This is a genomic window from Desulfogranum aggregans (assembly GCF_055398265.1).
The window spans coordinates 4,395,596-4,451,521 of sequence record NZ_AP042447.1; the positions used below are offsets into that span (position 1 = coordinate 4,395,596).

Below are 55,926 nucleotides of genomic sequence, written 5' to 3' on the forward strand. Positions count from 1 at the left end.
GTCAGACCTGCGCAAGGGATTGAAGATTCAGATTGATGGAGAACCATATATTGTCACTGATTTCGAGTTCTCTAAACCTGGTAAAGGCCAGGCCCTCTATCGTACCAAGATGCGCAACATGATTACTGGCAATCAATTTTCGCAGACCTATAGGTCTAATGATAAATTTGAAAAGCCGAATCTCGAGGAACGGACCATGCAGTTCCTGTATGCTCAGGATGAGGAGTATCATTTTATGGATACGACCACCTATGACCAGATATTTCTTACTCAGGAGCAGCTCGGTGACAACCTCAACTATCTTGTCGACAACATGGAGGTACAGGTCCTCTTTTTTGCTGAGCGGCCGATTGATATTAGCCTGCCCACCTTTGTCAACCTGGAAGTTACGGTTGCCGATCCCTGGGTCAAGGGAGACACCTCGGGCACGGATACCAAACCAGTAACCGTTGAAACCGGATACCAGTTACAGGTTCCTCCCTTCGTTGAACAAGGGGATAAGATTCAGATCGATACCCGTACCGGGACCTATATTACCAGGGTAAAAGAGTAAAGCATGCTGGGGCCTGAGGGGCTGCGACTGCGCTCAACGCTGCTGCAAACCATCCGTTCGTTTTTTTTGGGTCGGGGGTATATCGAAGTTGACACGCCTATCAGGCTGCCGCATCTTCTGCCTGAAGCGCATATCCAGCCATTTTCCAGCGACGGTTGGTTTCTGCAGACCTCACCAGAGCTGTGTATGAAGATTCTCCTTTCTGGAGGGGTTGAAAAGATATTTCAGCTCTGTCACTGTTTTCGTAGAGAAGAAATCGGACGACTGCATCACCCTGAGTTTACGATGCTTGAATGGTATCACAGCGGGAGGGAGTATCAATCGCTGATGGATGAGTGCGAGGATCTTGTGGCGGAGTTGGCTGGTTGGATCAATGTGGGCCAGGGAGAAAAAAAATCCGCACTCCGCTGCAAGGGGCGCGTGATATCTCTGGAAAAACCATGGGTGCGGCTTTCTCTGGCAGAAGCTTTTCAACGCTATGCCGAAGTGTCAGTAGAGAAAGCGCTTGGACAAGATCGGTTTGAAGAGGTGCTGGTTGAGGCTGTGGAGCCGAAACTCGGATGGGAGCGACCGGTATTTCTCTATGATTATCCGGTGCAGCACGCATCACTGGCAAGGCCAAAAAAAGAAAACCCGCTGCTTGCAGAGCGCTTTGAGCTCTATATCGGGGGGGTGGAACTGGCCAACGGTTTTTCTGAGTTGGTAGACCCTGGGCTGCAGCGAGAGCGCTTTGCAGAGGAGATACGCGGGGTGACAAGCCGGGGAGGAGGGGCTCCAGCGATGCCAGAGCGCTTTCTTGATGCCCTGGAGCGGCTTGGTGACTGTGCGGGAATCGCTTTTGGGGTCGACCGCCTCTTTATGTTGCTTTTGGAAAAGGAAAAACTGACTGATATTTTACCGTTGGATGCAAGGCAGGTGTAATCGACCCGTTGTCTTTTGCACAGCAATCCTCTATTATGAAGAGTGATGGTTCGTGTAAGGAGCTTTTTGTTCTCCGGGTACACTGATGAATTCCAATTCAGGAAGCACCAAAGCTGTGAGCTGACCGCCATAAACCGCCCCTGTATCGATCCCGATTTTATCGCTGCTGACGTATGGTCGGGGAAAAACAGTATGGCCGAAGACAATGGGTTTGCCATAGTGAAAAGTGCTGTGCAGAAACTGCTCTCTGGCCCAGAGACACCATTCTGCGCGCTGCATGGAGAGGTGGCGTCCCGGTTCAAGGCCTGCGTGCACATAAATGGCATGCTGATCTTCGAAGTAGAGCGGTAAATTGTCAAAGAAGGTTCTGTGGCTTGTAGGAATGCAATCTGCGGGGAAAGAGGTGTTTTCCGAAATGCCATAGCTCATCAGGGTTTCCTTCCCGCCGACCTGAAAAAAAATCCCTTGGTCGTGCCCTTCAACCACACGTCGGAACATGTCGTCATGGTTGCCCCTGAGTGCAATCATGCGCGGCAGGGTGGATTGCAGGGAGATGAGTCGATTTACCACCTCCATGGAGTGCGGGCCGCGATCTACGTAGTCGCCTAAAAATACTAATGTATCTGCCCACGGCAGGATCTTGTCAAGAAGGGTGTTTAAGGAGTGCAGGCAACCATGGATGTCGCCAATTGCGATTGTTCGCTGCATGTCTCGATATTATTCCTTTGTGTGGTAGCTGTGTATGCATAAATAGTATGTATACATTTTTACTTTTAAATCAATTTTACTCATCAGCTCATTGTTATGAATGAAAAAACGCAACAATTGATTAAAAAATACATAGATATCGTTCTTGCTAGAAAAACCCTGATCGCGACTTTGGTATTTATCGCCCTTGTTGGCGGAACAGCTATTTACTACAAGACACCAAAGGTTTACCAAGCAACATCTCTACTGATTTACGAAAAACAGAAGATCAATTCTTCCAAGATGTCACCAGAATTGCACGAAAAAGTGCGAGAGATAGTAAACACCCTGATGCAGGAGGTTACCAGTAGAACCAGCCTAGAGAAAGTTATATTAGAGTTTGACCTATATTCAGGCATGCGGGAAGAGCTTCCTATCGAAGATGTGATCGAGTTCATGCGTAGGCAAATTCAAATTTCTCCTACAAAGGGCGACGTGTTTCAGGTGAGCTATTATGGATCTGATCCCAGAAAAGTACTTCGAGTTACCAATTCATTGGCATCAAAATTTATTGAGGAAAATCTGAAGTATAGGGAAGAAAGTGCATCCAAAACTTCAGAATATATAGCCAATGAACTGCAGCTTGCAAAAACAAGCCTCGATCAGCAAGAATTGGCGATGCGGGACTATAAGTTAAAATTTTACAATGAATTGCCTGAGCAGCGGAAAATAAACGTGGATCGTGCCAACACTCTTCAAGTGAAGCTGCAAGGTGTGCAAAATAATATTCAGGAGCTTGAAAGGACGAAAATTGTCCTTCAGGAGCAGATCGGCCAGCGGCGACAACTACTGAAGACTACGGTTGCCAACCAAATGTTGCAGGAAGGCAACAATAGCGATGTCGCACACGAAGGCGATCCTTATCAGCAATTGGCTAGAATGCAGTCCTATCTGGCAACTTTACAAGTGAAATACAAGGAAACTCATCCCGAGGTAAAGCATGTTAAGGCGGCAATTTCCGCTCTGGAAGAGCGACTCGCTGACGAAGGCATGCATCAAAAGACCGCTGGAATGGACCAGGGGGGCTCTCTGTTAAGTCGTGATCCTGTGCTCCAGGCAGCAAGTATTCAGCGAGGTGATATTGAAAGGAACCTCAGAGCTTTGCGTGAAGATGAGAAGGAGTTGCGAGCACAGATAAAGCGGCTGGAAGCATGGATTGCCGCTGCACCGGTCAGGGAGGCAGAGTGGTCAGCCCTTACACGTGATTACAATCAGTTGAAAGGACACTATGATTTTTTAGTGGCTCAGAACCTCCAGGCTTCTTCAGTAGAAAATCTTGAGAAAAGACAGCAAGGAAGTCAGTTCAGGATCATGGATCCCGCTCGACTGCCACAAAAACCAGTCAAACCAGATTTCGTAAAAATAATGGTGCTTGCCGTTGGCTTGGGGCTAGCATTAGGTGGAGGATTGGCCCTAGCTTTTGACATGGTCGATACATCATTTAAAGATCCTTTGGAGGTAGAGGAATATTTGGGGCTTTCCGTGATCTGTTCTATTCCCTATCTCCCCCTTGCCAGGGAAAAAAAAGTAGCACGATGGAAAAACATTGGATTCGTCATCTATCTTCTCTCTGGCATTATTTTGTTGGGCGGAGGATTGTTTTTTCTCTGGAGTCGAGGCACTGTGATTTTGTAAGCGAGAAGCGTTTACATGAATTCATGCAGTAGCCCCCCACAAAACCTATATGAGATAAACGATGTATACGGCATATTACGGTCTAAAAAAGAAACCGTTTAAACTCACTCCCGACGCCAAGGTTGTCTTCAGGAGTGAGGCTCATCAGGAGGCGCTCGCAATCCTCAAGTATGGGGTCTTGAGTAAAAAGGGTTTCCTTGTCCTCACCGCCAATGTAGGGCTTGGGAAAACCACGCTGCTTGAGGCCTTGATTGATTCCTTAGGAGTCGACATTAGGCTATGCCTACTCAATAATCCATTATTGTACAGGGATGAATTCTTTTCTTACCTGGCTGAAAGACTAGATTTGCCTTGGGATGGCAACAAGGCAATGTTCCTCATCGCTTTTGATGAACTGCTCAAAAAGGCCTATAATGCTGGTGAACGGATTTTACTGATTGTCGATGAGGCACATGTGCTCCCAGTGGATCTGCTGGAGGAAATCCGTTTGCTTTCTAATCTTGATGTCAAAGGACAGGATGTACTCTCTATCTTCCTGGTCGGACAACCTGAACTCAATGACTTGATGCGTGATGACCGGCTGTTGCCGCTCAGGCAGCGTATAGGGATTCGTTTTGACCTCAAACCATTTGGCGTAAACGAGACCAAACAATATATCCTTTTTCGACTGCGTCACGCTGGAGCGAGAAACCTTAATATTTTTACTGATGAGGCTATCGAACAAATTCATAGAGTGAGCAAAGGGACTCCGAGACTGATCAATATTGTTTGTGATCATGCCTTGCTGACGGGATTTGCGGAAAATCAGCCGGTAATCAATGCTGGCCTTATCCAGGAAAGCGTGCATGACCTACATTTTCCCGGCGAAGATAATCCGCTACCAGTTGGTCCACAACGCAACAATAAAGTGAATGCAAGAAAGGTTATTTTTTCAGTGCTTGGCCTTTTATTCATTACCTGTTGTACCTTGTTGGTGCTGGAATTTATACCGTATTCTGATGGGCAAACCATGCTGGAAAGAATTGTGCCCGACAGGGTGCATTATACGGTGCAATCAATTATTGAGTTTTTTAGAGGGAGTGAGCGTGGGTAAAATTGCAAAGGCATTGGGGAAAGCGGCTGCAGCAGAAAGCAAGACGTCCGTTAGTCAAGTGCAGGGGGACAATGCAGATGCTACGGTTGCAAATGAGAACAAGTATTTTCAAGGAAAGAGTATTGAGTGTTCTGAGATGGGTAAACCGTGGGATGCCAGGCTTGTCATGGCTTCAGCAGCTACAGGGGCGGTGGCTGAGAGTATTCGTAATTTAAGAACACGAATTCTTTACCCTGTCATTGGCGAAACGCCGCGAACCTTGCTCGTGACCAGTGCCGCGCCCGGGGAGGGAAAGAGTTTTATTTGTGCAAATCTTGCCCTCTCGCTAGCCCAGGGCGTGGATGATTATTGTCTTTTAGCTGATTGCGATTTTCGTCGTCCATCTCAGCATAAACTTTTTGGTCTTTCCAACGAGCGGGGGATCGTTAATCACCTGCAAAATGGAGTCGCTGTTGAAGAGTTGATCACCCCATCTGGGGTGGAAAAACTTTCAATCTTCCCCGCTGGGCCACCACCGGTCAATCCCGCGGAACTTTCAGGGTCTGAGTCGATGGTACGACTGGTGAGGGAATTAAAGTCTCGCTATGATGATCGGTTCGTGGTCATCGACAGTCCACCTCATGAAGCCGCCGCTGAAACGGCAGTACTGGCAAAGCATGTGGATGGGGTTGTTCTTGTTGTGCGATACGGTACTTCTCGCCGTGAAAGGGTAAAAGCTCTTGCTGATATGATCGGCAGAGATAAAATCATAGGTGTAGTCTTCAATGCTCTAGAGACTTCATTCCTGGACACCAAAGTTTTCGGATACCAAGATTATAAAGCGAACTATTATTCACAGCAATAGAAGGGCAGTCTTGCTTCGTTTTAAGGAGATTTTTTCTGTTAATTTCATCAAATAATAGGAAAGGTGTTTTTACAAATCAATCTTTTGTTTTTTCTGTAAGGACTTGGCGTGAGATTTAATATTAAAGCAGTCCTTGAAATCCTCAGAAAGGAGGTTGTCAAGTATCAGGTTCCGGTCGTTGACCTCATTGCTGTACAGACCCGTGATCCTTTTAAGGTCCTGGTTGCCACAATTCTTTCTGCGCGTACCAAAGATGAGGTAACCGCTGCTGCAGCGAAGCGGCTTTTTCGCCGGGCACAAACCCCTGCAGAATTGGCTGAATTATCGGTTGTCGACCTGGAAAAAATTATCTATCCGGTCGGGTTTTATAGAAATAAAGCAAAATATCTGCACGCGCTCCCCGGTGTTCTCGCTCAGCAATTTGACGGTGTGGTGCCCCAGACCATTGAGCAACTGCTCCAGCTGCCCGGAGTAGGGCGCAAAACCGCCAACCTGGTGCTCGCTGTAGCTTTTGAGCAGCCTGCAATCTGCGTTGATACCCATGTACACCGTATAATGAATATATGGGGCTATGTGGAAACAGCTACTCCTTTGCAGACCGAAATGGCGTTACGAAAGAAATTGCCTGCAGAGTACTGGTTGACCATCAATTCAACCCTGGTTGCCTTTGGGCAGGAGGTATGCAGACCGCTAAGGCCCCATTGCGACCGATGCGCCATCGGTCATCTCTGTCCCAGGATTGGAGTAACCCCGAGGGTGGTGAAAGCGACCAGTGCAACAGCAGCTGCCGATGGAATGCGTTTTGTTTCCTGGAATGTCAACGGATTACGTGCTGCGTTGAAAAAAGACTTCATGGATGTCTTCCATCAATTCGCTGCCGATGTCTTTGCTGTCCAGGAAATTAAAGCGTTACCGGATCAACTACCAGAGCAGGTCCTCTCCATCCCTGACTATCATGTATTTTGGAACCCAGCTCAACGCAAGGGATATTCAGGTACTGCCTGTTTTTCCAGAAGGATGCCAGTCAACGTTTTATATGGGATGGGGGAGGAAAAAATTGATGCCGAAGGCAGGGTGCTTACCCTGGAATTTGAGGACTATTTTTTTGTTAATGCATACTTTCCCAACGCCCAGCCCGGACTCAAGCGATTGCCATTTAAAGTGGAGTTTAATCGTGCTTTTCTCGATTTTATTTGCGGCCTGAAGCAGCAGAAATCGGTTGTTGTCTGCGGAGACCTGAATGTTGCCCACAAGGCGATTGACCTGGCAAACCCGAAGGCGAACGAACAGAATCCCGGCTATTCAATAGAGGAGCGATCCTGGATGGATGCGTTTATTCGGGCTGGGTATATCGATAGCTTTCGTGAATTTAATAAAGAGCCCGATCAGTATACATGGTGGAGCTATCGTTTCCAGGCACGAGCAAAGAACATCGGGTGGAGGATCGATTATTTTCTCCTTGATAGCGGGAGTCGAAACCGGCTGGTTGATGCCTCCATCCATAGTACTATAATGGGATCAGATCATTGCCCTGTCAGCATTCAATATCGATAAATGAACCGTAGACCCAAGACCTATCGGATAATTATTGCAGATGACCATAGCCTTATTCGGCAGGGGATAAAGAGTATCATTGCCGATAATGACGAAATGGAGGTTGTTGCAGAGGCTGCAACCGGTATGCAATTACTGGAAGCACTTGATGATCGACGTCCGGATATGGTTATTTTAGACATTTCCATGCCGGATATGAATGGTATTGAGGCGGTTGGGAAAATAAAACAGCGGTATCCCGAAGTGAAAATATTGATTGTAACCATGCATAGCGATAATCAGTATTTTTATCATGCCATAGCTGCCGGGGTGCAGGGATACTTGATCAAGGAAGAATCGGATGCGGAACTGCTTAAGGCCATCGAGCAAATTCGTACCGGAAAAACTTACGTCTCGCCTCAGCTGAAGAAAGAAATTTCAGGAGATATGATCGGGGCTTTCCGTGAACAGGCAAGCGTACCTGTGGTTACTCTTTCAGCACGGGAAAAAGAGGTGCTGCAACTGGTGGTCAAAGGACACACCAGCAGAAAAATAGCCGAAATATTATCCTTGAGTCCCCGCACCGTTGATCATCATCGCGCCAGCCTCATCAAAAAATTTAACATGAAGAACACTATTGACCTGGTCAATTATGTTGTTCGCAACAAAATGTTCTTGGATGAGGTATAAAAAAGATCTCGCAGTGACATTTTTTCACCCCTGAACAGTATGGGGTAACTAGCTTTCTTCTTTTGTCTTTTTTCTTCGGTTACGTAAATTTACCTAAGGATTGCCTGGTATTTCCCCCAATTGTTTTTTTTCCCCCGCTACGATTAACTGTTTTTAACCAGAAAGTCGGTAGGGCGTACACGCACTCTGCCTGTTTAAGCTTCTTACAGAAGGGGGGAACATGAATAAGAACGATCTCATCGAAACCATCGCCACTTCAGCCAGTATAAGTAAAGCGGCTGCTGAGAGGGGCCTGAATGGCATGTTAACCATGATGTCTTCAGCAATGGAAGGTGGAGAGCGAGTTACACTGGCGGGTTTTGGCAGCTTTACAGTAGTTGATCGCGCTCCTCGTACAGGGAGGAATCCAAAGACCGGTGAAGTTGTCCCTATTCCACCTCGTAAAGCGGTGAGGTTCCGACCAGGGAAACATTTATCAAAAAAACTGCATCGGTAGTAACACCCAAATGATTATAAGGGACGGTCGGATGCGGCCGTCCTTTTTATTCTCCAGCCCCACAGAGTCAGGCCAAAGAGGCACATCAAACAGCTCAGAAGCTGTCCCATGGAAAAACCGACGGCCAGCAGTCCAAGTTGCGGATCGGGCTCCCTGAAGTACTCTACGATGAATCGAAACAGGCTGTAGAGTATGAGAAATAGAGCCAGAAGAGATCCATGAGGCCAGAGACGGTCAGATGGTGCTCTCCATGGTCTGTCCTTCATACCCCACAGGATAATAAAAAGTACGATTCCTTCGAGCATAGCCTCGTACAGCTGCGAAGGGTGACGAGGCAAAGGCCCGCCATCTGGAAAAACCATTCCTGCCCAGGCCTGTGTTGTTCGACCGTAGAGTTCCCCGTTGATGAAATTGCCGATTCGACCAAAAAATAAGCCTATCGGTACAGTTGCCACATAGAGGTCTGCTGCTTTCCAGAAGTGGAGACGGGTTCGGGCGCAGTAGAGGGCGCCTGCAGACAACGCCCCAATACATCCGCCATGAAAGGACATGCCACCCTGCCAGATGGCAAAGATGTCCATGGGGTTGTGCAGGTAATAGGTGAAATTGTAAAAGCAGACGTAGCCCAATCTGCCTCCAAGTATGACGCCAAGTATGAGGAAGAGATTCAGGTTGTCCAGATGGGATGTCATTTCCTGCCAGCGAAACCTTTTTGCCTGCTTTGCAACCAACAGGTATGCAGCCGAAAATCCAAGTACATACATTAGCCCATACCAGCGTACAGCTAAGGGGCCGATGGTGAAAATAACCGGATCAATGTGTGGAAAAGTGAGCATAACTAGACAGCTGTGCTCGTTGTCAAAGCAGTCCGCGCTGCTTCAAGGAGACTTGCAGCACCGAAATGGCAGCTGGGGTTACTCCGGATATACGCGAAGCCTGCCCCAATGAACGAGGCTGCACCTTGGTCAGCTTTTCGACAACCTCATTGGAAAGTCCTGGCAACCCTTTGTAGATAATGTCCTCGGGCAGGGCTATGCGTTCGAGTTTTTTGAAACGCTCTACCTGCTCTTCCTGTCGTTTAATATATCCGGCATATTTCACCTGCAACTCCACTTCCTCGGCAAAGGGGAGTTCTGTTAAAATATTTGGTACGCCGGTATCGTTGTGTTCAGTCAGGCGGATGAGGTAATCCAGTTTGATTTCCGGGCGTCGGAGAAGCTCGGCCATGGTCAAGGATTGGGTGAGGGGGGTCGAGTCAACACGTTGCAGGAGGTCGTTGATGATCGAAGAGGGTTTGATGCGCACAGTATGCAATGCATTGACGGCTTCATCGATACATCGTTTTTTTGTCTGAAATGCGGCCCAGGTGGACTGGTCTACAAGTCCAAGTGAATAGCCGATTTCCCGTAGCCTGCTATCCGCATTGTCCTCCCGCAGTAAAAGTCGATATTCAGCCCGTGAGGTAAACAGGCGATATGGTTCCTTGGTCCCCAGAGTGACGAGGTCGTCGATGAGAACGCCGAGGTAGGCTTGCGATCTGTCGAGAATTATCGGCTCCTCACCGCGCACGTAACGGACACTGTTTATAGAAGCCATAAACCCTTGGCCGGCTGCCTCTTCATACCCGGAAGTGCCGTTAATTTGTCCGGCTAAAAAGAGCCCCTGGATGTTTTTTGTTTCCAGTGAGGGCTTGAGTTCCCGTGGATCAACGTAATCGTATTCTATGGCGTATCCCGGGCGGATGATACGGGCATGCTCCATTCCGGGGATGGAGTGGATCATGTCGATCTGCGTTTGCAGCGGCAGGCTTGTGGGGATACCGTTGGGGTATACCTCGACCGTGTCCAAGCCTTCGGGTTCAAGAAAAATCTGATGACGGCCTTTTTCCGGAAAACGCATCACCTTGTCTTCAATGGAAGGGCAGTATCTGGCCCCGACCCCTTCAATGATACCAGCAAAAAGCGGCGACTGATCGATGGAGTTCCTGATGATCTGGTGGGTCCGTTCGTTGGTATAGGTGATGTAGCACGGGCGCTGCTCAAGCGGGGGCGCTCCGCTAGATGAAAAAGAAAACAGGCTGGGCGGGTCATCGGAATGCTGGGCTTCCAGCTGCGAATAGTCAATGGTATTGCCATCGATTCTCGGGACGGTTCCGGTTTTCATGCGGCCGACCGAAAATCCAGCCTGCTTGAACCACTCTGCAAGCCGAAGCGAGGGGGCATCCCCCATGCGTCCTGCAGGAAAATGCTTGAGCCCCACGTGGATAAGGCCGTTTAAAAAAGTGCCGGTCGTTACGACCACAGCTTTGACGGTAATATGTTCATCCAGCGAAGTGCGGATACCGACTACCTGGTTGTCTTTTACCAGGATTTCGTCTACAACCGTTTGGCGAATTTGAAGATTTTCCTGATTTTCCAGGATGTTTTTCATGCGCAGACGATACAGCAGCCGATCAGCCTGGGCTCTTGATGACCGTACAGCAGGCCCTTTACTGGTGTTGAGGCGGCGAAATTGAATACCGGTAGCATCGATATTTCTTGCCATTTCCCCACCAAGGGCATCTATTTCTTTGACGAGGTGCCCTTTGGCCAGTCCACCTATTGCGGGGTTGCACGACATTGCGCCGATGGTGTCGGCATTGATTACGCACACCAGGGTGCGGCACCCCATTCTGGCGGCAGCCAGCGCTGCCTCGCAGCCGGCGTGTCCTGCACCGATTACGGCAATATCAAAATCAGTCATGTGGTCAGATAAATAGAGTGAAAGAAAAGTGTACTGCAACAGCAGCAGAAGGTGATGTGATCAGCTGTTGACTCAACGATAAATCTTTTATTATAGAAAGCACGGTCCTGTTTTGCAATGGGAAGCGACAGTCGCCCCCAAAATTACCCTTTTACTTCCGGCTTCACTCATCGTGCTGTTTGTTTTCCGGTTTGGCGAGAGGCTCGCTGCTGCAACGGAAGAGATACCTCAATCATCTGATTTTTATTCATCATGCACATTGGTTCAATAACCCACGTTTTTGGATTGCTGCTCATGGTCACCGGCAGTGCAATGCTATTGCCGGTTGCCTGCGCGTGGTATTATGGAGAGAACGACTTTCTGCCGCTGCTGCTGTCGGCAGGGTTGACCTACTCACTGGGGTTGCCGGCATGGTGGTTTTTCCGTAAAAACTATGAAGTGAACATCAAAGATGGGATTGTGGTCGCTGTTTTCGGATGGTTTGTGGTTTCCGGCTTCTCCGCCTTACCGTTCATTCTTCACGGAGCCATTCCTGCCTTCACCGACGCCTTTTTTGAGATGATCTCCGGGTATACCACCACCGGTGCGACCATCCTCACCGATATAGAGTGCGTACCCCATGGATTGCTGTTGTGGCGCAGTGAAACCCACCTGCTTGGAGGCATGGGGTTTCTCACCCTGGCCGTCATCCTGCTTCCCCATGGAATGGGCGGGTTGCGGCTTTTTCGGGCGGAATCCAGTCCAGGTCAGGTTATAACCAAGGAAAAGTTCAAGCCGCGCAACCGCGATACCATGATCAGTCTGTGGTGGATCTACCTGTTCCTGAATTTTCTTCAGGCGCTACTTTTGTGGGGCGGAGGCATGCCGGGATTTGATGCCCTGTGCACTGCCTTTGGCACCGTGTCAACTTCTGGCTATTCTCCGAAAAATCTTAGTATCGGCCATTACAACAGTGCCTATTTTGATTGGGTCACCATCGTTTTCATGTTTCTCGGAGGAACGACCTTTATCCTTTTTTTTCTTCTCTTGCGAGGAGATTGGAAGGCTGTATATCGTAACACTGAATTTAAATGGTACCTTGTGCTGACCCTCTTTTTTGCAGGGACGGTCTCGTTTATACTGTTGCAGCACGGAACCTATGCCACGGCAGCTGACGCTTTTCGATACGGGACGTTTCAGGTTATGTCGCTGTTGACAACCACCGGGTTCACAACCGCTGATTATGAGGTGTGGCCCCAGGCTGCACAGATGTTTCTGTTTGCGGTCTGTTTTATCGGGGCCTGCGCGGGCTCAACCACAAGTGGTATCAAGGTCGTGCATTATGTACTGATCTGTAAGTATATTTACCATTCTGTGCGCAAAATATTTTTTCAACCCCGCTCGGTGGTGACCATACGACTGAATCAGCGCGCCGTTGACTCAACAGTGGTTGATCTGGCCCTCTGCTATTTTATCGTCAATATATTTATGGTACTTGGCGGGGGATGTCTGATGGTTATTTTGGAAGATCTGGATTACCTGAGCGCCATGAGTTCGGTGATTGCATCGTTAATGAATATCGGGCCCGGTTTTGGCGCCATAGGTCCGAGCAAAAATTATGCCTTTCTCTCTGACGCCGGCAAGTGGTTTCTTTCCTGGAATATGCTGGTAGGACGTTTGGAAATGTTTTCTGCTCTGGTGGTTTTTTATCCTTCGTTTTGGAAAAAGTAGGTGCAAGGACGGTTTGGTTCATGCGGAAAAGAGTTTACGCACATCCTTGAGGTAGAGGGTGTTGCAGATCACGATAGCCCTGTCGCCGCCATGAATATGGGTGTCGCCCACTGCTGTTTTCCACTGGCCATCGCGGAAGACGCTACCAATGATAATGTGGCCGGCCAGGACTTTGGTCTGGTGGCTCAGTGGTTTGCGGGTGATGGGTGCGTTGGGCGCGGCAATAAGGTCAATCACCTCCGCATCAAAGCCGTGCATGTGGGAAATGGAGAGCAGTTCGCTGCCGCGGATAAAGGTAAGGATCTCGTTGCCGGCGAGTATTTTTTTATTGAGCACAATGTCCAGCCCGCTGGTTGAGGCCAGTACCAGGTATTCTTCCTTGGTGACCAGGCAGATGGTCTTGCGCAGGTTTGCAGGGGCATCTTTGTCATGGGCAGCCATCAGGTGTCGAGCAAGGATGCAGCTCATGATGTTGGTTTCATTTTCTCCGGTCGTGGCGATGAACGTATCAATATCCTTAAGGCCTGCCTCTTCCAGGACCTCCTTGTCCGAGCCGTCTCCATGGAGTACTTCCACATCTTTGAGCATGGAGGCAAGTTCCTCGGCTCTCTGTTGATTTTTTTCCAGGAGGGTTACGCGGAACGCCTTGCCGAGCAACTCGGTCACGCGCGCCCCAACCAATCCTCCGCCAAGGATCATCACCCGGTGCCGGCGTTGCTGCTTTATTCCCGTGAGTTCCATAAGCTTGGGCAGGTGCTGCTTGTCTGCCATAATCAGGACTTGGTCCTGGGGAAGGATTTCATGCTCGCCAGATGGAATGATCGTGTCAATTCCCCTGGCTATGGCAACAACCCGAAAGGGAAATGCGTTGTAGGTCTTGGAGATGTCGATCAGGTTTTTGTTGGCAAAGGGTGAATGCTGGGTGATCCTGGTGGCCATAACCTGCATCTGGCCTAGAGCAATGTCAATGATCTCATCTCCAGCGGTTCGCTTGATCAAGCGAACGACTTCCTGGGCAGCTAATTCTTCTGGGTGAATGAACAGGTCAATGTTCAGGTCTTCTCCTTTGAGAAGCGAGTCTGCATGGCCGAAATCCCGTGATCTGACACGGGCAATTTTCGTTGGTATGCCAAACCGTTCAGCAATCATGGAGGAGAGCATGTTGACGGCGTCGTTATCGGTAACTGCAATCAGATAGTCAATGCTTTTTGCATGGGCTTCCTTCCAGTAGGCAATGGACATGGCATTACCCTGAATGAGACGAGCATCCATAGTGCCGTCAGCATAACGTATCAACTCGCCGTCCGGCTCAATGACGGTGATTGCATACCCTTCATGCAGCAGTCGTTTTGCCAGGTAGGAACCGATTCCCCCGAGTCCGAGGATAAGGATGTTTTCACTGGAGCGTTTTCTTTTGTTAAACATCATGAGGTGTTGCTCGTTTACGCAACTGTAGCGGTTGCTGGTGGCTGGTTCAGGCGGTTGTACCGTCGCCTCCTACAGGTCCCGATGGGTAGGGTCCCAACTGATAAAGGCCCAGGTCGGCGTATGTTTCCTGTGTACAGTCACCTGGCCATCATCGCCAGTGGTGGTAATGGATTGGAGGTATTTTTTCAATTGCTTTTTTTCTTCAGCGGTGATGGCTGGAAACATGGCCGTGTATCCGGTCATTGCGTCGCTAAAGCTGCCGTAAATTGGGTTTTCAGAAAGATGAATGAAATTGACTGCAGCGTGATATCCCATCTGATAGAGCAGGTTGATGGTGTATATGTAATCGGGCCCTGTTTCCAGCGGCCGCTGCAGAGCGCGAAAGGCATCGGGGTCAAAGGGGCCGTGACGGACCTTGTCTGTAACAACTACCTTTTCGGTGGCATAACCGCACAGTTTCTGGATGGCGGCTTTGAGGTCCTGTACGGCAAGGGAGCGGGAGGCAATAACCACACTGTGAGGCCTTATACCGCTGCGACCCCAGTCTTCTTCCCATGAGATTTTGCAGGATGTAATATTGGCGGAACCCTGTTGACGGGCACGTTGATGGAGAATGGACAGCATCTCTCCGGAAAAATCAATACACGTAATATGACGCACATGCGACGCCAGGGGGAGGGCAATCGTCCCTGGTCCTGAGCCTACGTCAAGTATAGTCCAATGCGGGGAGGGAGCAAGAAGGTCTATGAACCTGTCCGTATAAATGGAGGAGGCTGTTCTTCGGGCAAAGGATTGAGCTCTACTGTCCCAGTCGCGTTCTTTTTTCGCCTTGTTGGCGCGGAATTTTTTTGCCTGTTGCCATAATGCTGCCCAATCAACACTGTGATAATCAAGTTTCTCCATACATTTTCATTGTGAGAATGAAATGGTTTGACAGATAGCTGTTGCTGTGATTAAAATACGCAGTTTCGTGAAACATAGAGAGTGTAGAGAGCCGGCGTGAGCAATGGCCTCGCCATGTTTGCGTTTTTCCATGCATGGCCTAGCAGTGATGCCCCTGTGACTTTATCTGTGCACGGTGGGCTGCTGTGCAGCTCGCTCCTGCTCTTATTAAACATATTCTACCAGCAAAGGAAAAGATTAATGAGTAAAAGAACTTTTCAGCCAAGCAACACCAAGCGCCACCGCACCCATGGATTCCGTGCCCGCATGAAAACCCACGGTGGGAAAGCTGTTATCAAACGGAGACGAGCCAGAGGGCGCAAACGGCTAGCTGTATAACGTACCATGAAGCCCAATGGGCTCCCTAAAACACATCTTCTGAGAAAAAGTAGGGAATTCAATCGGGTTTACCGTTCCGGAAAACGGCTGCGCGGCTTTGATTGCGCAATGATTTATCTGCCCAATCAATTGGAATGGAGTCGGCTGGGTATAAGTGTGCAGCGGAAAGTAGGGGGGGCGGTTCGACGCAATCGCATCAAGCGGATTATTCGAGAGGTGTTTCGTACACATAAGGATCTGTTTCCGCGGAATGCGGACGTGGTGATCGCTATTCGGCCGGGTTTTTCCATAGCCAGTGCAAGCGATTTTCGGCAGATGTTGGCCTCAATGACGAGCAAGTGCCGCCCTCCTAATGGCGTGCAGGTAGAGGAGCACCGTTGAAAAGATTTTTTTCAATGCGAGCCAGAGACGTACGAACAGGTATCAGCGCGATGCCCAAAACATGTGTGGTACTCCTGTTCAAAGGGTATCAGTACGGCATTTCTCCACTTTTCCCCCCATCTTGTCGATTTTTCCCTTCCTGTTCCCAGTATGCAATTGAAGCCGTAACAAAATATGGCGTTATTCGCGGAGGAGCAAAAAGCCTTTGGCGAATACTCCGTTGTCATCCATTTTCACGAGGTGGTTACGATCCCGTGAAATAAACTATTTCCTGCGTCCATGAAGGTGTGTGGAAAATAGTCGTCCTTTGAGGTGTGAAAAAATGGACTTATTTAGAGCCTTTCTGGCTATTGCTCTTTCGTTTCTTATCCTTGTCGGATATCAGTACTTTTTTGTCAAACCGGTTGCCCAGCCTCCTGCCGCAACGCAAACTGCCGGTGAACAGGGAGACGCTGCGGTCCAGCAACCAGTGGCTCCTCAGCCATCCCTTCCCCAGGCATCATCTGTCGCCCAAACGATTGCTGTTGATCCCAATGCAGAAGAATTTACTATTGATACCCCGTTGTACACTGCAGTGATTAACGGACAGGGCGGCGGTTTCAAGAGTTTTGTGCTGAAGAATTATCGAACCGATCTGGCAGCTGATTCCGGCCCTATGCAACTTGTTCTCACCAGCAACCCAAACAGTTTGCCTGTCCTGTTCTCATTAGATAACGGAGCAGGCGCAGAGCTTCCGCTTTTTACGGCAGAGAGAAAAGAGGTAAAGCTCACCGGTGAGGGAGGACAGGAACAGCTGGTCATGACAGCCACCCTGGCCAATGGTACGAAAATCGTTCGCACCCTTCTTGTCCGGGGGGACAGTTACCTGATAGATGACACCTATACCGTCGAAAACCAGGGAGACCATCCCATGCAGGTTTCTCCGGCGATTTCCATGATGAATGCATCGTTTGCCCATGCAAGCGCCACCAGCCGGTTTCTTTTTTCCGGCCCTGCGGCGTATGTCAATGGTGCGTTGGTGGAAACAAAGGCCAAAAAGTTTGCCGAAGGACCGGTTGTTCTCCAGGGGGATGTCAGTTGGACAGGTTTTGTCGATAACTATTTTATGACGAGCATCGTTCCTGAGACCGGGGACAGTCATGTGGTCACTCTGCAGGGAAATGAGCAACAGGTGCGAACGGTAATGTCTGAGGGTATTTTCACCCTGCAGGCAGGCGAAGCTGCCACGCATAAATATACTATATACTTCGGACCCAAAAAGCTGAAGATCCTTCAGGGATTGGGAAAAGACCTTGCCAAAGCGGTGAATTTCGGATGGTTCGACGTTCTTGCCAAACCAATGCTCTGGTTGTTGAATTTTTTCTATGACTATACCCGTAACTACGGCATCGCGATCATTTTGGTAACCATATTGATCAAAGCCGTTTTTTGGCCGGTGACCCAAAAGGGTATGAAGTCGATGAAGAACATGCAGAAACTGCAGCCCAAAGTCGCCAAGCTTCGGGAAAAATTCAAAGATGATCCGGCAAAGATGAATCAGGAAATGATGGCGATGTACAAGACCTACAAGGTAAATCCCCTTGGCGGTTGTCTGCCAATGCTTATCCAGATTCCTTTTTTCTTTGCGCTGTATCGGGTGCTTATGGCGGCCATTGAACTGCGGCACGCACCCTTTATGCTGTGGATCAATGACCTCTCTGCCCCGGATCGGCTCTGGATTGGTGTGGATATTCCCTACCTGCACGGGTTGCCTGTTCTTACTCTGCTCATGGGGGCATCCATGTATCTCCAACAGAAGATGACACCTACTACCGCAGATCCCACCCAGGCGAGAATCATGCAATTCCTGCCTATTATTTTTACCTTTATGTTTATTAACTTTGCCTCTGGCCTGGTGCTATATTGGTTTGTGAACAATTTACTTTCCATTCTTCAGCAACAACTCATAAACCGCCAAAATAAATCATGATGCCGGGCTGTAAGGAAAAAAACTATGATCAAAGCAAAGGATTTTTTTGGAAAAGATATAACTGACGTTATTGAACAGGCATGTAAGGCTTTTGACACCACACAGGACAATCTGGATATAGAGGTGCTGGAAACCGGTTCAGCCGGTATCTTTGGCCTGTGCCGTAAGCAGGCGCATATTCGTGTAAATGTGAAAGAGCCTGCCCCGAATGCGGCAGCGGATAGTATAGCTGCAGATGGCGACGATGGCGGAAAACGAGCTGAGGAGAGCAAAGCCGAGCAAACTGCAGCGGCTGCAAGCAGCGTGCAAGCCACGCAAAAGGCCGAAGCTGAAACCCCGAAGCAAGATAAAGTGGCCTTACGCGCTGAACGGACGGCAGAAAAGGAGGAAAAGCAGGCCGTCGACCAATCCACTGAAAAACCTGCTGAGATGCCGCCCCCACGAAAGGAGGAGATTTATGAAGAACCCTCCACCGAGGCGTTAGAAGCGATCAAGGACACTTTGGAGAAGATGCTGGTGTTGATGCATTTTCCCTCAAAGGTAGACGTGGTTTTTAGTGGAAATACCGTATGCTGCACCATCAGTAGCGAGCATGAAGAGCAGATAATCGGAACCGAAGGGCGCACACTAGACAGTATGCAGTACCTTTTGCGCAAGATGATGCTTCAGCATTTGCCTGATAAATTTCTACTCTCACTGAATGCCGGCGATTTCAGAGAACGACGGGCTGAGGAGTTGAAGCAACGTGCTCTGGACCTCGCTGAAATGGTGAAGGAAGATGGAAAAACCCAGGCCATTCCAGCGTTGAACCCCTCTGAGCGCAGAATTGTACATATGATTCTTCAGGAGGATAAAAGCATACGCAGTCGCTCCGTTGGTGATGGTTTATTTAAAAAGGTGCTGATCTACAAACCAGGAAAAGGCAAACGTCACTCGTCCAGAAGAAAAAGAGGCTAGCTTGATGGGGTATCACCGTTCAACCGATACCATTGCAGCTATCGCTACTCCGCCTGGAACCGGTGGAATAGGCATCATTCGCATTTCTGGTCCATTCGCGTTGTCGATATTGCAGCGGGTTTTCACGGCCAAGTACCCGACGCCTCACTTTGAAAGCCATCGGATGTACTACGGCACCATTCGTGATCATGAGGGGCAGTTGCTTGACGAGGGGCTGGCGGTGTTCATGAAAGGTCCTGCCACCTATACCGTTGAAGATGTCGTCGAACTGCAGTGCCACGGTTCCTATCTGTTGCTGCAGCGGATACTGCAATTGGTTTTCCGCTGTGGGGCTCGACCTGCCGAGGCGGGAGAGTTTACGAAAAGGGCATTTCTCGGAGGTCGTATTGACCTGGCACAGGCAGAAGCGGTAATTGATCTGCTTCAGGCACAAACCGGTCAGGGGGTATCCTTGGCCGTAAATCAGCTGCAAGGGGAACTGAGCAGCCAAGTTGAAGGCATCCGTAAAGAGTTGGTAGGTATCCTTGCCCTGCTTGAGGTGGCCATTGACTTCCCCGATGATGATATCGAAGAATTCGATACTGAGCAGATCAATGTCCAGTTGGAGAATCAGGTGCTCGCGCCGCTCCGCCGGCTGATCAATGCGGCAAATCGAGGCAAAGTCATTCGCGAAGGGGTCAGTGTTGTCATCGCAGGCCGCCCCAACGTGGGGAAATCAAGCCTGCTCAACACCCTTTTGCGCGAAGATCGTGCATTGGTCACTTCCCTGCCAGGAACCACCAGAGATACCATCGAAGAAACTATCGCCATACGCGGAATCCCCGTCCACCTTGTGGACACCGCTGGTATTCGCGCTCACAATGATGTTGTCGAGGAGCTGGGAATGGAAAGGGCCTGGCAGAAAATGCAGTCAGCTGATCTCATTCTCTTTCTGGTCGATGCCTCTGAAGCGTTGACTGATCGCGATGAGCAATTGTATACCAGTATTCAGCAAATTCCGCATATTGTCGTCCTAAATAAGACCGATACGAGTCCTCCTTCGTCCCTGTCAGCACTTACCAGCCGTTTTTCCACCAGTACTCGCGTGATGATCTCAGCCAAGGAACAGCGCGGTATTCGTGAACTGGAGGAAGCTATCTTTTCTCAGGTAACCGGCGGGGGGAAGATTGAAGAGGTTGGGCTTTGCGCTCCAAACCTAAGACACCTGACAGCCTTGGACAAGACCGTTGAGGCATGCGTCCGCCTGCAGCAGGCCATTACCGCAGCCGCTCCATGTGACCTGTTGGCTGTTGAAACCCAGGATGCGCTTGACTTCCTGGGTGATATTGTTGGCCTGACAACACCGGATGATGTACTTGATACCATTTTTAACGAGTTCTGTATCGGCAAGTAACGCAACTACTTTTTCTTGATAGGCTCTTTGTCGGGCGACTGCAGCGTTGCGGCGGAAGTCTTGTCAGGCGTAGAAGGTAGTTTGTCCGCAGCACTGATCTCTCCGATAAGCACGGCTCCCGGCTCCACCGTCAAGCTGGTTGCAGTGAGCTTGCCTTTGATCCAGGCCGTCTGGTGGACGGTCACGTTAGCAGCGTGAATATTGCCTTCTATCCTTCCGTGACAGACCAGTGTTTGTAGCTGGGCGTCTCCCTTGATACTACCGGCGTTACTCAGGATAAGGTATTCCCCGTTTATGTTGCCTTCAAGTTGACCATCGATTCGGGCTTTGCCCTTAAACGCGATCTCACCGGTGACCTGCATATCTTTAGCAATGATTGAGGAGATGGCCTCTTTTGCCAGTGAGTTTTTTTTCGCTGGTGTCTGTGTACCGGTGCTGTTTTCTTTTTTGGTAAAGAGAGCCATGGTCCGACTGTTGTTAGCGTTGAAAGGTGGTTGAGAGGCCGGCAACTTTGACGTACTGCATGGGATTGATGGGTTTGCCGTGAAGGTGGATTTCATAGTGGAGGTGTGAGCCGGTGCTTCTTCCGCTACTGCCCACCAATCCGATAGTCATGCCCCGCTGTACCTCGGCTCCCCGTTTTACAAGTCGCTTGCTCAAGTGGGCAAAAAGAGTTTTGTAGCCATTATGGTGGTCAATCACAATGTAATGCCCCCAGCCTTTTGAATAGGTAGACACCTTAACGGTTCCAGCAGCGGTGGCATGAATTTTATCGCTGGTGCGGCCTTTAAAATCAAGACCTTCATGAAAGGCCTTTCGTTTGTTCAACGGATCTCTACGGGGGCCGAAAGGTGAAGTGACTTTTGTCGGCAGCGGTCTGCCAAAAGGCGTCTTTTCAAGAATGCGCAGATATCGATCGGTCTGCAGCAGCAGCTGTTTCCCATGGGAGGGCTCATTCGCGGCAATAAATGGACCACCGCTATGGGCCGGATCCTCCTCGATAATCACCTCAACACCTATGCTGTCCATAATGGAGTCAATAGCCTGTGATCGCTCTTCCAGCTTGGTGACACTTTGTTCAATCTGTTGACGATATTGACGTAAAAGGTTGTTTTTCTCCTGGAGTTCGCTGAGCAGCTGGGCATGATTTTTAGTTTTGGATTGGAGCCCTTCCTCGGTGGATTTGATCTGGTGCCGCAGCGTAAGCACCTCTTGGGTAAGTTGGGTGTTGGCAAGATGGGATCGTACTCCCAAAAAGGTGCCTAGAGCTGAACAAAGGATGACCGCCCCGGTAACGAGCAACACCGTACGCAGTGTTCGTTGCTCTATAACGAATGAACGACTTGTTCCACTCTCTCCTGTAACCAGAAAATGTAGTTTTTTCTTCTGCATATCGTTTACAGTGGTCAGTAGATACGGCGAGGCTTTTCCGAGACATACCTTTCACGGTCTACAGCTGGATGGAAAGCTACCTGCCGTTGATGACAAATAGAAGCTTGGTGCAGGGGCAATCTGAAGGAGTCCCCTGCGCAGTTTAGCCATTATCGTACTTCATCCGTATACCCGGTAAGCGCACGAAATGCAAGGTAAAGAGCCTTGGAGGGGCGTACGCCCTCTTGATAGCATTGGTTGCCTGCCTCAAGAGGGCGCGGAAAGCATGTTGGGGAAACAGCGGTTGGTTATTTGCCGTAACTGTCGGCAAACAGTTTGGTTATGGCTTCCAGACCTTCGTCGCTGAGGTACCGGGTTCCTGATCCGACAAACGTGTTGTATTTAATAGTAGGAGTGTCTTCATGCCAGGCATTTTCCTGCCAGGTGAACCACTGTTTTTTCTCCTGGTCAAACACATGCAGGGGACGATTAAAGAGCTTTGCCAGTTCTACTGCCCACCCAGTACCGCCTTTTACAGAATTATCGTCAAGGATGGTGCCGATAACAAATATTTGGTGTCCTTTATTGACCATGTGAAAGATGACCTGCAGCACCTTGCGAATTTTTTCGGTCTCATAGTAGGTACGGTTCATCATCCTGGAAGCGATCTCCATGCTGATATCGCCTCGTTGCAATTCCTCTTCACTGAGCATCTGGGTATTGCGATCACGATTAAGCCGATGCCCTTCAAAGGTGAAAACCACCTCATTGAGTCCGAATTTTTCAGCTTGCTCTCCAAAAGCTGACTCGGCGCCTTTTAAGCCGCCATGATACAGGGTGCACTCACTTGCATTCATCATATATCACCTTATTCCTTAGGTAAAAATTGACGGTTTGTGCCTGCCCGCGCCTGCATTGCAACCCGGGCGACAATACCGATTTATTTTTTAGCTTTGAAAAAAACACGATGCGGAGCAGGATACCCCTCTATAGTAAGCGCGGGGTTGTGCTTGTCAATAAAATCTTCGTATGATTCAAAGGTCATCCATTCGGTTTTTCTTTGTTCCCGGCTGCTCATGGGGTGGTCGCAGAAGAGGGCAACCTCTTTGAACCCCGTTCGTTTCAGCCAGTTGGCCAGGCAGGAGGCTGTGGGTACAAACCAGGTGCCGGGCGCCTTGGCATATGTACTTTCTGGAAACAGGGCCATTGATTCCTCCCCTGGGATAGCCTGGGATTCAACAATGAGGATACCGTCTTGATGGAGTGCCTGATGGATATCGCGCAGGGCAGCGATGGGGGAGGGCCGATGGTAAAGAATTCCCAAGCAGAAGATAACATCAAAACTGTCAGGAAAAAGAGGCAGGTGTTCGATCCCGAGCAACTCCACGTGTAGGTTGGAGTGCTGTGCAAAGCTGTTCAAGGTCTGAAAAGTGAAATAGTGATGGACGTAGGGTTCGAACCCCAGAACCAGGGCTGGTGTAAATTCAGCCATGCGAAACATGTAATATCCATTATTGCAGCCAATGTCTGCTATCACTTTTCCGTTCAGGTCGGGAAGAAATGGAATGATCCGGTTCCATTTCCGTTCACTGCGCCACTCTGCATCGATATGGATTCCAAAGACCGAAAACGGTCCTTTCCTCCAGGGCATCAGATTCTGCAGACATTTTTCCACTCTTTCAAGCTCATCGGCGGAAAGGTCCTCCCGGGAACCGATCGTTACTACATCCTTGACAATGGCGCATTGTGATGCACGCAGATGGCCCACGAGGTCCAGCGGTTCGCGGTAACGACGAAACCCCTTTTTAGGCAGGGCAAGCCATCGCTGTTTTTGTTCGACAAGGGGGAGAAGCTGTGCCAGGTCGGCATGGGGAAAAAAATGCGCGTAGTTGTCACTATTCATTGCTTGATTGCCACAAAAGAACTGAAGTTGAACCATTTAAAGAAGATCTCGACGGTTGAAAATCCAGCCCTTTCAAAAAGTTGCATGTTTTCTTGAACGGAAAATGGAATGAGGACATTCTCCAATGCTTCTCGTTTGGCAGCAATTTCAAGGTCAGAATATCCCTGGTTTTTCTTGAACGCATGATAGATAGAGATAAAATCACGGTTTAATTGAGCGGCATGAGAGATAGTTTTTTCGCTGACAATCAGCACCCCGTTGCTGGGAAGGTCACGATAAATACGGTCGATGAGTCCCTGCCTGGCCAATGGACGGAGAAACTGCAGGGTGTAGTTGCAGATGACAGCCTTTGCCGATGAAAGGGTGCACGCAGTGATATCCTCTTGTTGAAAAGTGATATCCGAAGCATGGGCTAAGCGAGAGCACTTTTTCCGTGCTTTGTCGAGCATCGCCTGGGCATTGTCAATACCAATGAACCGAATCTTCCGCCCCTGCAGTCGGTGATGCAGCGCAAGGAGGGTGGTTCCGGTGGAGCAACCGAGATCAACTACCGTCTCTTGCGGGGCAAGGTGCCGCGCCAGAAGATCGGCCGTGGCATTTATGACTGCGCTGTAAAAGGGGATGGAACGATTGACCATGTCGTCGAAGACATCGGCCACTTCCTGGTTGAAGGTAAAATCCTTCTCTATTTTTCCACTGGAGAAAAGCTTGTCCTGCTGCATTGGAAATTGAGTGGTAAGTGTCCTGATGTTAGGCGGTTAGGAAAAGAATCTTGATCTCTTACGGTGCAAAAAGTATAAACTCGGCAAGTAAGCAGCTTCTATCTACCATAGCGGAGGTAAATATGAACATGAAAAATATGGCAAATGTCCTGCTCTGTTTGTTTCTTGGCATTGCTGCAGCCATCGGTTTGGTTGCACTGAGCGAAGGTTTGACCCCAAAAGGTTTGTTTGTTCAGGAGATTAGCGACATTGAGGCGGGGGCAGTCGACCCCGAAAACCAGGTTGTGCTCCTGGAGTATGACCTGGAGCGTAAGCCCCGACAAATGGTGCAAGCACATTTTGTGATCCAGAATGGGGCGGAGACGGCGATCAAAAACATCCAGGTGGTGTGTGATATGTATGATCTGGAACAACGGTACAGGGATCGGGATAGGTGGTTGCTGACCGGTATGGTGCCTGTCGGCGAACAGCGTATATTTGCGTCAGTCGAGAGGCGATTTATCCATACCCGAGCTGCTCGCCTTCACTGTACGGTTGTCGGGTACGATCGGGTTGCCGCTTTTGAAAAAGCAGGAGACCACGATCACCCTTCTCAAGGCGATCACCAGGAGCCGAAGTCCAGTAATGGCCACAGTAGAGATGAAGATAATGGGTAGCAGGGAAAGGTGGTTCAAGTGATAAATAGGTGTTTGATGTCTCCTGTGGGCGACATCGGCAGGCGGCAAACTGTTATGGAAAGGAAAGGGCTTCAGGGAGACGGCAGGGTTGAAAAGGGAAAAGCGTCTCTTTAGTGCAACAGGTGATTGGTTTGGTACCGTGGTGGAACAGCAACAAGGTCGTCCAGTGGGTCGGGTTGGGTGCTTTTTATATTTACAATTAAGGGGTTAGGTGGTTTTGAATGTTAGTTTTTTGATTGGCATGAAATGTGCTTAGAAAAGATCGCGGCAGTGTGAGGGGAAGTGGTGTGTATTATTCATCTGCCGCAGACGGTTTTTACATTGGGTAAAAACCAACTATTCACCTATAAGGAGGAGAATAATGAAGCGTCTGTTTTTTGTAGTGGCAATTGTTGCAATGGCTTGTTTTTCTACCCAGCTGTTCGCCGGCGATAAAGCGGCTATCTCAAAAAATGTTGACGAGGTCGTCGCCGCCATCGATGGAGGCAAGGATCCCGCCAGTTTTGCTGCTGATGCCTACACTCCCTATGTGTTTATCATGGAAAAAGATGGAATGCTTCTTGTTCATCCGAGTCTTGCCGGAAAGGACTTGAAAACAGAGGCTATGGCTATTTATGAGGCGTTGCAGGCTGCATCAGCCGAGGGCGTCTGGTTGAAGTATGAGTGGAAAGGGAAAGAAAAGAACACCTACGCTAAAGCCACAACAAATAATCTTATTGTCGCTAGCGGTTACTGAGCCGGCGAGAGGCATGAGATAAAGAGGATGTACTTACAGCCGCAGTCGGTCCGTCTCCTGGTCTGACTGCGGCTGTTTTTCGTGATCCGCCGGTTCCGCGCGGTTTCTTCCATTTTCCTTCGCTCGATAGAGTGCCTGGTCTGCTCGAAGCAAAAGGGCATGTTGATCTTCGGGTTGCTGCCATTGGGCAACTCCGAGACTTATCTCCACCTGCATGGGCGTGCCGTCATAATAAATGATAGTCTCAGCGATGGATGCTCGAAGTTTTTCAGCCAGCAGCATGCCACCTTCCAGAGAGCAGTCTTTGAGGAGAAGCAGAAACTCTTCTCCGCCCCATCGACAGAGGCTGTCAGATTTACGAATCATCTCTGATGCAGTTGCCGCGACGCTGACCAAAGCGGCATCCCCCGCCGCATGACCAAAACGATCGTTTATTTCTTTGAACCTGTCAATATCAAAAAGAATAATGGTTAAAGGCTGGTTATTGCGTTCGGCTTCACCAAGTGCTGTGGTGAAAAAGTATTCAAACGCATGACGGTTGATTAATTGGGTCAGCTTGTCGGTGGTTGCCATGGCTTCCAGTTTCCTCTGGTAAAGCCTGATGGTAGAAGAAATGAGCAGCAGGATGATCAGCGTGATGCCAATACTCAGTAGAATGTTCTGGAACAGGGTGAGGCGAATGCGCGACAGAGTAGCTGCCAGCGGTTGTTCGACGTGGAGAGTCCAATTGAGTTCGGGGATATACCGGGTATTGAGCAGATAGGTTTGCCCGTCGCGTTTATAGGTAAGCGACAGGGACTCCTTCGCTGGCCGGCCTGAAAGCGACGTCCACAGGGGCTCTATGGTGCTGATTGAAGAAAAGGGTAAAGGGTGCTGTGCGCTGGAGAGGGTGATGTTCCCTTCGATATCGGAAAAATAGATGGTTCGTTGGTATTTTTCGGCGTAGATGTCGAGCAGTTTCTGCACTGATGTGACCGTCAGGCCGCAGCCGGTCGCTCCGATATATTCACCCTTGTAATCAAACACCCGGTAATTGATAAAAATTGTCAGGTTGTCCTTATTGGCCATATCCGGATCAAGGTTGATTTCATATGGCCGGTCTATGGCGCGCACTCGAAAGTACCATTGGTCAAGAGGGTCCGTGGGAGAGACGGTTTTGAGGATTCCGCCGTAATAATAGTACCTGCGGCTATCATCAGAGACGAAAAAACTGCTTACCGTTCCGTATTGTTGTTTGATTTCTGTAAGATATTTGGTGAGTTGACTGGTTTGCAATTCTCCGTCCAGTACCCAGTCTCTGAGAAAGGTATCTGAAGCCATCATTGAGGCGATAAAAACCAGACGAACGATGTCTTTTTGGATTTCAGAATAAATGTTATCACTGGTCAGGGGGAGGATGTCCTCGCGTATTTCCCGTTGAAAAGCACGGGCGGCGGAAAAGTAGCTTATCAGGCTGGTGGTGCTGAAGCCGATGAGGAGAAGAATCCCGATCAGGGCAATCAGTCGACGTTTGTCCGAAATTCGTAAAGGCATGGTCTGTTGAGGTGTCGGCGATGGGGAAACGTTGGGCAATTACTTTCGGACCGGTGAAATAAAAAAGAGGAACCGTTTGTTATGGGTGCTGCTCAGGCTGTCCGTCGCGGGTAAGGACTGCATGCAATATGGTACCATATCCTGATCGACGAAAAAGGAAAATTTTGCTAAGAAGCACTATGCTGTCGACGTCCGGCCGGATGTCGGGTGATTTAAAGTATTGAGACAAAAAGGAGTTCATTATGCCATACGTTAGCATACGAGTAGCCGGAACCTTGTCCAAGGAGCAAAAGCGCAAGATAGCCAAAGGCGTTACCGACGTCATTTCCGAGGTGGCGGAGAAGCCCAAAGAGGCGGTCCTTATTTTTATCGATGAGGAGAGTCGGGACAACATTGCCAAGGCCGGAGTGCTGGTAGGGGACATGTAGATTCAATGGGAGAGGACATAAAAAAACGTATCCATGCGCTGCGGGAAAAGCTGCATGAGCATGGGTATCGGTATTACGTCCTGGACGACCCGATAATTCCTGATAGCGCTTATGACAATCTTTTCCAGGAATTGCTGCGTCTGGAGGCCGCATATCCTGAATTCGCATCGCCCGACTCGCCAACCCAGCGGGTTGGCGGTTCTCCGCTGAAAGAATTTACGACTGCGGCCCATCAGTACCCCATGCTGAGTCTGGATAATATTTTTGATCCGGCAGGGATGGTTGAGTTTGAAGAGCGCTTGCAGCGTTTTCTGATGAGTGAGGCCCCCGTGGGGTATGTGACTGAACCCAAACTGGACGGTCTGGCAGTGGAGCTGGTCTACGAGAACGGGGTACTGCGCACAGGTTCGACACGTGGCGATGGTCTTATAGGGGAAAATATTACTGCTCAGCTGAAAACTATTCAGGCCATTCCACTGCGCCTAGATCCGCCTAATGATCTTCCGGTACCCTCCGAGCTTGTTGTTCGGGGTGAGGTGTTTATGTCGAAAAAAGGCTTTTTGCAGCTGAATCAGCAGCGGCAGGAGCAAGGGCTGCAACTGTTTGCCAACCCCAGGAATGCGGCTGCGGGTTCTCTGCGCCAACTGGACCCGAAAGTCACTGCCTCACGTCCGCTGCAGTTTGCTGCCTATGGCGTGGGGAATGCAGATCATCTTCCGTGCCACAGTCAGTTTCGCTTACTGGATTACCTTGCCAGGCTGGGGTTTACCGTCAGCCCTCTGATTCATCAATGCCCCGATTACCCAGCGGTTGTGCAGCAGTATGAGCAATTGCAGGCCGCTCGCCATACCCTTGACTACGAAATTGACGGTATGGTGATCAAGGTGGACCAGTTTGCCAAACAGCAACGACTTGGAAATACCGCCAGAGCGCCACGATGGGCTGTTGCCTGGAAGTTTCCTGCTGTCCAGGCGACAACGGTTATCGAGCGTGTCGATTTCCAGGTCGGGCGGACCGGCGCCGTAACCCCGGTTGCCCGGTTACGCCCCGTTGAGGTCGATGGGGTTGTGGTGCAGCGTGCTACCTTGCATAACCGGGATGAAATTGTCCGTAAGGACCTTCGGGTGCTCGACACGGTGTTGATTCAGCGCGCAGGAGATGTGATTCCTGAGGTGGTGAAGGTCGTGGAGGAATATCGCGATGGAACTGAACGGGCTATTGAATTTCCTTCTCGTTGTCCAGCCTGTGGAGAACCACTTGTGCAACTGGAAGGGGAAGCGGTCATTCGTTGTACAAATATCGATTGTCCGGCCCAGCGGGTGCAGCATTTAATATATTTTTGCGGTAAAAGTGGGCTCGACATTGACGGTTTGGGGAAAAAATATGTTGAGCAGTTGTACACTGTCGGCTTGCTCCAGGATATCGGTGATATATATTTATTAAGCAAAGAGCAGCTGGTATCCCTTGAAGGATGGGGGGAAAAACGGGCCGAAAGCGTGCTGAGGGCGATAGGCCGTGCACGAACGCCGCGCTTCAATGTTTTTCTCAGGGCATTGGGGATTCGATTCGTGGGAGAAGTCACTGCTGACCTGCTGGCGGAACATTACCATAGCCTTGGCGATCTCATCGAGGCCCCAATGGATGAGCTGATGGATATTGAAGGGGTGGGCCCTCAGGTGGCGGCTTCGCTGTTTGCTCACCTTCGCTCACCGGCCTTTAGAAATTTACTGCTCAAGCTTGAGCAGGTGGGATGTACCATTCAATATGCAGACAGCGAACAGCAGCCTTTGAGTGACCGGGTGTTTCTCTTTACCGGGGCTTTGCGCAGTATGTCAAGAAATGAGGCCAAACAGGTTGTGAAGGCACAGGGCGGCAGGGTGGTATCAGCCATGAGCGCGAAAGTCACGGATGTGGTCGCCGGGGAGAATGCTGGGAATAAGCTGAAAAAAGCCGATGAACGTGGCGTCGCAATAATGGACGAAAAGGCCTTTGCACGGCTGATTGCACAGGAGGGAGATGCATAGCGATGACGACTCGACGCATGCACGTAATCATCTATGGTCTCGTACAGGGTGTTTTTTTTAGGGAGACCGTTCGAAAAGAGGCAGTGCACAATGGTCTTAGCGGATGGATTAAGAACTGCCGGGACGGCAGTGTCGAAGCTGTCCTAGAGGGAAGTGCAACGCAGGTAGGAGAGATGTTGGTTTGGCTTCATCATGGCGTTTCCCTGGCCCGAGTGGACAAGGTTACATGCTGGGAGGAGGAGCCGCTGAGGGAGAGGACAGGTTTTTCGATCCGATTTGATTAGTGGAGGCGGTTGTAGGCAGAACTGGCATGATGTATTTGCCACAGAAGCGGCCTTTATAGTGAGGACGAGTATATTCTAATGACCACGGGTGAATGGGAGGGAGGTATTGGCAACGCCTGTTGGCAGCAGCCATTCTACCGGCAGTGGGAAAACACATGTGAAGATAATGAAAAAAGTGCAGATCCCTTTAGGCGAACCAGCGGGCAGGGTTGTTTGCGATGTCTGCGGGAATAAAACGGATTTTGTGGAGGTAGCGGAAAATGTTCTTGTTACGACCCGCTATACCCAGAATACCGACGGCTCATTTACTCCTGAAGAAAATGATACCGAGGTCTTTGGCGAGGTGAAACTGCTGTGCGGCAAGTGCGGTGAAGACCTGACACGATATCATGCCCATTTTCTTGAGATGTCTTTTTAAACGGCGGGAAGAAAGGGAAGGAACAAAAAAAGGGTTGCCGTCAAGGCAACCCTTTTTTCGTCTATTCGACAGGTGGTGCGATAATTACACGCAACCGGTCGGCTTCGGCAGACCTGCCATTTTACAGGCGCCTTTACCTGGTCCTGACGGGAACAGTTCGTAGATCCGCTTCAGGGGAAAACCGGTAGTCTTGGAAAGAATACGTACCATGGGAGCGATACCGTTTTTCTTGTAGTATTCCTGCAGAGCATCGATAACTTTCTGATGTTCGTCAGTAATTTCAGGAATCCCTTCAACGCCTTTAACGTAGTCTACCCAGTTTTCATCCCAGTCTTCAGCGCCTTTCAGCAGGAAGCCGTCTTCGTCTACCTCGTAGGATTTGCCATTGTGCTCGATTTGTGCCATGTGTTCCTCCTTGGCCTTGTGATTGATATGAGTGAGAAGTTGAATCTAAAGTCTAAAAATCACCAGATTCTTACTATAGGGGGTTGTGTTTGTCAAGAAAAGGTCTTTGTTTTTTTGAGTGAATGGTCAATCATTTTTGTTCGCCGCCAGCTGTGCATTTTTCACTGGTAAGTTACAGGAAAATTGAACATAATGGGCCTTTTCCCCGAGAAAATATACTGTATTGGTGTCGCTGAAGGAGAAGATGTACCATGTTGAATATTCTACGAAAAAGAGCCCAGTCCTTTGTTATCCAGGCAATTGTTGTCCTGATTGCGGTGGTCTTTGTCTTTTGGGGTGTGGGCAGCAACCTCAATAATAACAGGAATGCTGCTGCTGTTGTGAATGATGTAGAGATCCCTTTCCAGGAGTTTCAGCAGAGTTATGATCGAACCGTTGACGTTTATCGCCAGCAGTTTGGCGGGCAGGTGCCTGAGGGCTTTTTCGAAAACTTGGGGGTGAAGAATCAGGTGCTTAATCAGCTTATTGAGGCAGAGCTGCTGCGCCAGGGTGCTGAGGATATTGGAGTGATGATCAGCAAGGAGGAAACGCAGCGACGGATTCAGGAAATGCCGGTCTTCCAGGAGGAGGGACAGTTTCTCATGTCCAGGTACAAAGATGTCCTGAGTCAGAACCGCATGACTCCCACCTCTTTTGAAGCCGGCTTGCAGAGCGATATGATGACCGGAAAGATTGTAGATCTTATCGGAACTTTTGCCGATGTGCCGACAACCGAGGTGCAGGCATGGGTTGATTTCAGCAACACCGAATTGAAAATTGCCTACCAGCGCTTCACGGCCGATGAGTTTGCGGACAAGGTCGAGGTGGTAGAAAGTGACCTGACACAATGGTATGGCGAGCATCAGCAGGACTATATGACTGATCCGCTGGTCAGCCTGCAGTACCTGTATTTCCCTTTTGCTGCTGACCTCGACCAGGTGGAGGTTGATGAGGAGCAGGTCAGGAAATACTATGAGGATAATCAGGCCGCATATACCACAGCAGAGCAGCGCAGAGCCCGCCATATTTTGTTGAAGGTAAACGAATCCGATTCCCCCGCGACTCAGGAGGAAAAAAGAAATCAGGCTGAACATGTGCTTCAGCTACTGCGTGAAGGCGGTGATTTTGCTGCCCTTGCTGCTGAATATTCCCAAGGGCCTACCAAGGATTCAGGTGGTGATCTGGGATTTTTTGCACGTGGAAGCATGGTACCGGCCTTTGAAGAGGCGGTTTTTGCCATGCAGCCGGGTGAGCTCGCTGGACCGATTAAAACCTCCTTTGGCTATCACCTGGTTCGCCTGGAGGCGGTGAAGCCTGCGGTCGTTCAGACATTGGATGAGGTCCGCAGCGAAATCGTCGAACAGCTCAAGCAAGAAAAAGTCAAGGCTATCACTTTTCAGAGAGTATCCGAGGCCTATGAGAATATTATCCTTGCCGGTAGTCTGGCAAAATATATTGAGCAGGGCGGTGCTGCAGTGCAAGAGACCGGCTATTTTTCCCGGCGTCAGCCTCCGGATGCCCTCTCTCAAGCTGACCAGCTGCTGGATGTTGTTTTCGGGCTGAGCAAGGGCGAATTAAGCTCGCTTGTTGAGGTGAATGACGGATACGCCATTGCCTATGTGGTTGACAGAAAGGCCCCTGAAGTTCCGTTGTTGGAGAATGTACGCGAGCGAGTTGTTGCTGCTTTTCAGCAGGAAAAGCGTATGGAGTTGGCCCGTGAGGCTGCGGAAAAAGCCCTTGCCGGAGCGCGCGCTGCCGGTGGACTACAGGAAGGCGAGGGCGTACAAGAGTCAGCCTTCCTGAAAAGGGGAAGCACAGGAAATGCAGTGCCGCAGCCGGTCATTGAGGCTGCATTTGCCCTGCAAGGCAACAACCCCTTGGCCGAAGAGGTCGTGGCTAGCGGTAATGCATTGTATATTTTTGAGGTGCGCGAGCGTCGCAAGGATGTCGGCGCTGTCAGCAAAGAGCAGAAACAGCAGTTGGCAGACCAGCTGTTGAACAGACAGCAAAACACCCTTGTGGCTGGCTGGGTGAATAGGCTTCGCTCTGAAGCAACGATTTGGATAAATGAACAGTTGCTCCAATGAGCGGGTGGAGGGATGGCCTGATACCCCCTTGTTCAGCTTACTTGAGAAGGACAATAAGCATTGCCCCACGCAGCAATATGTTCAACAATCATAACGATAAGTCGAGAAAATGCATGTGGTGAGTATTCGTGCCGCCTCTAAAAAGCCTTGTTTGGACACTGCTGAATGAAAGCAACGCGTATTGCATTTTCATTTGACTGGTTCACCCCGGCAGGAACTCCTGGCCGGGGTGTTTTTTTATTTTTTATTTGACCGGGATTGGTACACGCACCGTCGACCTTTTCGCAACCTGTAAGGTATATATGTATGCCCGAAACCAACCTTGAGAAGACTGTTCTCGACGCGATGGAAGAACTTTCATATCTGGAAAAACTGCTTTTGCAGATGGTCTCTATCATCTATGAACCAGTATCCAAAACCTTTTTGGGTAAATGTATTGTCCGCGCCAAAGTTACCTCTCCTGATAAAAAGCGGCCCGGGAAAGAGGAAGTCAATGCTGCCATTAAAGAGCTGCAGCGTAAGGGGTACCTCAATGCGAAAAACCAATGTGATCCTGTAGCAGCCGAGCAGCTCAGTCGCCTGGCGGTTAGGGAAAAGCGGTATGCAGCGCTGGCAGCTTTGGTCGAGAAAGAGGCGCCGGTTTCCTATCTTTACGGCAAGCAGTCGACCCGGTGCTGGCGAGCGCTTCGCCAGTTCCGTATTGGTGTTTATCTTCAGGATTTCGAGAGGATAGATGAGGCGTTGGCCTTTATTCAGCGGGAGTGCGCCGGGAAATTGCCCCCTGATCCGCCGGCAGTTATTGTCGCTGCCCGCGCTTTTGATCCGGAATGGTTGAAAACTTTACCCGGATCTATGCAGTTTTATCTGCTGGAAGAAGTGGTACGCCATTCGTTGGAGAGCCTGGAGCATTTTCCCGAAGTACTTGCCTACCTTGAACATGAGGTGGAGCTGTCAGTTTCCAGTATCGAGATGGTCCCGTTCCATCGTTTGTTGGCAAATTATTATCTGCTGCAAGGACGATTTGATGATTTGCACAAGTTAATTGATCAGCACAACGATTCTTTTCAGGGGTCGGGGTTTGCTGGCAGCCTTGTCTTTCTATGCGGTGATATCAACGAGGCATTGACCCTGTTTGAACAAGATCGGCTTCGTCTACAGGAATACGCCGGTGATGAGCCTACCTTTTTCTTCGGTATAACCGGCCTTTTTTGTATTTTTGCCCTGCTGGCAAGGGGGGGAGAGGAAGATAGACAGGCAATACAGGAGGCTGTCGCAGTCATCCTCAAGCGTTGCCAGGGGTGTCCTGAAGAGATCCCTTTCCGTTTTTTGGAAACAGTTATACGGGCTCCAGAGGGAACATTACCTGACATGATGGCGCTTACCGAAAGGTTGGCAGCTGACGAGCGGAGCCTGACTACTCTGGTGGCGGTATTGTCCCTGTATTGGATTGGCGTTGAAATTCCTGAGGAATTTCAAGTCGCTCTGCATGCTCTGTACGAGCAGGCACACGCCAATACTTTTGACTGGTTGGCCATGGAAACCGCAGAGTTGCTTGCCACTGTCGGCCAGGGGAACGAGGAGAAGAGAGCGGTCGCCGATACCATAGCCGGAAAATTACAGTGTCGGTTTCTCACCCATATCATTACCCCCCAGGTTTCCTGGAAGCAGAGCCTGCAGGAATTGATCAGGATTACACGAAAGGTGGGAGCGCCTGAACGCACGACGCGTCTTGCCTGGTTCGTTCGTCATGAACCCAATACCTTGGTACTCCAACCTAAAGAGCAAAGAAGAACCAGTTCCGGCGGATGGACCAAAGGGCGTGCTGTTGCCCTCAATCGCCTGATGCATACCAAGGACTTCGAGTATCTAACCGGCCAGGATCGGCAGGTTTGCGAAACGATTCGTCAAGTTGGTGATGCCGCAGGCAGGAACGGAGGATGCGATTTTGATTATGAAAAGGCGCTTCCTTTGTTGATCGGACATCCGCACGTTTTTTTGGAATCTCCTCAGCGTACCCCGGTGGAGCTGGTTGCCGGAGAACCCGAGCTCATCGTTGAGCAAAAGGGGGAGACCCTGTTTATTCATTTTTCCCAAGATATAGGTGAGGGGAATGTGGCAGTGTGGCAGGAGACTCCAACCAGGTTCCGGGTCATTAAAATCAGAGAAGAACATCGAGAGGTTGCGCAAATAACCGGGAAGAACGGATTGCATGTTCCCATAGCCGCCAGCCAGCAGGTACTTGATGCCATAGGCAACATTGCCTCGTTTATGACCGTTCACTCTTCTATTGAAATGATTGGTGATGGAGAGCAGGCGGAACTGGTGGAGAGTGATCCAACCATTCATATTCATATCATACCCTATGGGAGCGGTTTCCGGTTGGAGATGTTCGTCCGTCCTTTTTCCAAAGGAGGTCCTTACCTGAAACCGGGTGCCGGAGTCTCCAATCTTATGGCGGAAATACATGGTAAGCGCCTGCAAACTCGACGGAATTTGCGATTGGAAGAGCAGAAGGCCAGAGAGATTGAAGAGAGTTGCCCTATGCTGGACCTGGCCATTGATCTGGAGCAGGAGGATCAGCGAGAATGGCATCTTTTTGATCCAGAGGAGTGTTTGCAGGCATTGCTGGAAATCGAGCAGATACGAGATCGGGTGGTCCTCGAATGGCCGGAAGGAGAACGGATCGCCATTCGCCGGCAGATAAGCGTCAACCAGCTCAACCTCAATATCCGAACCAGCCAGCAGGACTGGTTTGCCCTGTCCGGGCAATTGCAGATAGATCAAGACGAGGTGATCAGCCTCAAAACGCTGTTGGAGAAGGTGAGTGAGGCAAAGAGTCGATTTATTCCCATGGGCGATGGGCAGTTCCTCGCGTTGACACAGGAATTCCGCAATCGGCTGGAGGAGCTGATTCTCTTTGGCAATAAGGAGTTTGCCGGAGAGGACGAAGTGGCTGTACATCCGTTGGCTGCTATCGCCCTTGATGAATTTACGCAACAGGCCAATACCACTGCCGACGATGGCTGGCAACGGCAGATCCAAGCAATTGCAGATGCCCAGGAAACAGTCCCGAAAGTACCGTCCACCCTGAAGGCAGAGTTGCGCGACTATCAGCAGGAAGGGTTTCTCTGGATGAGCCGTTTGGCCGGTCTGGGGGTTGGTGCGTGCTTGGCGGATGATATGGGCCTGGGAAAGACCCTCCAGGCGATTACCGTCATTCTCAGTCTTGCCGACCGGGGACCGACCCTGGTTGTGGCTCCCACTTCCGTGTGTATGAACTGGGAGGCAGAGGTGAATAAATTTGCCCCCACCTTTACCATTCACCAGTTCGTTGGACAGAATCGATCCGACACCATAGAAAATCTGGGCAAGTTCGACCTGCTGATTACCAGCTATACCTTGCTTCAGCAGGAGATAGAGCTCCTGGAAAAGGTGCAGTGGCAGTCGGTGGTTCTTGACGAAGCCCAGGCCATTAAAAATGCGGCCACCAAGCGCTCACGTGCGGCCATGCGGCTCAAGGCTCGTTTCCGCTTGATCACCACCGGTACCCCTATTGAGAATCATTTGGGAGAGTTGTGGAATCTTTTCAGCTTTATCAATCGTGGGCTGCTCGGTACCTACAAACAGTTTAATGCCCGTTTCGGTATTCCGATTGAAAAGTACCATGACCGGGATGCGCGTCGTTCACTGAAGAAACTCATCCGGCCATTCATGCTGCGTCGCATCAAATCGCAGGTCCTCGACGAACTGCCGCCCCGAACAGAGATTACCTTGCGAGTGGAAATGCAGCCCGAGGAGCTGCAGTTTTATGAGGCGTTGCGGCAGCAGGCAATCGAGAATATAGAAGGCAGTGCAGAAAAAAATGGACGACACCTTCGGATCCTGGCAGAGATTATGCGCCTGCGCAGGGCATGCTGTAACCCCAAACTGATCAACGAGAATGTGGACATCCCTTCAACCAAACTGAAAGTTTTTCAGGACGTGATCGAAGAGTTGCTTGGTGGGAGACACAAGGCGTTGGTATTCAGTCAATTTACCGGTCACCTGGCCTTAATCCGTGCCTTTCTCGATGATCAGAACATTGCGTATAAATATCTGGACGGAACCACCCCTGCCAAAGAACGTCAACGGCAGGTGGACAGTTTTCAGGCAGGCGAGGGGGACCTTTTCCTGATCAGCCTCAAGGCAGGCGGGCTTGGGTTGAACCTGACCGCGGCGGATTATGTTATCCATATGGATCCATGGTGGAATCCGGCAGTGGAGGACCAGGCGGCAGACCGGGCCCACAGGATCGGTCAGAAACGGCCGGTAACCGTCTATCGGTTAGTTACCGCCAATACCATTGAAGAGAAGATTGTACGGTTGCACCAGGAAAAACGGGATCTGGCCAATTCCCTGCTTGAAGGGGCGGATGTCAGCGCTCGGATCAGTGCTGAAGAGCTGTTGGAGTTGATTCGGAGTACTTGAATTTGACCGCAGTAGCTGGAGGCAATGGTTCGGTCGTTCTACGCTGCGGAGGAGAGCAGGTTTTTCCACGAGTGATTGTCTTGCTGCAGGAGGGCGCAGGAGTACCAGTGGAGGGCCTGCAGCGTTTCCCTTGCAGAGGTGTCTGAGAGTTGCAGGCGGCTGAGATGGTGTACATGTACTCCCTGGGCCTTTTCCAAAAATTTAAGCGTCTGCAGGGAAAGATTTCGCGTGGGCAGCCTGGAGCTCGTCCGGCATCGGTTGCAGCGCAGTGCTCCCATCGAAGGATCCATGGTATAGGTGAAAGGTGCGGAAACCGGCTGGAGACATTGGCCACAGTACCCGAGTTCCGGGCGATAGCCGGTTATGCCGAGGAGTCGGATGTGGAACAGGGCGGCTGTTTTCAGGCAGCGGTCTCCGCCCTCCAAAGAAGTGAAGGCCCAGTCGAGTAAGGCAAACAGTTCGCGCTCAGGATCTCCCTCTTTGGTGAACTGTAGCACCAGTTCACACAGATACATTGCACTGGCGTAACGGCGATACGATTGTCGGAGGGTAAGGTGGGCTTCTTCAAGTTCAGCATCAGTGAGAAAAAGCAGGGAACTGGTACGGGATGCTCGATAATGAACGCGTATACGTGAAAAGGGTTCCAATTTGTTGACAAACCTTTTCTTGCTGCGTTTGGCACCTTTTGCCATACCGGTGATTTTTCCCAGTTCACTGCTGAAAAGCGTTATCAGTCTGTCCGATTCACCATGATCAGTTGTTTTCAGTACCAGGCACCTTGTGCTGTTGGTGTTCATTGGCTACGCGGTGTATGATGCAACTCCAGTTGAAAAGCTCCTGTATGTTCCTCAGGAAAAGGCAAGGGTTGCCCGTTGAGGGTTAATTGCGCACTGGCAGGTTCCGAAAATCGCAGCAACAGGCGCCCTGTTGCGCGCCATTGCACTTGCCTGTTGTTGGTGTATTCCTGGTGGAGGGTAGGTTGGTCGTCAATGGTTACTTCCACCGATGCATTCTGGACAAACCTGGCCTGCAGCAGGATGTGATTGCCCTCTATAATTTTCAATTCCGGCATGGGAGCATCATCAAATACCGCCATGACGGAAGAGGTGAGGTCTTTGGTGGTATCCGTAAAAAAGGTGAATGGATTCCATGAGGTATAGAGACTGAAAGCGGTAAAGGAAAGGATGATCAATACCAACAGTAAAGCTGCAACCGTTGCTGATGGGATATGCGAAGGTTCTGCGAGTTTTTTGGGGGCCAGCGAGTGGTCGCCATATGCTTTGTGGGAGGAACGGTGCGATTTTGTGCTGGTACCGCGTTCGGCAATAAACCGGTGCGCTGCGAGTTGACCGTCAATGCCGAGGAAATTTCCATAGAGGGTGATGAGTCCCCTGGTAAAGGTGTCTGCCGGCAGCTTGGAAAAATCGTGCTCCTCAATGGCCTTGAGGTTGGCAACGGATATTTTGGTGGCAGCAAAAACATCTTCAACGCTTAACCCCTTTTCTTCTCTCAGGTGTTTTAGGTGGCTGCCAACGACTTTCTGTTCGCCTGGTTGGTTGCTATTTTCTTTCACACGCATGGTATCAGCGTACTCAACACGTTCAAAGTATCTTGATGTAGGCCTTTTCTCGGATATTTTTCATCCATTGCTCATACAGCGACTGCATCTCCTGCTGTTGCAGTTTTTCTCGGATTTCTTCTTTTACCGAATCATAAGGCACTTTGGTTATAATTTGTCCTTCCTGGCGGGAAAGGAGCTTGAAGAATTGAAAGCCGGAAGGGGCTTCCACGATCTCACTGATTTCTCCGGGTTTGAGGTTGCTTACGGCACGGCGCATAAAGGTCGCCATCTCTTTTTCCTGAAAAATACCGATGTCGCCGCCATCGTCGGCAGAAGGCAGGTCGGAATATTGACGGGCAAGAGCTTGGAAATCACCACCCTCCTTTGCCAGTGTATGGACCTTTTCTATTTTCTTCCTGGCAGATGTACGGGCCAGCTCTTTTGTTTCCTGCTCTGCGGCTTTCCAGGTGGTTCCAATCTGAAGAATGTAGTAGCCCCCTTCTCCCACCTGATCAGTATAGTGCACGTCGTAATAATCGATTATTTTTTCTTCAGGAATAATGACTTTGGAGCGTACCTCATAGTTGACGAGTTTTGAACGAAGAATCTGTCCTTTCAAATCCTCCCGGTACATCGCTTCGGTCATGCCGATGGATTGTAGCTCCTCGTTGAAAGCCGCGGGCGTAAGGTTGTTCGAGTCGATGATTCGCTGCAGGGCAGCGGAAACCTCTTCATCCGTGACAGAGATCTGTATCTTAGCAGCTTCCTGGAGCATCAGCTTTTTGTCGATGAGTTTTTCAATGACGTTAGTCCGGATCTGCTCCATGATCTCTGGCAGTCGTTCGGGGGGAACTTCTTCCGCTGCTTTTTGATACAGCGGTTGACCAAGTTCATTTACCTCTGACAGGGTAATGATTTCACTGTTAACGATCGCTACACTCCTGTCTATCAGTTCGGAAAATCCAGAAACAGGGATGCAGCAGCAAAAAAAAATCAGGAGCAGAACGAATGGTTGTGCTTTCATAAACGGCAAGCGAGTCGGTTGTTGACAGTAGCTGGAGAAAAAACAGCGTGAGCAGTGCTGGTGAAATATTTGGTGACCGGGCATTGCAGCTTCCGGTAAACCCTCGTGATTCACTTATCTACTCTGAACAGTCTAAAGGCGCAATATTTTTTGCCAGCAACTGTGGTGGTGGCAGGGGTGTTGGCGTTTATCTGGCATATTGCTTGCTTAGGTTTATACGTCAACAATACAAATCAAACGGAGGAAAAATAATGATTGGCGGAATAGGTGCAGCGCTCTCCGGGTTGCAAGCAGCCGAGCTGCAGATGCAAAACACTGCCCATAATGTGGCAAATGTCAATACGGATGGTTTTAAGAAAGGCAGGGTGCTGCTCAGCGAACAGCTCCCTCAAGGGGTCAAGGCCACTGTTGAACAGGGTGCTGCACCCAAAAAGGAAAAGAACGAAGGCGTCGCTGCAAAGCACCCTGCTGAGGAGCCTTCCAATGTGGCCTTGTCAGAAGAAATTCCAGAGATGATGGTCAATCGGCATGCTTATAGCGCAAATTTGAAAACCATCGAGACTGTTGACCACATGTTCAGGAGCCTGCTGGATATCACGACTTGAGCACACACAGAATCGGTATTGCGATTTCGCTTTTTGCCTCCAGGTTACAATTGTGAAATTCGCTTGAGCGCTTTTTTCTGCCCTGTAGCCTGCTGGTGTCAGTTTCGTGCTCCCAGTTGATACTTTTTTGCAACATCATCGCCAGTATTCTTCCTGCGTTTCCCTCATCGCTTACCCCTGTCGTTTATCCTCTGTCCTCCGGCATGAAAGTGGAGCTGAGGACATTTCTTCTCCTTTGAACCCATGGGTTCCTCCGCAGGGAAATGGGGCAGAGGAAAAAAGGCTACTCCCTCAAGGATGAAGTGTGCTATATTCTTTGCTTCGAAGAGTAAAAATTGCGTCCAGCAAGTTATGTCCTGTATGGAATCAGGCCTCCGCAGGCCTAGTAGTCGGCATGGAGAGGGAAACAGTACATGAACAGGAAGAGAGTGAAACAAAGCCTTGGGGTTGTTCTTGCCATGACGTTGCTGATAGGCAAGGCAATGACCGCGCATGGTGCGGTGGCCATGCCGTCTTTTTCCCTGCCGTCAGTCGTTGATGGTCAGACAGTGGAGAGTTCAAGCTACAGTGGAAAGGCTTTACTGGTTACTTTTTTTGCCACCTGGTGCGCTCCCTGCCGCAAGGAAATTCCCGTGCTGAAGGAGCTGCAGAAGAAATACAGCCAGGAAGGGTTTTCTATTATTGGTATTTCGGTTGACGAAAAAGGTCCGGCCATCGTGGCCAAGTTGGTTGAAAAAGAGCAGATCAATTATCCTGTGTTGATGGCAGACACCGCGACGCCCAGGGAATTCGGCGGTATTTTCGGCATTCCCACCTCCTTTCTGGTTAACAAAGCTGGGCATGTGGTGAAGAAATATCCAGGGTATATTCCCCGTTCTCTGTTGGAAAAAGATATTAAATCAATTCTTTAAACCTTTTTTTGAAAATTGGTTGTTTGGGTTTCCTGTTGACAAGCGAATGCTTTTCCCGTACCTTTTGTGCTCAAAAGTTGTGAGTAGGAGGCCGATAACATTTCATTTACAAAAAGGAGAAGATTATGAAAAAAATTATTGCTGCTGCTATGGTAACTGCTTTTGTGATGAGCGCCAGTGTTGTTATGGCAGCCTCAGTCAAGTGTACCGTCGATGCGGTTGAAGGCGAGACAGTCACTATGACCTGCTCGAAAGCAGACAAGCTGAACGTTGGTGACAAAGTCACTGTGAAAGCAAAGTCTAAAAAGGCTATCGAAGGCTGCTAAGAAAAACCCTTACAGCTTGATTGTAGAGCGGGTCGGTGGTTCTCATCGTCCCGCTCTTTTTTTATTCCCCATCTGGTTATGGATATTCTAAAAGCCATTCTCCTCGGTATAATCCAGGGACTCACCGAGTTTTTACCGATATCGAGTTCAGGGCATCTTGTTATCGGATCCGAGCTGTTGAATTTTCATGGCCCGGGTATCGCCTTTGAGGTATTTTTGCACGTCGGGACGCTGATCGCGGTAATTTTTGCCTTTCATAAGGATCTGCTGCAGATGGTGCGGGCGCTCTTTTCCTCCCCAGGCAGAAGGCAGGCAGACAAGGAGTTGCAGCGTGCGTTTCAGTGGAATATGTATGTTGTCTTGGCAACCCTACCGGCGGTGGTGGTCGGACTTTTCCTGAAAGACACCATTGAAACCTTGTTCAGCAATATCCTGATTACCTTTGTCATGCTCGCCGTGACTGGCTGTATCATGCTCCTTACAACCAGAATGCAGCGTCATCAAGGTCATATTACCGCTCAACGCGCCCTGTTGATGGGGACGGCTCAAGCCATGGCAATCCTGCCAGGGCTGTCCAGAAGCGGTTCCACTATTTTTACCGGCATGGCTTTAGGTGTTCACCGGGAAACCGCGGCACGTTTTTCGTTTATCATGTCCATTCCGGCTATTCTCGGGGCTGCCGTTCTGCAGGGCGGTGATCTGCTTGCCGCTCCTCCCGTCCAGAGGGAGATATGGTGCCTGGTCATCGGTACTGTTGCCTCCACATTTTCCGGCTACCTTGCCATTATTCTGTTGATGCGGTTTGTCCGGAAAGGGCAGTTACACTGGTTTGGCTATTATTGTTTACTGGTTTCGGCTTTCGGGATAATCTGGTACACCCTGCAGTCATGAGTCCTGTCTGCAGACCATTTTTCATGTAGAATATATCATTATGGATCCACAAACCCTGCCGGCCAAAGAGCTGGCATTGTATACAGAACTGAAAAAAGAGCTGAAAGTGGCTTTTGAGCCGTTGACCGTGCAGCAGTATAGGCTCAACCTACTCAAGTGTACTGACCTGGAACAGCTGCTTGACGGCAAAGACCCGTTGAAAAATGTTTCTGATTTTCCGCTATGGATCCGGCTGTGGGAGGCTGCCATTGTGCTGGCCGATTATTTTGCCGGCCAACAGCCGAAACCGGGAACGACCCTGCTTGAGCTTGGTGCCGGCCTGGGGGCAACCGGTCTGGTTGCAGCAGCGGCAGGGTATGAGGTGACGCTTACTGATTTCGAAGAGCGCATTCTCCACTTCCAGCAGATCAATGCTGCGGCAAGTAATCTTGCCGGGGTGGAGAGCAGGTTACTCGATTGGTTTGATCCGGTTGACATCGGCCAGTTTGACATCATTGCCGGAACGGAAATTCTTTATCGGGAGGATTTTTTTGCCCCCCTGCTGCAGATTTTTCGTACTGCCTTGCGGCCTGACGGCGTGATCCTCTTGGCCAATGATGCCAGTCGTCACAATATCGCTCCGTTTTTTGAATTGGCGCAGCAGGATTTTTCCATCAGTGTGATCAAACGAAAACTTAAAAGCATTGACGGTGATAAAACCATCCTGCTCTCCAGGCTCAAACGCAAATAGTATTTCATGGTCATGGCCCCCAAAAAAACGTATCCTTACGCATATGCCGGTGGTACATGTGCAGATCTTCTCCTGAGCGGTGAACAAGTATGTACCCTGTATGTTTGCAATTAAAGGGTAGACTCTGCGTGGTTGTCGGCGGCGGCCAGGTGGCCCAGCGAAAGGTTCAGGACATCCTGACTCACCAAGGGAAGGTTCGCCTGATCAGCCCTCAATTGACCCAGAGGCTGCAGGTTATGGCCGAAGAGAAGCTGATTGACTGGCGAACAAAAGCGTATGCAAAGGGGGATCTGGATGGAGCTTTTCTCGTTTTTGCCGCCACTTCCAACCCGCGGGTGCAGAAGGAGATAGCTCGGGATGCCCACCAGGCAGATCTTCTGCTCAATCTTGCCGATGACCCTGGCGGGTGCAGCTTTCATGTCCCGGCTTCGGTCCATCGCGGTGACCTTACCCTCGCTGTATCGACGCATGGAAAAAGTCCGGCAGTAGCGGCAATGGTTCGAAAAAAACTTGAAGAGGTCATAGGAGAGGAGTATGGGATACTGCTCAGCTTGATCACCCTCGTGCGCGAGCAGGTGCTTGCGCACGAGGGTGGACAGCAGGAGAAGAGAGTTTTTTTCCAGAAAATCCTTGAGGAGGATCTCATCAGTTGGATCAAGGCCGGGAAATGGGCACAGATCGAGGCGCACATTACCAATGTCCTTGGAGCATCCATTGAATTAGATTGGATGAGCATCAGGGAGAATAGCCAATGAGCTTTTTACTCTTTCAGCTTACTTGTAGTATCTACCTGTTATCGACCGCTATCTACCTGTTTTTCTTTTTTTCCGAACGGAAAAAAGTTCGGTCGGCGGCACGGTGGCTCTTTTTTATCGGCGCAGGGGTGCATACCCTGACCTTCCTTTTTCGATATTACGAGGCCGGGCACACACCAATAACAAGCCACCATGAAACCATATCTTTCTTCGCCTGGGCGACAGCGTGGTGCTACCTTTCTTTCCGCTGGCGCTATACAGTAAAAAACCTGGGCACCTTTGTTAGTTTTCTGGTTTCACTGCTTATGCTGGCCGCAGCCCTGTCCTCACGGGAGATTATCCCTTTAGCGCCGATCTATCAGACCTTTTGGCTTCCTCTGCATGCCTGCGTTTCTCTGGTTGCCTATGCCTTCCTGGCCCTTTCTTTTCTCGGCAGCTGTATGTATTTGCTGCAGGAAAGAGAGATCAAGCAAAAACGATTTGGTCTTTTTTATTCACGGCTTCCCTCGTTGGAAGCACTCGATAAACTCAACCATCATTGTCTCAACACAGGTTTCCTGCTCCTTACCTTGGGGCTGATAGCCGGTGTTTTGTGGTCAAAGCAGGCCTGGGCAGTTTACTGGCGATGGACGCCAAAAGAAACCTGGTCTTTGGTCACCTGGCTCCTCTACGCAGGGGTGATGCACCAGCGTTTTACTGTGGGCTGGAGAGGTCGGCGGGTAGCCTATATCAGTATGGTGGCATTTCTGTTAGCACTGTTTTCTCTGTGGGGAGTAGCTGTTCTGTTGCAAGGGGTGGAGCGTTATGTCTCGTGAGACGATTGTCCTGATGGGGGTCAATCATAAAACGACCCCGCTTGCAGTTAGGGAACGGTTAGCTCTTTCCGAAGGGTACGAGGAGTCCTTGCAGCGGCTTCGTCAGATAGAGGAGATCAACGAATATTTTCTGCTGTCCACCTGCAACCGGGTGGAAATTCTCTATACCTGTAACAGGGAGGAGGGCTCTGGTCAGAAGGTTTTGGAGGTGCTTTTTGGCGATGCCCTCTCCACCAGGGATGTTGACCAATATTTTTATTGCTACCAGGATAAGGAAGCTGTGCAGCATCTGTTTATGGTTGCTTCGAGCCTTGATTCGATGATTATAGGCGAGGCCCAGATCCTTGGTCAGTTGAAGGAAGCCTATCGGCATGCAGCCGCGTTGAAGAGCTCGGGCTATGTACTCAATAGACTGTTGCACAAGGCTTTTTCCACTGCCAAGCGCGTTCGGACGGAAACCAGCATTGGTGCCAGTGCGGTCTCCATCAGTTATGCCGCTGTTGAACTGGCCAAGAAGATTTTTGGTGACCTGCAGGGGAAAAAAGTACTACTCATCGGTGCCGGAGAGATGGCTGAGTTGGCTGCCGAACATCTTGTCGGCCAGGGCGTAGCGGAGGTGGTGGTGGCCAACCGGACGTTGCAACGGGCAGTGACCCTGGCGCGCTGTTTCAATGGTCATGCGGTAGCGCTTGAGGAAGTGCTGCAGCAGTTGGCTCAGGTAGACATCGTCATTAGCTCTACCGGCGCGGTTGATGTGATTCTCACCAGGGACGAGGTCCGTCCTGTAATGCGCGAACGCCGGAATCGACCGCTTTTTTTCATCGATATTGCCGTGCCGCGAGATCTTGATGCAGGGATTAATGAGCTTGATAATGTCTATCTCTACGACATTGATGACCTGAACAATGTGGTGGAGATGAATAAGAATGAAAGGAATCGCGAGGCCGTGGTCGCCGAGCGAATTGTTGATGAGGAAACCATCAAGTTTACCCGGTGGCTGGAGACGTTGGTGGCAACCCCGACCATCATCGAATTGCGTAAAATGGTCGATGCGGTGGTAGAGCAGGAGTACCGGAAAACAACCAAGCGCCTTAATGGACTGTCTGATGTGGAACGGCAGGCAGTGGAGAAGATGGGCGCAGCCATTGCCAACAAACTCATGCATCGTCCCATGCATTATCTCAAAGCTGATGATCACTGCGCCAAACAAAATGAACGGATCACCACCATCAGAGCTCTTTTCGGCCTGGATACCAAGGTCTCCGAGTGATATGCCGTTATGATCAATGAAGACCGGCAATTGATCATAGAGGAGGAGCTGCTTCTGTTGCGTGACGCCGGAGAAATCCCTGAGGTCGCTCTGCACAACAGTCTTGAGTACCTCTGCAATGATCCTGAAGGGCCTTGCATGGTGTTGAACGATGTGGAACGTGAAGCTCTTTATGGCGCAGTCAGAGACCGATACCTCACCATAATCCTCAGGGATTTGTGCCCAGAGAATCGTGGCCAGCAACAGTACCGAGGGGTTGAGCGGGCACGGGTCAACTGGAAACGGCTGCAGGGATTTTGCAATCAGGTCGGTCTTGATAACACTGAATGCGCTGCAGTGGTCGCTAAAGCGACAATCACCTTCATCAAACAGGAGTGCTGCGATCGGCGAAAGGGGGTGACCTCGAATGCCTTTAATTGTAATCCCAGCGATCTCCTTGAATTTCTTGCTACTCTCAGGGTAACCCCGCAGCAGTTGCCTGCCGACTGGCAGCAGCTCTGTTTGCCTCCGCTGAACATTCGGCAGGGCCATCAGGAGGGAGACAGCAGGGAGGAGCAAGAGCAATAATGAGCATACAACCGGAATTTCGTGTAGGGGTAATCGGTACAGGACGGCATGGCAGCAGGTATGCCAACCATCTGGTGCATGATGTCCCGGGGCTGCAACTGGCAGCGATAGCTCGACGTTCACCAGCAGGGGAGGAGCAGGCCGCCGCGTGGGGCTGTCAATACTTTACAGATTGGCGTGCTTTGGTTCGCTGTAAGGATGTGGACGGCGTTATTGCTGTGGTTCCGCCGACCATGAACCTTGATATTGCAGTTGAATGCGCGCAGGTGGGTAAACCGGTACTCATTGAAAAACCCCTTGCCGGCAGCCTTCAGGATGCAGAACGTATTGTTGCCCTGATCACGCAGCAGGGGTTGCGATTGACCGCCGGTCAGACCCTTCGTTACAATGCGGTAATCCAGAGCTTGAAACAGCATGTGACAAGAGTAGGAAAATTATACACCTTTTCCGCCAATCAGCGTCTTGAACCTTCGACGCTGGTTTGGCATACGGATCCGCTGCAGGCGGGAGCCGGGGTGAGTTTTCACACAGCAGTACATGTTTTTGATGCCCTGCGCTTTATTACCGGGTTGGAGGTCAGCAGGGTCGTGGCTGCAACCCTTCCAAAGGGGAGCGGACATCTGGAGGATGTGCTGGCGGTCCTGGTAGAGATGAATAACGGGGTAATCGGCACGGTGGACTGCTCCAAGGTCGGGCATGCCCGTTCCGGTCTGTATGAGTTTGTAGGTGAGCGGTGCCAACTCGTTGGAGAACAGATCCGTAATTCCTGTTCCGTTATCGAGCAGCAGCACATAATAGACTTGAGCCCGGATGAGCCAGTTTCTACTATCGTACCCCTGCTCGGGCAATGGCGCGACTACGTGCTTGATCGTGGTGAAAACCCGATACCCGGTACCGAAGGACTTGCAGCCGTGCGCATATGTGATGCCTGCCTGCAAGCAGCCCGCAATGGACAGTGGGTGGACGTGGAAGCCGCGTAGAGCTCAGGTAGCCGAGAACACCATTTTTTCTCTCCCCTGCAACTGTTGCCGGCAAGGGGCCTTGTTGCTGTGGGTGGTTTCCCGGCCCATGGAAAGCGGGCCGGGAGTGGAGTGAATGCACTACGAAATGTCCATATTTCGAGCCATTCAGTGTTTGAATGAACGCTGTCCCGTATACATCATCGCCACCTGTGGCGAGGCCTGGTTGCAGGCTTCAATGGATTCAAAATCACGCAGCGAGCCACCCGGCTGAAGGATAGCGGATATACCCTCGCGAATCCCTACATCAACGCCATCTCTGAAAGGAAAAAACGCATCAGAGATCATTACCGATCCCGCCAAACCTGCACGGGCAGCCTGTACCTCTGTATCAATTTCCCGAAGCATGGCTGTATCTTTTTGCCCCTGCTTTACCTGGAGAGCCAGGTCTGCATAGGGGATCGCGTAGCGATCAAAACAAAGGATGTCAGCATATTTTATGTAGGCTTTATGCACAGCGATTTCTGCGACCCCTACCCGGTCCTGTTCACCGGTGCCGATGCTTACCGTACATCCATCTTTGACATACAGGACCGAGTTGGAGGTTACTCCGTGCTCGATGGCCCACCCAAAGAGCATGTCCTCAATTTCCTCGGCAGTTGGTTGCCGCTCGCACTGGTATTCAACGCCCTTGCGTACCGTTTTTGCGGGGAGAAGATCGGCCGGAGTGCGGATGGTGTTGATTGATGACTGTTGAACGATTATGCCTCCGTCAATGAGTGATTTGAAATCAATAAAGCGATGGTGTTCAAATGCCGCCAATCGATCAATGCCCGCCATCCGAATGACCCTGAGGTTTTTTCTGCCGGCCAGGATATCAAGGACTCCCTCTTCAAAGTCCGGAGCACAAACGACCTCCAGGTAATTTTCCGACATGAGGGTGGCCGTCTCCTTGTCAAGAGGACGGCTTGTGACAACCGCACCGCCAAACGCGGCAATGCGGTCCGCGCGGTTGGCCTTGTCATAGGCTTCAGCCAGATTGCTCCCAACGGCAGCCCCACTGGGGTTGTTATGTTTGAGGATCACTGCAGCGGGTTTATCAACAAGGTACTTGATGATGTTGAGGCCATTGTCAACATCGGTCAGGTTAATTTTACCGGGATGTTTCCCCACCTGCACCATATCTTCAACCGTAATCCCGCTGACAAGACCATTGCCGGGATCGATATAGCTGCAGTCGCCCAGGACCAGGTTGCCGTTGACGAGTTCATAGAGGGCTGCCTCCTGGTTGGGATTTTCCCCATATCTGAGACCGCGTTCTTCCTGGGTGCCGTCAGAAGCCTTTATATTCCAGGTTTTTTTACGGTAAACAAGGGTCTGATCTCCAAAGGAAATGGTCATCTCCATGGGAAAGGAATCTCCCAGAATGGATGTATACATCTTTTTTATGTCGCTCATGCTGCTGAAACTCCGTGTTTGTATAAGCTTTACTTGTCAGGAAAAAATGGATAATACCTTGTTCCGTAGCGGAGAAAAAGAGAAAAACCGTCTTTAGCGTTTGTTTGGGGATACGCTTACCCAACCCGGTGAACAAGGGGTGGAATACGTGAACAGGAACCGATGGAGCAGTTCTCCAGCACCGCATGGGCTCCGATCACGGCACCATCTGCAACCTGGCAATCGTGAAGGACAGCAGCGGTTTCGACCTTGCAGTGACGCCCGATGGTGGTTTTTCCGGTTATCACGACGGAGGGGTGAAGAATAGTGTCTCTCCCTAGGCTGCAGGTCGGGGCTACCAGGGTTGTTTGTGGAGAAAGCATCGTCACACCGGCAAGCATTAACTCCTGGTTGTGACGCTGTTGCAGCTCCTGGTGGGCCTGGGCCAGTTCGATTCTGGAGTTGACTCCAAGCACATCTATGGCCTTTGGATGGGAAAAAACGTCAACGCGGTGGCCGCTGTTCACTGCGATGGCGACGATATCAGTCAAGTATACCTCTCCCTGGCTGTTATCGGTTCCCACCTGGTGCAGCGCCGTAAAAAGAAAGTCCCGTTTTACTACATAGATTCCTGCGTTTATTTCACCAATGCGTTTTTCTTCGGGGGAAGCATCTTTCTCTTCCCTGATACCTGTGACATGGTTGCTGCTGTCCTTGAGAATTCTTCCATAGCCAAAAGGATTCTCCAAAGTGGTGGTAAGCAGGGTAATGGTGGCATCGGTTTGCAGGTGCTGCTCCAACAACTCCTCCAACATATTCGGGGTTACCAGGGGCGTATCCCCGCAGAGGATCATGACGTGGTCGGCACTGTTGCAGGTTGGCTCAGCACACAACACGGCATGGCCGGTCCCCAGTTGCTCTTCCTGCGGTACCGGGACAAAGGTATACTGCTGAAGCGCGTTGAGCACTGCCTCCTGCTGGTGACCGGTGATCACCACGCTTTGCTGCACCTGGATCTGTTGGAGGGTGTCAAGAACGTGGTGGAGCATGGGCTTGAAAAACACTTCATGCAGCACTTTTGCCTTGTCAGATTTCATTCGTGTACCCTTGCCTGCAGCGAGGACAACAGCGGTTACAAAGGGGGCCATGGGGATATCCTTTTTGCTTTCTGTGTTGATATAGAGGAGCTGAGTAGGGGGAGAGAGCTTAACTGAGATCAGCAGCGTACAACTGTACCATCTTCTCAATTTCCTTGTGTATCTTTTTTCGTAAATTCGGCGGCGAGATGATAGAGGCGTGATTTCCAAACTGCAAGACTTTCATGATGATCTCCCTATCATCAGCTACAGGGAGGGTGAGCAGCAGTTCATCCTTCCCTTTGCGTATCTGCTGATGTGGATGCCATTGCTGGTACGCAACCGTTTCCGCGGCTCTGCCGGTGAAACGTATGGTTACCCGGTGTTCCGGGGAACCTTTAAAAATACCGAAGACGTCCGTAAGGGCGGCGTCTTGTGGGTCCATAACGTGTTGGCAGGGGGATGCCAATGGTATCACCTTCTGCATGCGAGAGAGGTGAAAGAGTCTTCGTGCATTTCTCAGGTGACACCAGCCATACAGGTACCACCGTCCTTGATAGTGAATGAGTTTCAACGGATCAAGGGTACGGGTGGTTGGATGGCGGTCGCTGGCAGTATAGGTAATCGTGAGCTGTCTGCGCCCGAGCAGGGTCTTGACCACTGTCATAAAAATGTGGTGATCCACGGGTTCCGTTTCCACCCACTCGCAATGGAGAAAATGTTCCAGCTGCGGGCTGCCGGGAAGGATCAGGCTGGTGATTTTTTTTTGCAGTTTCTTGAACTCAGGGAGATCGGCTAATCCCGCCTCACCGCCCATTGAGGTGAGCAATCCGAGAAACAGAATGATTTTATCACTCTCTTCAAAAGGAAGCCGAAATCCATCCTCTGCGTAAAAATATCCATTTCGTTGCTGATCAAAAGCCAGCGGCGCGAGTAGTCGATCACGTAAATAAGCGATATCCCGATGAGCGGTGGCTGTAGAGATCTCAAATTCTTCAGCCAGGTCCGAGGCATTGGGGAAAACGTTTTCCAGTACTTGTGCGTGAAAAAAATAGATCCGTTCGAGGAGGCTCATTTTTTTTTCGAAAAAAAAGTAGGGTTGCTCACTATATGACAAACCTCCCCTGGTAGAGTCAAGAAAAACGACTCACAGGAGGGAGCCATGCAATTTAAAATGATCATCAGTCGAGCAATGTTTGTTTTTAACGGAATCGTTGACGGAAAGGCCCAATTGGAGAAGGTTCGTTTTCTGAGCGACAGCATGTTGCAGGTCCATAATGAGGTACTTGTTGTCAAAGAGAACAATGCTGTTGATTTCTTTGTCGACGGCAGCCAGCTCCTGTCAAAAATAAATGCTGAGCAGTTTGCCTACCTGGCGGCCATCATTCGCTTTCTGGGGCATTGGCCTGGTGGACAGGGGAAGATTCCCACTTGGTTTGGGGCCGACTCCTTGGAGATGAAAGCACCGGTCATTGCTTCGGTTGATGGGTAGGCGGCGTCTGGCAATGGGGGCTTGGCGGAGAAATCTGCCTGCGGAGAAAGGAGGAGAGGGAGAGGACCTGGGAGGAGAAAGCTAGCAGACCTTTTCCTCAAGGTTAGAGGGCAGCGGGGATTGGGATGAAATGGTAAACCCGCCCTGAACGTGTTTGATTAATCGGAGATCGGATGGGCTGTAATCAACCTTGATTGGGCCGCAGGCGGAAAGAAGGGCGGGGGCCACCAGAAAGACCACCTCGTCGCATGGGTAGATGAGGTCGTTCGCCTTCCTGGCATCGACTCGGAGAACCAGCGACTGCCAGGTACTCCCCAGGCTTACCACGTCAATCCGGACACCGCAGTTGTTCGCCCGCTGTGCCAGGTGTTTTTTGAGAACCGAAAGAGCAGAAGGGGTAACCGTTATCATGGGAAGTGGTGCTGGTTGTTGGTAAAAAATATGTCCGTTTTTTTCGCCAAGGAGGAATGCACTGGTCCGGAGTAGAATGCCAGGCACGTGCATGACAGCATGAGGGAAAATACCAGCGATACCTTTCTGTCGTCAAGATGAAAAAATCTAAATACTTCATTGTGTTAGAGTGTCTTTTGGCGCGACTTTGCGTCGGTTTGAAAAAAGCCTGTCCGACAGCGATTTTCAGGGAGCTGGGGTTCCATGGGCAACGAAAAAAAGAATGAACCTGTGGGTATGGTCGCGTTGATGTGGCGTTATTGAGCAAAAAATGATACATCATGGGCTCGGTTCACGCTGTTTCCCATCATTTTACCGTTACTTGAAGAAACTCCCCTTTGTCCTTGTTGCCCGCGGTTGACTGGAAGAGCTATTCTCGCGGGAGGCAAGCCTCACCCCGCACACGTTATAGGGAAGCTGTCGAGCGAGTGTGATCAGGGTACATATGCTTGCTTGCCAGCCGCTGCGCACCTTGGGATGAGGAGAAATTGTCGCCGGTCAGATGGTGAAATGACCGTTTGTTGCTACACTGACCACAGAAAAGGCCGGTTTTGAAAACCAGATGAGATTATACACAATTTAGCGATGAAACCAACAGATCACCCAGTACTCATTTTAGACGGCGCCTGCGGCACCAATTTACAGGAAATGAACATCCCTTTGTCTGCATGGGAGGGAAAAGAGGGCTGCAACGAATTGTTGAATATTACTGCCCCGGAAGTAATTATCGAACTCCATACAAGGTTTGTCAACGCCGGGGCAATGGTCCTTGAAACCAATACCTTTGGTGCGGGACGCATCGTGCTTGATGAATACGGACTTGCTGACCAGGTTGCGAAAATTAATTTCGCCGGGGTGGAAAATGCCCGTAAAGCTGCAGCTGGGCGGGAAAACGTCTATGTGGCAGGTTCAGTAGGGCCGGGCACCAAGCTGCCTTCACTTGGACATATAACGGTGGATGAACTTGCCCTTGCCCATGCCGAACAGATTCGGGCTTTACTCATGGCAGGGGTGGACCTGCTTATTGTTGAAACCTGCCAGGATCTTCTCCAGATTAAGACTGCCATGATCACCTGTTTTGAGGTGATGGAGGAACTGGGCAAGGACGTTCCGGTTATGGCCTCAGTGACCATTGAGCGGACCGGGACCATGTTGGTCGGATCGGATATCGCCACGGTGGCTGTGACTTTTGAACCATTTCCCATTCTGTCGTTGGGATTGAATTGTGCTACCGGTCCGGCGGACATGGAATCGCATATACGATACCTCAGCCAAAACTGGCCGGGAAGGATCAGTTGCGTGCCTAATCAGGGCTTACCTGAAGTGATCGACGGTAAGACCTGCTATCCCCTTACCCCTGATGCCTATGCTGAAGAGATGAAGAAGTTTATCACCGAATATGGGGTAAGTATAGTGGGAGGCTGCTGCGGGACGACGCCTGAGCATACAAGGACTTTGGTCAACGCCCTTCAGGGTGTTGCACCGATGAAGCGGGAGGTGGCGGCATGAAACCTTCTGTTTCCAGCTTATACCAGGCGGTGGAATTGCAGCAGGAAATTCCACCGCTGCTGATTGGGGAACGAGCCAATTCCAATGGGTCTAAAAAATTCAGGGAATTGTTGCTGGCCGACGACTACCAGGCCTGTCTGAAAATTGCTGTAGAGCAGGAAAAAAAGGGGGCGCAGGTAATTGATCTCTGTACCGCCTATGCAGGGCGTGATGAACTCAAAGACCTGACAACCCTGGTCACAATGTGTGCAGGATCACTCAAGGCGCCCTTGATGATTGATTCGACCACGCCTGAATGTATCGAAGAATGTTTGCGGCTTTACCCCGGAAGGTGCATCATCAACTCAGTCAACCTTGAGGACGGTGGCACAAGCCTGCGTCGTGTGTGCAGGGCTGTGAAAAAGTATGGTGCTGCCGTGGTCGCCCTGACCATTGACGAAAAGGGCATGGCAATGACTGCCGACGACAAGGTGCGGATCGCACAACAGATACACGATGTCGCGGTGGGGGAAATCGGTCTGCGGCCGAGCGATATCCTCTTTGATTGCCTGACCTTTACCGTGGGCTCCGGCGACGAGAGCCTGAGGGATGCAGCGGTACAGACGTTGGAGGGCATAAAGCGCATAAAAAAGGAGCTTCCAGGGTGTCTTACTGTTCTTGGCTTGAGCAATATCTCGTTTGGCTTGGCTACTCATGCCAGGAAAATTCTCAACTCGGTTTTTCTTCATGAAGCGGTTGAGGCCGGATTGGACGCCGCTATCGTTGATGCGGCAAAAATTGTCCCCCTGGCGGGGTTGGATAAGGATGACAGGGCGGTTTGTTTGGACCTGCTTTATGATCGTGAACCAGATCAGGAGAAAAAACCGCTGCTGCGATTTATTGATCATTTCAGTGATAAAACAGGTGAGGAGGCAACCGAAGAGCAGGGGCACCACCGGACCCCACAGGAGCAGCTATTCCACCATGTGGTGAATGGAGACAAGGAAGGGATAGAAGATTTACTTCCTGTTCTGATGGAGCGTATGACGCCCCTGGCGATTATCAATCTGGTTCTGGTTCCGGCCATGCGCAATGTGGGAGAGCTGTTCGGAAAGGGGGAAATTTTACTTCCCTTTGTGCTTCAGTCTGCCGAGGTAATGAAGAAATCCGTCAGCTTCCTGGAGCCGTTCATGGAGAGAGTTGATGGAGAGAGCACAACAAAAATTCTTTTGGCCACCGTACAGGGGGATGTGCATGACATAGGAAAAAATCTGGTGGAGATCATCCTGTCCAACAATGGGTATAAAGTCTATAATATCGGCATCAAAGTGCCTACCGAGACGATAATTGAAAAAGCCAAGGAGTATAATGTAGATCTCGTCGGACTGAGCGGTCTCCTGGTCAAGTCAGCCATTGTGATGCAGGAGTCCATGCCCCAGTACCGTGCATCGGGATTGGATATTCCCATTTTGTTGGGCGGAGCTGCGCTTACGCCCAAGTTTGTCGCAGAATCGTGTGTTCCCGCGTACACTGCACCTGTGGTCTATTGTCAGGATGCCTTTGCAGGGTTGAAAGCAGTAAGGGAATATGAAGAGGGGACCCTGAAGGCAACTATCCATGATGAGTCAACAGCTGTTGCCGCTCTCAAGCCCGGGGTAAAAGATTCCCGGATTGATAGAAATAACCCGGTTCCAGAACCACCTTTCCTCGGTCAGCGCTATGTTGAGCATATAGCGCTGGAACCTCTTTTTGACTTAATTAATATGCAGGCGCTGTTTCGTGGGCGCTGGGGATATCGGCGCGGCCGGATGGGGGGGGAAGAGTATAGAGAACTTATTGAAAGCAGGGTTCAACCCATATTCGCAGAACTCTGCAGCAGGACCCTTGCAGAGCGGCTGGCAGTCCCCAAGGTGACTTACGGGTATTTTCGGTGCTGGTCAGAGGGCAATACGGTACAGGTCGAGACAGAAGATGGGACTTATCCCTTTACCTTTCCTCGGCAAGCGCTGGCTCCGCATCTCTGTATCGCAGATTATTTTAAACCGAGAAAAGACGGCGGAGATATCGCCGGCTTTTTTATTGTTACCATTGGAGATCGGATG

General features: G+C 50.3%; 55 protein-coding genes (2 of these 55 only partly in view). 36 read left to right on the forward strand and 19 right to left on the reverse strand.

What is annotated here, in order from left to right:
• Positions 1–553, forward strand: the 3' portion of a protein-coding gene (gene efp / locus ACZ52Z_RS19245) for an elongation factor P (RefSeq protein WP_464268391.1). Its footprint begins 11 nt before the window's first position; the window shows 553 of its 564 coding nt (coding positions 12–564); its start codon lies off the left edge, out of view; its stop codon occupies positions 551–553.
• A gap of 3 nt (positions 554–556) precedes the next feature.
• Positions 557–1,474, forward strand: a complete 918-nt coding sequence (epmA, locus tag ACZ52Z_RS19250; protein WP_464268392.1) for an EF-P lysine aminoacylase EpmA — start codon at positions 557–559, stop codon at positions 1,472–1,474.
• 33 nt (positions 1,475–1,507) lie between these two features.
• On the opposite strand, the gene ACZ52Z_RS19255 is transcribed toward epmA, so the two are convergent.
• A complete protein-coding gene (locus ACZ52Z_RS19255) occupies positions 1,508–2,182 on the reverse strand; it encodes a metallophosphoesterase (RefSeq protein WP_464268393.1) in 675 nt (224 codons plus the stop codon).
• Between the two features lie 96 nt (positions 2,183–2,278).
• Here ACZ52Z_RS19255 and ACZ52Z_RS19260 point away from each other — a divergent pair, with 96 nt between their 5' ends.
• The 6 genes from ACZ52Z_RS19260 to ACZ52Z_RS19285 all read left to right on the forward strand — a co-directional run bounded on the left by ACZ52Z_RS19260 (position 2,279) and on the right by ACZ52Z_RS19285 (position 8,512).
• Positions 2,279–3,856 (forward strand): GumC family protein, encoded by a 1,578-nt coding sequence (locus ACZ52Z_RS19260; RefSeq protein WP_464268394.1) that lies wholly within the window; start codon positions 2,279–2,281, stop codon positions 3,854–3,856.
• Positions 3,857–3,917: 61 nt separating this feature from the next.
• The gene (locus tag ACZ52Z_RS19265) at positions 3,918–4,949 is read left to right on the forward strand and encodes an ExeA family protein (RefSeq protein ID WP_464268395.1); all 1,032 of its coding nucleotides are present in this window, start codon (positions 3,918–3,920) and stop codon (positions 4,947–4,949) included.
• Complete coding sequence (locus ACZ52Z_RS19270; protein ID WP_464268396.1) at positions 4,942–5,793, forward strand: CpsD/CapB family tyrosine-protein kinase; 852 nt, start codon at positions 4,942–4,944, stop codon at positions 5,791–5,793. Before ACZ52Z_RS19265 ends, ACZ52Z_RS19270 begins: the two co-directional genes overlap by 8 nt.
• A 108-nt stretch (positions 5,794–5,901) precedes the next feature.
• Complete coding sequence (locus ACZ52Z_RS19275) at positions 5,902–7,347, forward strand: exodeoxyribonuclease III (RefSeq protein WP_464268397.1); 1,446 nt, start codon at positions 5,902–5,904, stop codon at positions 7,345–7,347.
• The gene (locus ACZ52Z_RS19280; protein WP_464268398.1) at positions 7,348–8,016 is read left to right on the forward strand and encodes a response regulator; all 669 of its coding nucleotides are present in this window, start codon (positions 7,348–7,350) and stop codon (positions 8,014–8,016) included. It begins immediately after the preceding gene.
• Positions 8,017–8,236: 220 nt separating this feature from the next.
• Positions 8,237–8,512, forward strand: a complete 276-nt coding sequence (locus ACZ52Z_RS19285) for an HU family DNA-binding protein (RefSeq protein ID WP_464268399.1) — start codon at positions 8,237–8,239, stop codon at positions 8,510–8,512.
• Positions 8,513–8,526: 14 nt separating this feature from the next.
• Here ACZ52Z_RS19285 and lgt read toward each other — a convergent pair whose 3' ends face one another.
• A complete protein-coding gene (gene lgt, locus ACZ52Z_RS19290) occupies positions 8,527–9,348 on the reverse strand; it encodes a prolipoprotein diacylglyceryl transferase (RefSeq protein WP_464268400.1) in 822 nt (273 codons plus the stop codon).
• 22 nt (positions 9,349–9,370) lie between these two features.
• The gene (gene mnmG, locus ACZ52Z_RS19295) at positions 9,371–11,254 is read right to left on the reverse strand and encodes a tRNA uridine-5-carboxymethylaminomethyl(34) synthesis enzyme MnmG (protein WP_464268401.1); all 1,884 of its coding nucleotides are present in this window, start codon (positions 11,252–11,254) and stop codon (positions 9,371–9,373) included.
• Positions 11,255–11,506: 252 nt separating this feature from the next.
• On the opposite strand from mnmG, the gene ACZ52Z_RS19300 reads away from it, so the two are divergent.
• Positions 11,507–12,964, forward strand: coding sequence for a TrkH family potassium uptake protein (locus ACZ52Z_RS19300; RefSeq protein WP_464268402.1), 1,458 nt, complete (start codon positions 11,507–11,509; stop codon positions 12,962–12,964).
• An 18-nt stretch (positions 12,965–12,982) separates the two neighbouring features.
• Here ACZ52Z_RS19300 and trkA read toward each other — a convergent pair whose 3' ends face one another.
• Complete coding sequence (gene trkA / locus ACZ52Z_RS19305; protein WP_464268403.1) at positions 12,983–14,392, reverse strand: Trk system potassium transporter TrkA; 1,410 nt, start codon at positions 14,390–14,392, stop codon at positions 12,983–12,985.
• Between the two features lie 69 nt (positions 14,393–14,461).
• Positions 14,462–15,295, reverse strand: coding sequence for a class I SAM-dependent methyltransferase (locus tag ACZ52Z_RS19310; protein ID WP_464268404.1), 834 nt, complete (start codon positions 15,293–15,295; stop codon positions 14,462–14,464).
• A gap of 240 nt (positions 15,296–15,535) precedes the next feature.
• On the opposite strand from ACZ52Z_RS19310, the gene rpmH reads away from it, so the two are divergent.
• The 6 genes from rpmH to mnmE are packed head-to-tail and all read left to right on the forward strand — an operon-like array spanning position 15,536 to position 20,373.
• The gene (rpmH, locus tag ACZ52Z_RS19315) at positions 15,536–15,673 is read left to right on the forward strand and encodes a 50S ribosomal protein L34 (RefSeq protein ID WP_464268405.1); all 138 of its coding nucleotides are present in this window, start codon (positions 15,536–15,538) and stop codon (positions 15,671–15,673) included.
• 6 nt (positions 15,674–15,679) lie between these two features.
• Complete coding sequence (rnpA, locus tag ACZ52Z_RS19320; protein WP_464268406.1) at positions 15,680–16,054, forward strand: ribonuclease P protein component; 375 nt, start codon at positions 15,680–15,682, stop codon at positions 16,052–16,054.
• 50 nt (positions 16,055–16,104) lie between these two features.
• Positions 16,105–16,317 carry a membrane protein insertion efficiency factor YidD gene (gene yidD, locus ACZ52Z_RS19325; protein WP_464270827.1) on the forward strand — a complete coding sequence of 71 codons (213 nt, stop codon included), beginning with the start codon at positions 16,105–16,107 and terminating at the stop codon, positions 16,315–16,317.
• Between the two features lie 59 nt (positions 16,318–16,376).
• Entirely contained in the window at positions 16,377–18,023 is a 1,647-nt protein-coding gene (gene yidC / locus ACZ52Z_RS19330) for a membrane protein insertase YidC (RefSeq protein ID WP_464268407.1), read from the forward strand.
• 24 nt (positions 18,024–18,047) lie between these two features.
• On the forward strand, positions 18,048–18,980 hold the full coding sequence (locus tag ACZ52Z_RS19335; RefSeq protein WP_464268408.1) for a Jag family protein: 933 nt from the start codon (positions 18,048–18,050) through the stop codon (positions 18,978–18,980).
• Positions 18,981–18,984: 4 nt separating this feature from the next.
• Complete coding sequence (gene mnmE, locus ACZ52Z_RS19340; RefSeq protein ID WP_464268409.1) at positions 18,985–20,373, forward strand: tRNA uridine-5-carboxymethylaminomethyl(34) synthesis GTPase MnmE; 1,389 nt, start codon at positions 18,985–18,987, stop codon at positions 20,371–20,373.
• 5 nt (positions 20,374–20,378) lie between these two features.
• On the opposite strand, the gene ACZ52Z_RS19345 is transcribed toward mnmE, so the two are convergent.
• The 5 genes from ACZ52Z_RS19345 to cmoA all read right to left on the reverse strand — a co-directional run bounded on the left by ACZ52Z_RS19345 (position 20,379) and on the right by cmoA (position 24,369).
• On the reverse strand, positions 20,379–20,837 hold the full coding sequence (locus ACZ52Z_RS19345; RefSeq protein WP_464268410.1) for a bactofilin family protein: 459 nt from the start codon (positions 20,835–20,837) through the stop codon (positions 20,379–20,381).
• 13 nt (positions 20,838–20,850) lie between these two features.
• Entirely contained in the window at positions 20,851–21,765 is a 915-nt protein-coding gene (locus ACZ52Z_RS19350; RefSeq protein ID WP_464268411.1) for a peptidoglycan DD-metalloendopeptidase family protein, read from the reverse strand.
• A gap of 287 nt (positions 21,766–22,052) precedes the next feature.
• A complete protein-coding gene (locus tag ACZ52Z_RS19355; protein ID WP_464270828.1) occupies positions 22,053–22,601 on the reverse strand; it encodes a hypothetical protein in 549 nt (182 codons plus the stop codon).
• Between the two features lie 83 nt (positions 22,602–22,684).
• On the reverse strand, positions 22,685–23,647 hold the full coding sequence (gene cmoB / locus ACZ52Z_RS19360; RefSeq protein ID WP_464268412.1) for a tRNA 5-methoxyuridine(34)/uridine 5-oxyacetic acid(34) synthase CmoB: 963 nt from the start codon (positions 23,645–23,647) through the stop codon (positions 22,685–22,687).
• The gene (gene cmoA / locus ACZ52Z_RS19365) at positions 23,644–24,369 is read right to left on the reverse strand and encodes a carboxy-S-adenosyl-L-methionine synthase CmoA (RefSeq protein ID WP_464268413.1); all 726 of its coding nucleotides are present in this window, start codon (positions 24,367–24,369) and stop codon (positions 23,644–23,646) included. Before cmoA ends, cmoB begins: the two co-directional genes overlap by 4 nt.
• 122 nt (positions 24,370–24,491) lie before the next feature.
• On the opposite strand from cmoA, the gene ACZ52Z_RS19370 reads away from it, so the two are divergent.
• Positions 24,492–25,025, forward strand: coding sequence for a hypothetical protein (locus ACZ52Z_RS19370; protein ID WP_464268414.1), 534 nt, complete (start codon positions 24,492–24,494; stop codon positions 25,023–25,025).
• Positions 25,026–25,407: 382 nt separating this feature from the next.
• Entirely contained in the window at positions 25,408–25,782 is a 375-nt protein-coding gene (locus ACZ52Z_RS19375; protein ID WP_464268415.1) for a PDC sensor domain-containing protein, read from the forward strand.
• A 33-nt stretch (positions 25,783–25,815) separates the two neighbouring features.
• On the opposite strand, the gene ACZ52Z_RS19380 is transcribed toward ACZ52Z_RS19375, so the two are convergent.
• Positions 25,816–27,315, reverse strand: coding sequence for a sensor domain-containing diguanylate cyclase (locus ACZ52Z_RS19380; RefSeq protein ID WP_464268416.1), 1,500 nt, complete (start codon positions 27,313–27,315; stop codon positions 25,816–25,818).
• 242 nt (positions 27,316–27,557) lie between these two features.
• On the opposite strand from ACZ52Z_RS19380, the gene ACZ52Z_RS19385 reads away from it, so the two are divergent.
• From ACZ52Z_RS19385 to ACZ52Z_RS19400, 4 genes are all read left to right on the forward strand, one after another.
• The gene (locus tag ACZ52Z_RS19385; protein WP_464268417.1) at positions 27,558–27,743 is read left to right on the forward strand and encodes a tautomerase family protein; all 186 of its coding nucleotides are present in this window, start codon (positions 27,558–27,560) and stop codon (positions 27,741–27,743) included.
• A 5-nt stretch (positions 27,744–27,748) separates the two neighbouring features.
• Complete coding sequence (gene ligA, locus ACZ52Z_RS19390) at positions 27,749–29,767, forward strand: NAD-dependent DNA ligase LigA (RefSeq protein ID WP_464268418.1); 2,019 nt, start codon at positions 27,749–27,751, stop codon at positions 29,765–29,767.
• 17 nt (positions 29,768–29,784) lie between these two features.
• Entirely contained in the window at positions 29,785–30,051 is a 267-nt protein-coding gene (locus ACZ52Z_RS19395; protein WP_464270829.1) for an acylphosphatase, read from the forward strand.
• A gap of 106 nt (positions 30,052–30,157) precedes the next feature.
• Positions 30,158–30,469 (forward strand): hypothetical protein, encoded by a 312-nt coding sequence (locus ACZ52Z_RS19400; RefSeq protein ID WP_464268419.1) that lies wholly within the window; start codon positions 30,158–30,160, stop codon positions 30,467–30,469.
• 84 nt (positions 30,470–30,553) lie between these two features.
• On the opposite strand, the gene ACZ52Z_RS19405 is transcribed toward ACZ52Z_RS19400, so the two are convergent.
• A complete protein-coding gene (locus tag ACZ52Z_RS19405) occupies positions 30,554–30,874 on the reverse strand; it encodes a TusE/DsrC/DsvC family sulfur relay protein (RefSeq protein ID WP_464268420.1) in 321 nt (106 codons plus the stop codon).
• A 251-nt stretch (positions 30,875–31,125) separates the two neighbouring features.
• On the opposite strand from ACZ52Z_RS19405, the gene ACZ52Z_RS19410 reads away from it, so the two are divergent.
• Positions 31,126–33,000 carry a SurA N-terminal domain-containing protein gene (locus tag ACZ52Z_RS19410; RefSeq protein WP_464268421.1) on the forward strand — a complete coding sequence of 625 codons (1,875 nt, stop codon included), beginning with the start codon at positions 31,126–31,128 and terminating at the stop codon, positions 32,998–33,000.
• 306 nt (positions 33,001–33,306) lie between these two features.
• A complete protein-coding gene (locus ACZ52Z_RS19415) occupies positions 33,307–37,467 on the forward strand; it encodes a DEAD/DEAH box helicase (RefSeq protein ID WP_464268422.1) in 4,161 nt (1,386 codons plus the stop codon).
• Between the two features lie 38 nt (positions 37,468–37,505).
• Here the strand turns inward: ACZ52Z_RS19415 and recO are convergent, their stop codons facing one another.
• From recO to ACZ52Z_RS19430, 3 genes are read right to left on the reverse strand one after another with little or no spacing between them, the layout of a single operon-like run.
• Positions 37,506–38,264 (reverse strand): DNA repair protein RecO, encoded by a 759-nt coding sequence (gene recO / locus ACZ52Z_RS19420; protein ID WP_464268423.1) that lies wholly within the window; start codon positions 38,262–38,264, stop codon positions 37,506–37,508.
• A complete protein-coding gene (locus tag ACZ52Z_RS19425; protein WP_464268424.1) occupies positions 38,261–39,046 on the reverse strand; it encodes a helix-turn-helix domain-containing protein in 786 nt (261 codons plus the stop codon). The genes recO and ACZ52Z_RS19425 overlap by 4 nt, the downstream gene beginning before the upstream one ends.
• Positions 39,047–39,068: 22 nt before the next feature.
• Positions 39,069–40,052, reverse strand: a complete 984-nt coding sequence (locus ACZ52Z_RS19430) for a peptidylprolyl isomerase (protein ID WP_464268425.1) — start codon at positions 40,050–40,052, stop codon at positions 39,069–39,071.
• 251 nt (positions 40,053–40,303) lie between these two features.
• Here ACZ52Z_RS19430 and ACZ52Z_RS19435 point away from each other — a divergent pair, with 251 nt between their 5' ends.
• The 10 genes from ACZ52Z_RS19435 to ACZ52Z_RS19480 all read left to right on the forward strand — a co-directional run bounded on the left by ACZ52Z_RS19435 (position 40,304) and on the right by ACZ52Z_RS19480 (position 47,902).
• Positions 40,304–40,657, forward strand: a complete 354-nt coding sequence (locus ACZ52Z_RS19435; RefSeq protein WP_464268426.1) for a flagellar basal body rod C-terminal domain-containing protein — start codon at positions 40,304–40,306, stop codon at positions 40,655–40,657.
• A 413-nt stretch (positions 40,658–41,070) separates the two neighbouring features.
• Complete coding sequence (locus tag ACZ52Z_RS19440; protein WP_464268427.1) at positions 41,071–41,568, forward strand: TlpA family protein disulfide reductase; 498 nt, start codon at positions 41,071–41,073, stop codon at positions 41,566–41,568.
• 125 nt (positions 41,569–41,693) lie between these two features.
• The gene (gene extJ / locus ACZ52Z_RS19445; protein ID WP_464268428.1) at positions 41,694–41,894 is read left to right on the forward strand and encodes a selenite/tellurite reduction operon protein ExtJ; all 201 of its coding nucleotides are present in this window, start codon (positions 41,694–41,696) and stop codon (positions 41,892–41,894) included.
• Positions 41,895–41,972: 78 nt separating this feature from the next.
• Positions 41,973–42,785 (forward strand): undecaprenyl-diphosphate phosphatase, encoded by an 813-nt coding sequence (locus ACZ52Z_RS19450; protein ID WP_464268429.1) that lies wholly within the window; start codon positions 41,973–41,975, stop codon positions 42,783–42,785.
• Between the two features lie 40 nt (positions 42,786–42,825).
• The gene (locus ACZ52Z_RS19455) at positions 42,826–43,515 is read left to right on the forward strand and encodes a class I SAM-dependent methyltransferase (protein WP_464268430.1); all 690 of its coding nucleotides are present in this window, start codon (positions 42,826–42,828) and stop codon (positions 43,513–43,515) included.
• Positions 43,516–43,604: 89 nt separating this feature from the next.
• On the forward strand, positions 43,605–44,270 hold the full coding sequence (locus ACZ52Z_RS19460) for a precorrin-2 dehydrogenase/sirohydrochlorin ferrochelatase family protein (RefSeq protein WP_464268431.1): 666 nt from the start codon (positions 43,605–43,607) through the stop codon (positions 44,268–44,270).
• Complete coding sequence (gene ccsA / locus ACZ52Z_RS19465; RefSeq protein ID WP_464268432.1) at positions 44,267–45,085, forward strand: cytochrome c biogenesis protein CcsA; 819 nt, start codon at positions 44,267–44,269, stop codon at positions 45,083–45,085. The genes ACZ52Z_RS19460 and ccsA overlap by 4 nt, the downstream gene beginning before the upstream one ends.
• Entirely contained in the window at positions 45,075–46,355 is a 1,281-nt protein-coding gene (hemA, locus tag ACZ52Z_RS19470; RefSeq protein ID WP_464268433.1) for a glutamyl-tRNA reductase, read from the forward strand. The genes ccsA and hemA overlap by 11 nt, the downstream gene beginning before the upstream one ends.
• Before the next feature lie 9 nt (positions 46,356–46,364).
• The gene (locus ACZ52Z_RS19475) at positions 46,365–46,922 is read left to right on the forward strand and encodes a hypothetical protein (protein WP_464268434.1); all 558 of its coding nucleotides are present in this window, start codon (positions 46,365–46,367) and stop codon (positions 46,920–46,922) included.
• Entirely contained in the window at positions 46,922–47,902 is a 981-nt protein-coding gene (locus tag ACZ52Z_RS19480; RefSeq protein WP_464268435.1) for a Gfo/Idh/MocA family protein, read from the forward strand. The genes ACZ52Z_RS19475 and ACZ52Z_RS19480 overlap by 1 nt, the downstream gene beginning before the upstream one ends.
• 147 nt (positions 47,903–48,049) lie before the next feature.
• Here the strand turns inward: ACZ52Z_RS19480 and ACZ52Z_RS19485 are convergent, their stop codons facing one another.
• The 3 genes from ACZ52Z_RS19485 to ACZ52Z_RS19495 all read right to left on the reverse strand — a co-directional run bounded on the left by ACZ52Z_RS19485 (position 48,050) and on the right by ACZ52Z_RS19495 (position 51,469).
• On the reverse strand, positions 48,050–49,339 hold the full coding sequence (locus ACZ52Z_RS19485; RefSeq protein ID WP_464268436.1) for an IMP cyclohydrolase: 1,290 nt from the start codon (positions 49,337–49,339) through the stop codon (positions 48,050–48,052).
• A gap of 116 nt (positions 49,340–49,455) precedes the next feature.
• Positions 49,456–50,466: an NTP transferase domain-containing protein gene (locus tag ACZ52Z_RS19490; protein ID WP_464268437.1), complete on the reverse strand. Its 1,011-nt coding sequence runs from the start codon at positions 50,464–50,466 to the stop codon at positions 49,456–49,458.
• Positions 50,467–50,524: 58 nt separating this feature from the next.
• Positions 50,525–51,469, reverse strand: coding sequence for a helix-turn-helix transcriptional regulator (locus tag ACZ52Z_RS19495; protein ID WP_464268438.1), 945 nt, complete (start codon positions 51,467–51,469; stop codon positions 50,525–50,527).
• A gap of 87 nt (positions 51,470–51,556) precedes the next feature.
• On the opposite strand from ACZ52Z_RS19495, the gene ACZ52Z_RS19500 reads away from it, so the two are divergent.
• On the forward strand, positions 51,557–51,886 hold the full coding sequence (locus tag ACZ52Z_RS19500) for a hypothetical protein (protein ID WP_464268439.1): 330 nt from the start codon (positions 51,557–51,559) through the stop codon (positions 51,884–51,886).
• A gap of 81 nt (positions 51,887–51,967) precedes the next feature.
• Here the strand turns inward: ACZ52Z_RS19500 and ACZ52Z_RS19505 are convergent, their stop codons facing one another.
• Positions 51,968–52,297 carry a hypothetical protein gene (locus tag ACZ52Z_RS19505; protein ID WP_464268440.1) on the reverse strand — a complete coding sequence of 110 codons (330 nt, stop codon included), beginning with the start codon at positions 52,295–52,297 and terminating at the stop codon, positions 51,968–51,970.
• A gap of 624 nt (positions 52,298–52,921) precedes the next feature.
• Between ACZ52Z_RS19505 and ACZ52Z_RS19510 the strand changes: the two genes are divergently transcribed.
• A complete protein-coding gene (locus ACZ52Z_RS19510; protein ID WP_464268441.1) occupies positions 52,922–53,845 on the forward strand; it encodes a homocysteine S-methyltransferase family protein in 924 nt (307 codons plus the stop codon).
• Positions 53,842–55,926, forward strand: the 5' portion of a protein-coding gene (locus ACZ52Z_RS19515; protein WP_464268442.1) for a methionine synthase. It continues 366 nt past the right edge of the window; the window shows 2,085 of its 2,451 coding nt (coding positions 1–2,085); its start codon is at positions 53,842–53,844; its stop codon lies beyond the right edge, outside the window. The genes ACZ52Z_RS19510 and ACZ52Z_RS19515 overlap by 4 nt, the downstream gene beginning before the upstream one ends.

What these genes read in the sequence shown, in the direction of transcription:
- epmA (WP_464268392.1), top strand. Translation starts at nt 557, where the DNA reads ATGCTGGGGCCTGAGGGGCTGCGACTGCGCTCAACGCTGCTGCAAACC.
- cmoB (WP_464268412.1), bottom strand. Translation starts at nt 23,647, where the DNA reads ATGAATAGTGACAACTACGCGCATTTTTTTCCCCATGCCGACCTGGCA.
- ACZ52Z_RS19385 (WP_464268417.1), top strand. Translation starts at nt 27,558, where the DNA reads ATGCCATACGTTAGCATACGAGTAGCCGGAACCTTGTCCAAGGAGCAA.
- ACZ52Z_RS19380 (WP_464268416.1), bottom strand. Translation starts at nt 27,315, where the DNA reads ATGCCTTTACGAATTTCGGACAAACGTCGACTGATTGCCCTGATCGGG.
- rpmH (WP_464268405.1), top strand. Translation starts at nt 15,536, where the DNA reads ATGAGTAAAAGAACTTTTCAGCCAAGCAACACCAAGCGCCACCGCACC.
- recO (WP_464268423.1), bottom strand. Translation starts at nt 38,264, where the DNA reads ATGAACACCAACAGCACAAGGTGCCTGGTACTGAAAACAACTGATCAT.
- ACZ52Z_RS19345 (WP_464268410.1), bottom strand. Translation starts at nt 20,837, where the DNA reads ATGGCTCTCTTTACCAAAAAAGAAAACAGCACCGGTACACAGACACCA.
- ACZ52Z_RS19490 (WP_464268437.1), bottom strand. Translation starts at nt 50,466, where the DNA reads ATGGCCCCCTTTGTAACCGCTGTTGTCCTCGCTGCAGGCAAGGGTACA.
- ACZ52Z_RS19370 (WP_464268414.1), top strand. Translation starts at nt 24,492, where the DNA reads ATGAACATGAAAAATATGGCAAATGTCCTGCTCTGTTTGTTTCTTGGC.
- ACZ52Z_RS19260 (WP_464268394.1), top strand. Translation starts at nt 2,279, where the DNA reads ATGAATGAAAAAACGCAACAATTGATTAAAAAATACATAGATATCGTT.
- yidC (WP_464268407.1), top strand. Translation starts at nt 16,377, where the DNA reads ATGGACTTATTTAGAGCCTTTCTGGCTATTGCTCTTTCGTTTCTTATC.
- mnmE (WP_464268409.1), top strand. Translation starts at nt 18,985, where the DNA reads ATGGGGTATCACCGTTCAACCGATACCATTGCAGCTATCGCTACTCCG.
- ACZ52Z_RS19300 (WP_464268402.1), top strand. Translation starts at nt 11,507, where the DNA reads ATGCACATTGGTTCAATAACCCACGTTTTTGGATTGCTGCTCATGGTC.
- lgt (WP_464268400.1), bottom strand. Translation starts at nt 9,348, where the DNA reads ATGCTCACTTTTCCACACATTGATCCGGTTATTTTCACCATCGGCCCC.
- ACZ52Z_RS19505 (WP_464268440.1), bottom strand. Translation starts at nt 52,297, where the DNA reads ATGATAACGGTTACCCCTTCTGCTCTTTCGGTTCTCAAAAAACACCTG.
- ACZ52Z_RS19355 (WP_464270828.1), bottom strand. Translation starts at nt 22,601, where the DNA reads ATGAATGCAAGTGAGTGCACCCTGTATCATGGCGGCTTAAAAGGCGCC.
- rnpA (WP_464268406.1), top strand. Translation starts at nt 15,680, where the DNA reads ATGAAGCCCAATGGGCTCCCTAAAACACATCTTCTGAGAAAAAGTAGG.
- ACZ52Z_RS19415 (WP_464268422.1), top strand. Translation starts at nt 33,307, where the DNA reads ATGCCCGAAACCAACCTTGAGAAGACTGTTCTCGACGCGATGGAAGAA.
- yidD (WP_464270827.1), top strand. Translation starts at nt 16,105, where the DNA reads ATGCCCAAAACATGTGTGGTACTCCTGTTCAAAGGGTATCAGTACGGC.
- ACZ52Z_RS19485 (WP_464268436.1), bottom strand. Translation starts at nt 49,339, where the DNA reads ATGAGCGACATAAAAAAGATGTATACATCCATTCTGGGAGATTCCTTT.
- ACZ52Z_RS19450 (WP_464268429.1), top strand. Translation starts at nt 41,973, where the DNA reads ATGGATATTCTAAAAGCCATTCTCCTCGGTATAATCCAGGGACTCACC.
- ACZ52Z_RS19255 (WP_464268393.1), bottom strand. Translation starts at nt 2,182, where the DNA reads ATGCAGCGAACAATCGCAATTGGCGACATCCATGGTTGCCTGCACTCC.
- mnmG (WP_464268401.1), bottom strand. Translation starts at nt 11,254, where the DNA reads ATGACTGATTTTGATATTGCCGTAATCGGTGCAGGACACGCCGGCTGC.
- ACZ52Z_RS19350 (WP_464268411.1), bottom strand. Translation starts at nt 21,765, where the DNA reads ATGCAGAAGAAAAAACTACATTTTCTGGTTACAGGAGAGAGTGGAACA.
- ACZ52Z_RS19440 (WP_464268427.1), top strand. Translation starts at nt 41,071, where the DNA reads ATGAACAGGAAGAGAGTGAAACAAAGCCTTGGGGTTGTTCTTGCCATG.
- ligA (WP_464268418.1), top strand. Translation starts at nt 27,749, where the DNA reads ATGGGAGAGGACATAAAAAAACGTATCCATGCGCTGCGGGAAAAGCTG.
- ACZ52Z_RS19425 (WP_464268424.1), bottom strand. Translation starts at nt 39,046, where the DNA reads ATGCGTGTGAAAGAAAATAGCAACCAACCAGGCGAACAGAAAGTCGTT.
- ACZ52Z_RS19280 (WP_464268398.1), top strand. Translation starts at nt 7,348, where the DNA reads ATGAACCGTAGACCCAAGACCTATCGGATAATTATTGCAGATGACCAT.
- ACZ52Z_RS19510 (WP_464268441.1), top strand. Translation starts at nt 52,922, where the DNA reads ATGAAACCAACAGATCACCCAGTACTCATTTTAGACGGCGCCTGCGGC.
- trkA (WP_464268403.1), bottom strand. Translation starts at nt 14,392, where the DNA reads ATGATGTTTAACAAAAGAAAACGCTCCAGTGAAAACATCCTTATCCTC.
- ccsA (WP_464268432.1), top strand. Translation starts at nt 44,267, where the DNA reads ATGAGCTTTTTACTCTTTCAGCTTACTTGTAGTATCTACCTGTTATCG.
- cmoA (WP_464268413.1), bottom strand. Translation starts at nt 24,369, where the DNA reads ATGCAGCAGGACAAGCTTTTCTCCAGTGGAAAAATAGAGAAGGATTTT.
- ACZ52Z_RS19375 (WP_464268415.1), top strand. Translation starts at nt 25,408, where the DNA reads ATGAAGCGTCTGTTTTTTGTAGTGGCAATTGTTGCAATGGCTTGTTTT.
- ACZ52Z_RS19265 (WP_464268395.1), top strand. Translation starts at nt 3,918, where the DNA reads ATGTATACGGCATATTACGGTCTAAAAAAGAAACCGTTTAAACTCACT.
- ACZ52Z_RS19495 (WP_464268438.1), bottom strand. Translation starts at nt 51,469, where the DNA reads ATGAGCCTCCTCGAACGGATCTATTTTTTTCACGCACAAGTACTGGAA.
- hemA (WP_464268433.1), top strand. Translation starts at nt 45,075, where the DNA reads ATGTCTCGTGAGACGATTGTCCTGATGGGGGTCAATCATAAAACGACC.
- ACZ52Z_RS19480 (WP_464268435.1), top strand. Translation starts at nt 46,922, where the DNA reads ATGAGCATACAACCGGAATTTCGTGTAGGGGTAATCGGTACAGGACGG.
- ACZ52Z_RS19500 (WP_464268439.1), top strand. Translation starts at nt 51,557, where the DNA reads ATGCAATTTAAAATGATCATCAGTCGAGCAATGTTTGTTTTTAACGGA.
- ACZ52Z_RS19405 (WP_464268420.1), bottom strand. Translation starts at nt 30,874, where the DNA reads ATGGCACAAATCGAGCACAATGGCAAATCCTACGAGGTAGACGAAGAC.
- ACZ52Z_RS19395 (WP_464270829.1), top strand. Translation starts at nt 29,785, where the DNA reads ATGCACGTAATCATCTATGGTCTCGTACAGGGTGTTTTTTTTAGGGAG.
- ACZ52Z_RS19435 (WP_464268426.1), top strand. Translation starts at nt 40,304, where the DNA reads ATGATTGGCGGAATAGGTGCAGCGCTCTCCGGGTTGCAAGCAGCCGAG.
- ACZ52Z_RS19410 (WP_464268421.1), top strand. Translation starts at nt 31,126, where the DNA reads ATGTTGAATATTCTACGAAAAAGAGCCCAGTCCTTTGTTATCCAGGCA.
- ACZ52Z_RS19285 (WP_464268399.1), top strand. Translation starts at nt 8,237, where the DNA reads ATGAATAAGAACGATCTCATCGAAACCATCGCCACTTCAGCCAGTATA.
- ACZ52Z_RS19455 (WP_464268430.1), top strand. Translation starts at nt 42,826, where the DNA reads ATGGATCCACAAACCCTGCCGGCCAAAGAGCTGGCATTGTATACAGAA.
- ACZ52Z_RS19460 (WP_464268431.1), top strand. Translation starts at nt 43,605, where the DNA reads ATGTACCCTGTATGTTTGCAATTAAAGGGTAGACTCTGCGTGGTTGTC.
- ACZ52Z_RS19475 (WP_464268434.1), top strand. Translation starts at nt 46,365, where the DNA reads ATGATCAATGAAGACCGGCAATTGATCATAGAGGAGGAGCTGCTTCTG.
- ACZ52Z_RS19430 (WP_464268425.1), bottom strand. Translation starts at nt 40,052, where the DNA reads ATGAAAGCACAACCATTCGTTCTGCTCCTGATTTTTTTTTGCTGCTGC.
- extJ (WP_464268428.1), top strand. Translation starts at nt 41,694, where the DNA reads ATGAAAAAAATTATTGCTGCTGCTATGGTAACTGCTTTTGTGATGAGC.
- ACZ52Z_RS19335 (WP_464268408.1), top strand. Translation starts at nt 18,048, where the DNA reads ATGATCAAAGCAAAGGATTTTTTTGGAAAAGATATAACTGACGTTATT.
- ACZ52Z_RS19310 (WP_464268404.1), bottom strand. Translation starts at nt 15,295, where the DNA reads ATGGAGAAACTTGATTATCACAGTGTTGATTGGGCAGCATTATGGCAA.